This window comes from Legionella stuttgartensis (assembly GCF_977063405.2).
The window spans coordinates 1-57,671 of sequence record NZ_CDRUHA020000002.1 but is presented as its reverse complement, the minus strand read 5'-3'; the positions used below and the strand labels follow the sequence as shown (position 1 = coordinate 57,671).

The window sequence follows — 57,671 nt, the reverse complement described above, 5'->3', positions numbered from 1 at the left end:
TTTGACAGGGCATATGTCCCCTGATACTAGCTGGTTGAATGAGCATCTCTCTGTATTATTGGCAAATAATAATGGTCAAAAATACAAGAAAGCAATCGAACCTTTTGCAGGGTCTGCTTCCTGGAGTATGGCCGCAATGGAGATCGGTCTTGCAGAGGAATATATCATCAATGACAGCAATAAAATTCTTATTAATACACTTCAATTAATTAAAGACAAACCAGATCTAATCAAAGAGCCCTATACAGCATTAGTAGAAAAATATGATGCCTCATTATCAAAAAAAGATTTTTTCCTTGAAGTGATTGGGAATTACAACCAAATAACTGATGAAGAAAAAGCATTACTGCTCCCTTTTATCATTAATCATTCATGGGGTGGAATCCTTTTTTATGATAAGGAATTAAACATTATCTACCGTGAAGGTGAACTATTTGAAGAAAAAAAGGCTGATAGATTTCTTGAGAAAGCGAACTTGTCTTTGGAAATGTTTTTAAGTGAAATTGACCGAGTATCTATTCTACTCAATGCTAATCGGGTTACCTTCAAAAGCGGGGATTTTATGGAAGTGATTTCGATTGCGTCACCTGGTGATTTTGTGGCGCTGAATCCTCCTTATCCAGAGAATGAACATTCGACGCTTGAAAAAGCTGGGATGTATATTGAACTTTATTCGCCTGAAAAACTGCACCAGAATTTGGTGCAAATCATTCAAGATCTTGAAAGCCAAGGTATTCATTACTACATGACTTATGGATTTTATAATCCAAAATTCAGAAAATATGTCTTGGCTAATGAAAATCATCAACCAATTAATTACTTTCGTGTTCTAGGCTATAAACATTGTGCTTTTGGAATAGGCCTTGATCAGATGTATTTTACTTCCCAATTTTCAATTCCCAAAGGTATAAATATATTCAAAGCGGAGGATGTTTTGGGTGCACAAGATTTAACAGCTGAAGAGGCACTTGAACAATTTAAGCAGCTTTCAAAAAAATGTTTTGCTGTTATTTACCGAGCCTTTATTAAGCCTGGACTTGAGATGGAGTATCAAAAGGCTTGGCATCAGGTTGCTTCCTATTTTGTGCAATATCGCGGTGCCTTAGGTTCTTGCCTGCATAAAACTAACGATGGTATGTGGCTTGCTTATTCTCGTTGGCCCGATAAAGCTACTCGAGATGCTTCTTGGCCAGGCGACAATGCACCATCTAAGATGTTACCCAATGAAATTAGAAAAGCGGTTATAACCATCCAAGAGTGTATTGATCAAACACAAAAACTACCCGAAATTACTATGGAAGTGGTCAATGATTTATTGTATTCAAGCTAATTTTAGAAGATATAACTCATGAATCAATCGCAAATGAATTACCAACTAGAGCTTGTTATAGACACCAATCTACTAGAACAGCAAGATAAAATTGTTCGTGATGGGATAGTAAATTTTAATGCTCCTTTTACAGAAACCAAACCAGAGCGTTACTCAATCTATGGGAAAGATAACGGGGGTAATATTATTGGCGGAGCTATTGTGTATGCTCATAAAAGCTCAATATACGTTGATGTCCTCTGGGTTAAGGAAGAATACCGTGGCCTTGGTATCGGTGCTGAACTATTACGCAGCGTTGAAGCCGAAGCAATTAAGCGAGGTATTCCTGCATCAACATTAGATACTTTTTCTTTTCAAGCAGAAGGATTTTATTTAAAACAAGGTTATCAGCACATAGGGACAATTAAAAATTATTTAGAAGGACATGATCGGATCTATTTTAGAAAACAATTGTAGAAAGAGTGGGGCATATCCCCCATAAGAGAGTATGCCTTGAAAAAGGAACAGAAGAAACGAAGCATCTGTTCTCCAGAGTTGAATTTTTATTGGAACTAATCATAAAAATTCATAAATAAATTAGAAAGGAAAAGGAGGTAGCTGATTCCTATCTCTAAGCCAGAATGAATGATGCCACTCTTCATAGATGGAAACGGGCATATTGCTTTGCTTAAATTTATCAAAAGATAAGTCGCAAAGAAACCATTTAAGGAATTCTGCGCAAGTTTCCGGACTTATTAATTGACCAGACTGATAAGCCTCATCAAACATTTTATGTAAATGAAATGAAGTTGTTTCTCTTAAAATTTTTTGAATTCTTGTATCCACTTCCCCTGGAATAACACAAGACACACCAATATTTTTCTCTGCTAGCTCTTTTCTCACAATAGCAGTTACTTCATCCAAACCCGCTTTGCTGGCACAGTATGTTGAACTTTCTTTAAGTTTCAGAGTAGCTGCTCTTGATGTAACAAATAAAATCCGAGACTTCTCAGGCATCTGCGCGGCAAGTAGTGCCGTAAGTTTCATTGGAGCTAATAAATTAACCTGAAAAACTTCGTCAATACTGTCACAATCGTATTCGGTCAACGGACGTGGAGGACTTTTCATTCCTGCATTTTGAACTAAAAGATGAAGCGGTATTCCAGAATCATTAATAATTTTAGCAACCTGTTCGATATCACTATTGCGAATAAAATCCGATTGAATGGGCACAAAACGAGGATATAGCGCTTTAGTATCCTCTAAGCTGCTCACATCCCGCCCTGTTCCATAGACAGCCCAGCCGTCACCTAAAAGAATTTTAGCAAGTTCAAGACCAACTCCATGGCTGGCTCCGGTCACTAATGCAGCTTTATTATTGTTGATGTTCGTCATGAAGCATTCCTTGAAACTTAAGTTACTTTCGTGCGGTATGGTAATCAAAGTTGGCGAAAGTTAAAAGGTTATTCCTAATTCATGTGTTACTAATTGAGTTAATTCTGGAATACTCGCCTTGACTTGAATAATAGTAGGTAAAACCTGAAGAACCTGCTCTATACCAATGTCCTGCTGCTCTTTATCAGAATTAAAAGAACGGTTTATATTATATACTAGCCAATTGATCCAATTGCCAAGAACACCATAAAAAGCAGCTTCTAAATGATCCTGATTTATTGTTATTCCAGAAGATGCATATGTTTTTAGCATTTTTATAAATAAAGTTTTATTAAACAGCGGAGTAGTAATTCCACTCCAATCAAGAGCACAATTGACTATTTCATAAGTGGGATTAAGTTTTCGCGCAGACTCCCAATCAATGAGAAATGGAGTATCATTTTTATCCCATAAAACATTTTTTTGATCCAAATCACCATGGCTTACTACACTACTACTTTGTAGAATAGGTATTGCTTTTTGATAGATATCGTTAAGCTCAATTATAACTCGTTGATTACTTTTTAATTGCTTCTTAAACACCAAATTTTTGCTTGCTGACTGGTCTATTAACACACTAATTTTTTCATTGGGATGAATATCAAATTCTTGAGCACTTAGCTGGGAAACATTAAGATTAATACGATGAATTTTAGCCAAAAGAGTGGCTATTTTAAGCGCATGCATCTCAGATATAGCGTCTTTATCCAATGCTTTTGCTGTTATCCAAGGATAAACAAGAAAGGCCTCATCTTCTGAAAGGATTAAGTAATTATTTTCTAATTTTAGAGCATGAACTGCGGGAATAGTACGCTGGGAAAATTGGAAAGCTATCTCTTCTGTCAATTCATATTGGGATTTAACTTCTTCAGTCAATTGGATGCTGCTATCGAGTTGTTTTACAGCAAACTGTGAGCCATTGCACTTCAGATACCACATTTTATGCAAAAGACCGCCATAGACTCTTTGAGGCAAGTCAAAAGGTTGGTTCATCTTTAATTTTTTACAGATTGTTTCTAGTTGACTTCTATTCACTATGAGCCGCCTTAAGAATGCCTTGTTTCTCTGACTCTTCATTAAAAAATTTAACAAAAAATGTTTTGCTTAACTTGGGATTTTTTTTATTGATTCTCGTAAATTCCGGCATAAAACCGCACTTTTTATAAAACTCTGGAGCTTGAAAAGCACTGGTCATCAAATTGATATTATTAAAGCCCTGACCTTTGAAGTGATGTTCAAGAGCAAGTAATAACTGTTTGCCATATCCTTTACCACGATAAGCACTGTCTACCCAAATATCATCCACATAAATTTCTGCAAACGCAGTAAAGGCATTAAGCGCACCAAAAATTTCTCCATGGGCAGAAGAAATGGTCACTGAAAAACGTCGATAATTGACGTCAATACCATGCTGAGCCTCATAGGCAATAAATCCATTTGTCATTCGTTTTTCCGTAGCTTCATCAAGTTCATCAACAAATTGGATTTGATATTCTTTCTTGCTTTCTAAAGGCTTGCTGCATTCATGTGCTGTACTATCAAAACGAAAAATAACTCGTTGTGGTTGATGCGGATCATAATTGATTGTTTTAATTTCTTCCTGGAAATTGCCCATTGTAATTTTTGAAATAGTTTTGCGCCAAAAACTAAGCCCTCGCTTATTTTCTGGAACCACAGAAACCTCCCATAAGCCTGGATGCATTTTCCATAATTCAGAGGAAACTAAATAACCTAAACCTTTGCCTTGAAACTTAGCAGTAATAAAAAACTCGCCCATATTCCATGCAGTATCAGGGTAAACTCCTTCGTGATTTAATAGAGCAAAACCAGCTAATTCATTACCAACTTTAATCAGAAAGGCTTTTCTTGTCGGCTCTTCAAAGTATTTTTTAAAATCGAAGCTTTCATACAGGCCATCGGAAGGCAAAGCCCAATCATCTGAAATAAAACCACAGTCACGCGAGAGTTCATATACATAAAATCGTGCCATGTTTTGGATGGTAGGATAATCATCTAATGTTGCTGTCTCAACTTTTAAAGCAGAGTGTAATTCTTTGATGTTCACAGCATTTTCCTTAAATACAGTTTCGCCATATGACCTTCATTCTGATATCCAAGCGATTTGTAAAAATCATGGGAGCCTTCTTTGGCTCGCCTAAGTCCCGATGTCAAATCAATGATACAGGGACTAAATTGCCTGGCAAACTCCTCAACAGTAATCATAAGCTTTTTACCTATTCCTTGATTACGATAACTTTGGTCGACCACAAGGCCTTCAATATGAAATCTTGTTGTTTCGGAAACAAAAAGATAACTCTTAGACCAAGCAATCCAACCAACAACTTTTCCAGCAATTTCCGCAAGAAGAACACCGTAATGCAGTTCATTAGTAAATAGCTCAAGTCGTCTTTGTAACTCAGCAGATGATTGCGGATAGCCTAATTGTTCCATTAAAGGGTGAAGATGTTGAGCATCATCAATTACTGCTTTGCGGATAATCAACTCAATAGACATTTTAGCACTCCAGATTCACTCTATCCCCGGATAGATTAGGAGATGAAATCACCAAAAAAGAAACTAAATTTTTGGAACTGTTTTTCACTTGATGAGCTTCCCCTGCTTTTATACTTATTCCTTCCTGTTCCTGCAACACCTGTTCATATTCTTCAAACTCAATAACCAATTGTCCTTGTAAACAATAAAAAAATTGTTCTGTTTCCTGATGATAATGCTTTATCTCACAACTTCCTGCGGGCATCGTTTCATAAATAACACTAAACTGCCCCTCATTTTTTAACCACCATCCATCACAATTTTGTCCCCACTTAAAATGAGGCGTATTGTTTATTGAAACAACCTCTTCGCTCACTACAGATTCTAATGTAGGCGATTTTAGGTTTTGACTTAAGATCGAGGCTGAATCATCATTTAAGAGCCCGATGTCTGTTGTTTCCTGAAATTCTTTACGCAAAAAATAAAAAACAGAGTTTTTCTGAAACCCATGCCGCTCAAATTCAAGTTCGAAACCTAATTTTTTATAAAATTCTATTGCTTCCCAATCCATAGTGTTAACTGTTGCAAAAGCACAGCCTTTCTCATTACCGTACTTCAATGCCTCTTGCATGAGCTTTGTTCCCCATCCTTGATGTCTGATGGACTCACTCACCCAAAGATTATCGACATGAAGTCCTCCATAGAGTGTTCCACCACTACAACCACCCACAATGCTATTGTCTGCATCACGAATAAAGCATGCAAAGAAATCTAAGGACTCGAAGCCCCTTGCTTGTTTGGCGTACGCCTTAATCCCATTCGTTAATATTTGAACATCATCAGGGTTTGGATTTTCTAAAAACGATAATTTTAAAGTCATTTAATGTATTCCACTGTAGGAGGCCAGGCACCATGCTCCACATAACTTGCCTCATCACTGCCCGACCAAGGTGGCATAGTAACGCAAATAAACACCAAATCTGCTGCATCACTTCGATATTGAAAATGTGTTCCCAAGGGAATATCGATGCTGACTCCAGCAGTTAAAGGGGTAATGCTCTCTTCATCGTTCAACTTACGCCAAATTGCACCCTCACCAGAAAGGACATGCCAAAATTCAGATACAGTTTTATGACGAACTGCTTTGGAAATTGTGCCTGCCTTCAAAGTACAGTGAGCCATTCCACCTAAATGATTATTCATCAGCAATCGAACCTCAGCTCCTGCTGGTGAAGTGTGTTGATATTCTTTGGGTATTTCTTGTGTATTCATTTATGCCTCTATTAAACCAATGCTCTCATCAGTTTTATCAAGTGGTTATTTCTTCATTTTTAATTTTGAATCGTAACGCAAGTAGTATCTGCATCTAAAGTAACTACTTTGCCAATTGGAAGAATGCAATTTTGCTTACCATGTCCATAGGAAAACTCTTTAATACAAGGGACTTTTAATTTAGAAGCCCATTCATTGATTACATCTTCTACCGTACCATCGCTCTGATTCGACTTCTTACTTTTACATTGTTCAAATGTACCAAAAATAACGCCGGAAACTTCATCAAAGACTCCAGCTAAATCTAATTGAGAGAGCATGCCATCAATATTATAGGGCTCGACGCCAACATCTTCTACCAACAAAATACTTCCTTTAAAAGTAGGCATGTAGGGTGTGCCCATTAAATTAGTCATAAGTGTTAAATTGCCACCAAGAAGAGTACCTCGGCTAACGCCTCCATGAACCTTTATTCCTTTGCGAATTGTGTACTCTTGGCCTAACAAAGAAGAAAGTAATGTTTTTTTAACTTGGGTACTTAAATGAATGGTCAAAGTAAACCCTGTATAACTTACTAAGCCACTGTTTTTAAACAGGCCTAGTTGCAACGCTGTAGTATCACTAAACCCGAATAATGGTTTTGGGTTTTTCTTAATCAATTCATAATCTAAGAAAGGTAAAAGTCGTTGTGAACCTTGTCCTCCTCGGGTTGCAATAATTGCTTTCACTTCTGAGTCTATAAAGAAATCCATCACATCTTGTGCACGGTCACGGTCTTTACCAGCTAAAAATCGTTCTGATGCAAACATATGCTTTGCATACTTTACATTAAATCCATTCGACTTTAATAAATGAACTCCCACCTCTATTGCTTTTTCTGTAATAGGACTCGAGGGAGAAATAAGCCCTACGATATCCCCTTTTTGCAGTGGTTCTGGACATAGAATATTCATTTATTACCTCAATTATTTTCTACACTCAAAAACAATACTTTCGTCTGTTTCATTAGGCGATGCGTTTCGGTCAAATGCTTTAACCGTTCGTACATTGCTAAAACCAACCTCAGTAAGCAAATTAAGTAAGAAAGAAGTATCTTGATAAATTCGAATTTTGCATTCCTCAACCTCTGTTTGAATTACACGGTTGTTATCAATCAGTTCATATTTACCTATAGAGTAACAAATTTCCTCATCGAGCATAGCTAATTGGCTGAGTAGGATAAGTGTTCCATCTTCTTTTGGCCATCTTGTACCTCTCCAAATACCTAATTCTTTAGGAACCGCATGGCGTGTTTCTACTTCAAATACAAAAAGACCTTTATCTTCCAAGTGCTCATAAATGGTTTTTAAGGCTTTTTGGATATCCACCTTTTCTGTGATGAGACCAAATGAGCCGCTAGGTATAAAAATCAAAGAGTATTTGTCGGATTGCTTTAAATCTTCAATAAAACCATGCCAGACTTTTGGCTTAAGGTTTTTGCTCTTCGCTTTTGCATGCAGTCGTTCTAGCATTGGTTGACTTGCATCAAAGCCAAGAACATCAAATCCTTCTGCAGCCAAAGGCAGTAAAAATCGACCTGAGCCGCACATAGGCTCTAAAATCAAGCCTTTAGCCTCTGCGGCATAGCTTCGATAGAATGAGTATTCATCTTGTGGTGCATTAGGTTTACTTAAATCATATACTTCAGTACAAAGGCTCTGATAAGTTTCCAGTTTTTTCATGGGTTCCTCATTGAAATCCAATACCATTAAATATTCATCATAAAAGGTACCATTAATTTTAAGTGCTTTAGGTTCGGTACCATAAATTCGAAATCCTTGCTTTTGATAAAAAGCGCAGGCCACAAAATTACTTACTATACAGGTTAGGTGCAATTGAGTGACGCAGGTCCTTGCATGCTGTATCAGGGTTTGAATTAATGCTGTTGCAATACCTTTTCCTCTGTATTCAAGACGAGTATACATACCCCAAAGTACACCTCGGTGTTTGGTTTTAAGTGAATTAAGCGTATAGAATCCAACACAAGACACCAATAAATCGTCAACAAAGACACCCAATACATATCCTTTACTTAATCCATGTTGAAAATCAGCATCGGACATAAGCACTTCCTCTTCATAAGAAGAGCCAAAGCTTTCAGGTGAATTCTTTAGCGCTTCTAATCGAAATGATTTCCATAGTTCCCAGTCTTTTTGCATTACCCTTTTTATCTTCATAAACTGATCTCCATCACCGTTACAGGATGAGATTTAAATTCATCCATACCGATTTTTTTCCAACCAAGGCGCTTATAATACTCAGGTATGGTAGGATCAAGAGCAAACAAGTACAGTTTTTCAAAGCCAAGTTCTCTTGCTTTCTCGACTGCGGCATCAACTAACATTTTTCCGATCCCCTGTTTTTGATATTTTGGATCAACCACCAAATCACCAATCCAAGGCCCTAAATCTGGTCGAATATCTTCATTTAGTTGCAAAGTACAAGAACCTACAGGAATTTCATCGTATAGCGCAATGTAAGTAAAAGGCATATCTTGGTTCAGCTCTTCGTAATACAAAGATTCAATTTCTTCAATTCCAATCTCTGGCATCCAGATTTTACCTAAAACTTCATGCCAAATCTTAGCAAGCTTTGGAATACAGTCTGAATATTGTTTTAGGTAGGCTATTGTTATCATCATAATACCTGTAAAAATGGATTATTCCTCGCACTCGTGGCAAGGCGTTCCTTGATGAAACACCATTTGCCAACGATTGTGTTTGTATTGCCAGAGTGAAGAACGTAAAGAACTTTTTGAGGCAACAGTAACCTTATAAGTTGCCAACATGACTTCAGGCGACACCTCTAAAACTGAAAAATCATTAACCATATAGCTTCGTTGCTCTTCTTCTGGAAGAGAATCAAGTAGGTCGTTCTTATTGTAAATTGAGCCAGAGGCCCCATACTCGATAAATTCATCAGCAATCAATAGTTTCAGTTGCGCACTAGATTTTCTCGTTTCCGACCTTAATAGAGAAATTTCTAGCTCATAAATCAATTGGTGTTCTTGTTTCATAGCGATTTTCTCATCAAATAAACGTTGAAATCCAAAAAACAATTATGTTCTGTCATGGATATGACAACATACCCAAGCTGTTCATAAAAAGATCTTGCCTGAAATTCGGCCGTCTCAATGGTAATCACTTGGCAATTCTTTTGTTTTGCAAAAATTTCCAGTTTTTCCATGAGATTTCGTCCTAATTCTTTTTGTCTAAAATCCGGATGAACCCAAATGCAATCGACATAGCAATTGGCTCGAGTGACATCCCCATAACAACCTGCTAAAACGGTCCTTTTGTCGATAGATTTTATGTAGATGGTAAAGGGAGTATGATTGTAATCACCAATCATTTCTTCATTATAGATCTTTAAGTGGACTTGCCACTTCCTGGTCGATCAATAATCATGATGCGTTGTAAGTTTATCATTTCATTCAGAGTTTAATTTACTGTATTCTTTTCTTAAGGATGCAAATGATTGTTGTACTCATCCACTACACTATCTAAAACTTTAAGTGGTCTGTTCTTCACTTAACTGTTTAAGTACGGTTTTTATCGTAGCATGGGAAAAACCTCGACCACTTAAGAAACGAGCCAATTTTGTGTTTATCGCCTCATCGGTCTCATTTTTAAATCCACGCATTTTTTTCCGGACTTCATCCAGGGCACGAACTTCTTCCAATTCAATATGTTCTAAGACTTGCTTAATCACTTCTTCTTTAACGCCCTTCTGTTTTAATATTTGTTGAATAAAACGGTTTCCTTTATGGATATAGCGGGCACTTAATGATTCAGCCAAACGATTATCATTAATTAAATGTAATTCCCGAAGACGAGCTATGGTTGCATGAATCTGAGCATCTAACTCGGGCACATGAGAAAAATCCCTCTCCAATTGCCTTATGAGTTCTTTTTCACTGCAATAATGATTGGAAAGATATTTTATTGCTGCATCGATGAGTGTATTCATACTAAAGTTCTTACTATAAACAACAGTTTTATTTTTGCTTTTGCCAAGACAGCCTAATTTATTTAGAATACCATTAAAACAGGAAAATATTGAGTCTTTTATCCCAAAAGAAGGAAAAACTGAAGTCTTAAGTGAAATGGAGTTTAAACGTCTTCTCCTTGCCAAAGATGGACAGTTTGCTATTAGAAATGTAGCACTTATTTTTTGCTCTTTTGGACTTAGACTCCGAGTCAAAGAAATTGCTTCACTTACTATTGCAGATGTCGCCGATTACAACGATCAATTACTTGAAGCGATTTGTTTGAAGCGCTCAATGACCAAAGGTGATAAGCAACGTTACGCTTATCTTGCCAATGAAAAAATCCGCAAAGCCCTCCAAGCACATCTCGATACCCTAAAACATGTTGCACGAGACAATCCCTTATTTCAGACTCAACGTAAAGGTCGCTTTACGCCCAATAGTTTGCAAAAATGGTTCAAGTCACCCTATGATAAGGCAGGAATTATTGGAGCAAGTTCTCATTCTGGTCGACGTACTTTCATTACCCGCTTAATTGAGCAATGCGCTGATATTAAAGCAGTCTCTCGTCTTGCAGATCATGCCAACATTGTTACTACCGCAATTTATGTTGAAGATAACCCGGATCGCCTGAAACGCATTGCTAATTTGACTATTTTCTAAATAATACCATAGCTTACCGTTTTGGCTTGGCTGATCTTCCCTTTTAATATCGAATCCATCTATGCTTAATGATTATTTAATATACAGAGTTATTATAAACGTGTTTTAATAGCGCTTAATGAAACGACGTTTTTTTATGTAACCAAACCATTGGTTATAGTGAAAACAACGCTTAAAACTAAAATATGGAAGTTGATTTTTTTACTTAAGCGCATAAAAAATGCCCTTCGTTGATATTTGCTAAACACTGCTCACTTAAACAAGAAATCATTCAAACAAAGTCACTTTAATAATTGCTTTTATCTCTTTCTCTTTTCTAACACCTGCTTAATTCTATTTTTTATTTTTAGATAAATCTTCTAATAAAATTTTTCCCTTTTGGGACAAGCGATATTTTTGCAATCTACTTTTAGGTTTATCTGGGATAGTACGCTCGATTAACTCATCCCTGAGCAATTGATCAAGATAATTACGTTGAAAAGTTTCTCGATGCCTGATTCCTGCTACCTCTTGTAGATCTATACTTTTCAGCTCACCTTTTAGCTCACATGCTCTGAGTACCCGCTCAACCCATGGGTCGACTTGTCCGGTAACTTGTCCGGTAACTTGTCCGGTAACTTGTCCGGTCATCGATGATGATTTACGCCAAATGGTAGTCTTGAATCCATCAGAGATAGAAAATTCAGGCTCTGGCATTCCAACCTCACGGCAACGACGAATCATATCCCCTGTACCAGTTCCCATACGCTCGATATATTTCGTTAAATACAATGGCTCAGCAAGCAAGGGATTTCTTGGAACAGAACCATGTGGATGACGTAACTTCTCTAAAGTTAATGATGGAGGGAGTCCTCCTGGATTCCAAATTTCCAATCGATCTGCAAACAGCATAACCTGCACACTTCCATTACTATCATAGTCACGATGAGCAACCGCATTCACAATCGCTTCTGCGACAACTTCCTGGGGAATTTCATAGGCTACAGGCACTTCCGCCCCTCCCTCTCTGGTTCCCACCCAAAGATTAATTTTGGACATTACAAAATCAATCGCTTGATCGACCAGTGAAAATAACGTGCCTTTATATACTTGATATGAAGGAATGGGTTTGGCTACTTCTGTCCCGTGAAAATGAGCACATTTTACCTCGGATGACATAACAAACCGTTGTGGTTGTTTTCCAAAGAGTAACATTGCTGCATGTGTAGGCTTATCCTCATCCAGCAAGTTCAAATGAGACAATAATTCAAAAGGGGTCGCATCGATAGGCAATGGAAATCCACGTCCGCGTTTTGCTCGACGTAAAAAAGTCGTTATTCCTTCTTCATCTAAGTCTAATAATGTTGCTCCTCTGCAAGGAGCAGCATCAAAAGGGCTATTTCTAATTAATTTTCGTTCCTCTAAATCATGTATTAGGGCAGCATAAACACCAGAGATAAGCTCGGAAACAGATTGATAGCGTCTTCTGATTAATTCAGTTCCAACACGAGTAATAAGGGTTTTCATTTTAGGGTGGCGTTTACTTTCTTCATTTCCCTTTATAAAAATTAATCGGGTCTTATGTTCCTCGGAAGCTAGATTGTATTCTTCCTCCGTAGAGGAAACACCTTTTGCATTCTCAAAGCCATAATCATAACCAAAAAGACCAATATAGATATCACAAGCACGTACTTGTTCTAGATAAACTTGATCTGCTCTTCTATCATGGGCAGGTAATTCTTCGAATAAAAATGGATCAAAAAAACGACGCATTAAGGGATCATTTTTCAACCAATGGCATATCTCTAGACGATCTTCTTTAAATTCTTGTTGTACGCTACTGATAAAAATACGCAATGGTCTCATCATTAATCCAAAAATTAAACACACTCTTCTTTCTCATTAACAGGCTTAATTACGTTATAACCCACGATTATCACAAAACGTTATCAACAGATTTTGTGGATAACTATCCTCTTTCGCTCATTAGTTTGATCAACCAATCAACCTCACTAGCAGAATTCACCTCGATAATCACTTTTCCCTTACCCTCAGCATTTACTTTTACAGAAACATTTGTTGTAAATTGTTGAGATAGATAGGTACTCCACTCCTCACACTTGTCATGCCGTGTAGCTGAAGAAAAAGTCTTGTCACGTTCCTTATTCCCTGATGACTTCAATCGGTTTGCTAATGCCTCCGTATCACGCACATTGAGCTGTTTCTCAATGACGGTGCATGCAACCTGATATTGATGTTCTGGCGAAAGTTTCAAAATCGATCGGGCATGTCCCATATCAATCTTACCCTCGTTTAGCATCTCTATTACTCTAGAATCCAAAGATAGTAAGCGAAGCGTATTAGTAACCGAGGCTCTAGAGCGCCCTATCATTTGTGCTATGTCCTCATGAGTCATTTCAAACTCTTCGCGAAAACGGTTTAATGCTAACGCTTCTTCAATCGGGTTAAGATTTTCACGCTGAATATTTTCAATCAGTGAAAATGCAAGAGCAACATTATCATCAATATTTCTAATAATAACAGGCACATAAGATAATCCTGCTTTTTTTGCTGCTCGCCAACGTCTCTCGCCAGCAATAATCTCATAACGTTCTTCTGCAATCTTTCTAACAATAAGTGGCTGGATAATCCCTTGGACTTTGATGGAGTTTGCAAGCTCGTCTAAAATAGATTCATCAAATTGTTTTCTAGGCTGATATTTGCCAGAATTTAATAACTCAATAGCTAAATGAGTTATCGATTCGCTGGGTATAGATTCTCCATCCTGGAATGAATTGTCTAAGGCTCGAAGCAACTTCAATCCCTTCAATTCTAAATTTGACACGGGTGTCTCTCCTCAATTATCCCTGCAAACGTCCCACCCTACCTGTAAACGTCGCACCATCAGTTATTTTTCTTATTATTACTTCCTGAAAACGTCTCACCCTATCCCGTAAACGCCACAGCCATCCCCGTAAACGTCCCTGATAATTCCCGTAAATGTCCCTAAAATTCCCTTCAAACCCTTAAGAACATTGACTCATCCAACATCTAAACAACTAATAAAATGATCTTAAAAAAATTAAAACACGTTGTGTTTCTATAGTAAATAGAAATTTTAATTTTCTGTTGCATTTTCAATAAATCATAGATAAATTATAAAAAATGTGAAAATTAATTATTTTAATAAAAGGGAAATCATGCTTGATCCTCAAATCATTACGTATGGTACAGATCATCCAGAACAGTTAATGGATAAATTCTATCAAGCGGGTAACGAAATGTTACTTACATTAAGAAATTTTGTAATTAATCCCGAAAAAAGAAAAAAACCAAGAACTTGGGGAGCAATTGAAGCCGCAAAAATGGTTAAGGTTTCTGACCCTACATTCAGAAAATTATTAGAATCCTCAGATGATATACCAGGAGTAGTAATCGAAGACTCTGAAAATGGCAGAAAAGTTAAAAAATATACATTGGCTGCCATTAATACGCTTAGAGATAAAGCAGAAACTCGATACAAAAGGCCAAAAGGTTCGAAATGCTTAGCCATAGCTGTTTCTAACTTAAAAGGCGGAGTTGGGAAAACTGAAACTACAGTTGATTTAGGAAAGAAAATTGCCATCGAAGGTTTAAAGGTTCTCCTGTTAGACTTCGATGCACAAGGAACAGCAACTTTAATTAGTTCAGGGTTAATCCCCGATTTGGAACTACGTTACGAAGACACAATAACCAATGTGTTAATCTCCAATCCTAACAACATCGAAAATGTAATACTAAAAACGCATTTTGATGGTTTAGATATCATCCCTGCTAACTTAGCTATACAAGATTGTGATCTTATTTTACCTAACGAAAAAGAAAACAACCATGAGCGTTTAGGTTCTCCTTTTATTCGCTTATCAGAGTCATTAAAGATTATTAAAAATCAATATGATGTTATTTTGATCGACTGTGGCCCAAATCTTGGTTTGTTAACGCTCAACGCAATCATTGCCTGCGATGGAATCATTATTCCTATTCCTCCAAGTATGAACGATTATTCAAGTTTTATTATGTATACGGCTACCTTACGAAATATGTTCAAGGAATTACCTTCAAAAAAATTGGAGTATTTGCGAATCCTCATTTCCAAACACAGCGGAAGTAACGAAGCATTACAGATGGAGAATATGATGCGAGAGCAGTTTGGTAGATATATTCTCACAAATCATATGTGTGAAACCGTTGAAGTTGCAAAAGCAGCTAATGAGATTGGAACCATTTATGATGTTTCAAAACCGCGTGGTAGTCGCGAAGCTTATCGCAGAGCTTTGCAACATTTGGATGATGTAAACCTTGAAATTATTAATAACTTTAAAGAAATCTGGGAAAAGCAATCTAAAGCATCCTTTGTAAGTGGAGAGTAACATGGATAATAGCAAACGTAACGTTCATAATTCTGGCCCCTTAGGTATGCTAATGAAAAGTGGTCAAGTGAAGAAAATAGAAACTGCTGAGGAAGAAGTGGTTTTAAAACAAGCTGCTCCTAAGGCGCCATCTTATTTTAAAACCCAATCTGGGATTGAATTTGCCGAACAGGAATTAATTTACGTTAACCCAGAAGAGTGCGAGCCATGGAAATATGCTAACCGCCAAGAAGGTGAGTTGGGTGATATTGATGGTCTAATTGATTCTATTAAATCAAATAAGCAGTTACAGCCAGCTTTAGTAAGAAACCACCCTAATCCTCATGGGAAAATAAAGTATGAGGTTATTTTCGGTCGAAGAAGACACATCGCCTGTATGCGATTAGGAATTCCTTTTCTTGTAATTAGAAAAGATATTCCCAACGTACAAGACGCGATTGCATCGCAAGATGCAGAAAATAAGCTACGGAATGATGTTAGTAATTATTCTAATGCGATGCTTTATAAACGCTTGTTATCAGATAATGTATTTAAAACAGAAAAGGAACTTTCTGAAAAATTACGTATTTCCTATTCAACATTTAATGAATTGATGGCTTATTCTAAAATTCCAGAAGATATAGTGGGTGCTATCCCTGATGTACATACCCTTTCTAAACAGCTTGCTGTAACGATTGTTCAATTACTTAATAAGTCTAAAAGCAACTACGATAAAATGCTCTCTATTGCGAATCAGTTAGGTAAGACAATCACCTCACAAGCTAAATTAGAAAAAATATTTGAAGATAAGACATTACTACAAAAAAATGAAACTAAAACTACCAGTAATGCTAAGTCTTATATTTCTATAAATGGGAAAAAATTATTTACTTTTAAGTCAGATTATCGAGGACTTCCATCTATTGTTCTTAATAAAGAGATTGCTAGTTTTGTTAATGTAGAAGATATGTGTAAACACGTTTCAAATTATTTAGAGCAAATTGTAGCAGAATCCGAGTACTCGGATTGAAAGCTAATCCGAGTACTCGGATTACGTGTTTAGTAGCATGGAGAAACGTATGGGAAGCGTAGCAATAAATAATAAGAGCCTAGAACTCAAAAAACATGTTAACGCGATACATTGTTCTAATAACCTGTCATTAGTTCAGCGAAAGCTGTTTAATGCCCTGCTATTTAATGCATATCCAGATCTTCCTTACAAACAGCAATTCGAAATTAGAGGAAAAGAGCTATATCAACTGATTGGTTACAATAGCAAAGATACTGCAAAGTTAAAGGAAGCTCTCATTGGATTAATAACAATAGCTATCGAGTGGAACGTTATTGATTGTTCAACAGGACAAGAAAAAAAGTGGAAGGCAAGCTCAATATTGGCTTCTGCGGAACTTTCAAATGGGATTTGTATTTATGAATATAGTCAGGTAATGAAAGATCTCATGTATCAACCAGAGATTTATGGTCAAATCAATATTGATCTAATTTCAAAGTTTAAATCAGGTTATGGTTTGGCGCTTTATGAGAACTGTATTCGATATAAAGGACTTGCGCAGACACCATGGTTTCCTATAGAGATTTTTAGAAAGTTAATGGGCGTATTTGATGGAAAATATCAAGTATTTAAGGATTTTAAGAAAAGAGTACTTGATGTTGGGGTAAATGAAGTAAATACCGTATCACCTATTCATATTGTTCCTGAAATAGAACGAGTTAATCAGAAAGTTACTAGAGTTCGATTCAAACTAGAAAAACAGATAGATGAATCTCCAATTCAACTAAATAATTTATCAATTGATGAAGAGTTAAAACAAATATTAATTAAAACTTTTGGATTTTCGACTCAAATGATTGATGAGACATATGCAAAATATGATAGTGAGTATATTCGAGAGAAAGTAGAAATTATTACTCAATCAGAAAGTTTTGTTGCTGGAAAAATTAGAGGATTAGCTGGCTATTTGATTGAAGCACTGAAAAAAGATTATAAGCTAAGCAGATCGAGCAAAGCTGTAATTAATGAGCGTCGCAAGATCTTAGAGGCTAAAGAAAAAGAAAAGAAAGAAAAATTGGAAGAGCAGTCAGAGCGCTATAAGCAGTATGTAAATAAAAAGATAAACACTTATCTAGATAAATTAACAGAACATCAAAAAAGCGGTTTAAACAATGATTTTGAGGAGTTCATAAAAGAGCAAAGTAGTATTCTTAAAAATTGGTATAAAAAGCATGGCCTAGATCACCCTGCAACCAAAGCCTCTTTTCATAGCTTCATTAAAGAAAATAAACATAATGAAATAGGTACTATCATATCAATGGAAGATTATATGGAGTTGGTTCAATAGCGATTAAGGAATGGATATAAACTTTAAAGATGGGACATTTACGGGGACGGGTATTATTTTATGGTGGGACGTTTGCAGGGAGGGTTCGCTCCATAATTTCTATTCCTATTTCATAGCAAGCATTGTTTGTATGATACTAAGTAATAAAGAGAATGTGTAATGAAAACAATTTTTGTATAGATTAGCGCTAGCTCTGGAAGTAATCCTGCATTTAAAAAAGCTGTTATTAAATTTGCTCATGAAATGTCTTATAGACTTTCCCATAGTTTATTGTGGGTCAAGTCTGGGTATGATCGGTTTATTAGCAAAAAACGTTAGACATTCTAGATGAACTTCATATAGTCTCTTCCATGCAAGAAAGGAAAAGAAATGCTTCAACAACTGGCAGACGCATTTGTCATTATGCCAGATGATTTAGGAACACTAGAGGAAGCGATCGAAACATGGAATGCCATAAAAGTTGGAGAGCTGGACAAAAAGATAGGATTTCTTAACGTTGATAATTATTTTATAAAGATATTTAGTATTATTGAGCATTGTAAAAGTGGATTTATATTGGCCGAATAAACAGTCATTCCATCAATGCAAGTTGAACCCTAAAAAATTGTTTCGGGATTTAATCCTACTAAAACATGAAGAAATTAATTGTGTGATGTAACAGTAAAGAATTTTTTTAATAAGGATATGAAATGCATGCTGTAAGAGGTGAGAAAAAAGGAATAGTGTATTTACATTGGTTAAACGCAGTAACTACATTTAGTTTTGCTATTTTATTTTCATCATTATCCCTTTATTTGACAAAGAACATTGGCTTAACTCAAATGCAATCCAATGGGGTCGTTGGATTTTTTCTTGCATCAAATTTCATTTTGCATTTTGCAGCTGGTTACATTGGGGACAGATTTTTAAGTAATCGATTGCTATTTGCCATTTCAACACTCATACAAACTTTAGGCCTAATAGTCCTTAATTTTTCTGATTCATTTGTATATCTAGGGCTAAGTTTGTTTCTTATCGGTTGCGGATTAGGATCTACATGTATTAATTGCCTTATTACCCAACAATTTACTAGTAACGAAAATGAATTAAGAGAAAAAGCATTTTTTTATAATTACAGCGCGATGAATATAGGGTTTCTCTCTGGTTATGTTATGAGTGGGTTTATTGATATTAACGATAGATACGATCGTTTATTTGAAGTAAGTAATTTGATTAATCTAATTACGGTGTTTTTCATAATTAAATCGTGGAGATATTTTGCAAAAGATAACGTAAATATCAGAGAGGAGATAAAGAGGGGTCAGCTAGGACTGGTATTAATCATACTAATTATACCTATCCTTCTAGCAGGGTTTTATTATTCCTGGTTAGCAAATAGCCTCATACTTTTTATTGGTGCTGCGGCATTATTATATATTACATTACTTGGACGTAGTTTAAGTCCGCATAATGCACGAAAAAAAATTTATTCTTTTGTATTTTTAACTGGAAGTTCAATTGTATTTTGGATGCTTTATTTTGTAGGACCGATGGGTATTTCTCAATTTTTGAAGTACAACGTGAATATTTATATGGGTTCTTATTATATTCCTCCACAATGGTTAATGAATTTAAACTCAATTTTCGTAATTATTGGCTCACCTATAGCAGTCAAACTATTTGATAAATTAAGGAAGAAACAAATCACCATTTCCATATCAAAACAATTTATGAGTTCCTTACTGTTTATTGCTTTGTCGTTTTTGGCATTGACTGTTGGCATAGAGAGTTGTGGTACTGATGGATTAACTAGCATGAGTTGGATTATTGTGCATTATCTTCTTCAAGCAATAGGGGAGTTGCTTATTGCTCCTGTTGGTTACGCGATGATAGGAAGTCTTGCACCAGAAAAATTACAAGGGCTCATGATGGGTATATGGATGATGGCCTCAGGAATAGCAGCCACAATATCCAATTATTTTTCTAATTTAATGACTCAATCTGAATCATTAAATCCTCTTATTAGTAATGAACACTATTTGGATGCTTTTACCCAGCTAGGTTTTTATGCAATTTTTGGTGCACTTATTCTCTGGTTTTGTTCTAAAACGATTGAGAATAGTATACAAAAAAACTCGACCGAAGCTATCAAGGCAATGGTATAATCTATTGTAACGATAATTCGGCCTGTAACTTAGATAATTTTGTTTCTTCTTGAGTTAATATTTTTAGAAAATTATCCAATATATTAGGGTTTTTTATTGCTTTAATATCTTTTTTAATACCATTAATAAGGCTTTGTTGAATTTGAAGGGATTTTTGCAATTCCTTGTTAGTACTTGGATGATGAGCCAATTCATAAACATTGCATAAACGGTTATTCGTAGCTATCTCATCTAATCCAGAATAAGTACACTCTTCCTTCTTCAATTGTAGGCGGGCAGCCTTTTCTTGATCTTGCTTTTCTTGGTAATGTTTCCCTTCTGGAGAGTATTTATTAAATCCTTTGGGTGTTCTCCAGCGATTAGTGCGAAGAAGTTGAGAAATGATATTAATTTTGTGTTGAAAAGTGCCAATTTTTTGAAATTGCTCTTGGTTATTTAATGAAAATACCACCTCATCGAAGATTTTTTGCGGTGAGGATAGTTTTACTCCGTGTTGCTTTTGAACATTCATCAACATCCCTTTAACGATATTGAGCTCAGTAAATGGTAATTTATTGCCTGAATTAGGAAAAGTAATATTATTAATTACTCTATTTTTTTCTTTATTAATGGTATCTGTTGAAACAAGATAATCCATTCTCTCGCTTATATCCGGTTCAGGGGTAATCTCCTTTTCTTTTATCTCTATAATGGTTTCTGGTTCTTTGTAGATCAGTTGTAATTTGTTTTGAAGTGTCTCTGTAATAGCTATAAACGATCGAGGTACGCCGTAATATTTAAATCGTTTTCGGATAATTAGGCCTTCGTCTTCTAAGTTCTTTAGGTAGATGTATATTCTGCTTTCACTAAACCCAAGTTCTGCCGCAAGATCAGGGATTTTTCTTGTAAACCATAATCTATTCTCACGCTTTAAAAGAGTGCCTTGATGATGAAAGATTATTTTATCTAAAAGAAGTGCTTCTTTAGGGCATTTGGTTAATGAAAGAAGCTTGTTAAAGCCTAAATAATAAATCGAATTATTCATAATACATCCATGTGAAAAATATTACTTAATTAAACCTGATGTAGTCAGCATATAAATTAATTGAGGCGTGGTTTTACAATTAAAGCTTGTTTTTAAGTCACTGAGTCGATAAAGAATGTATCTTTTTGACTTTTTTGTATCTTCTGCAATGTCATTCACATGACAGCCGCTGACTATCATTTTTATGATTTGATTATCCACATGATCGATTGTCATTTAAAACTCCGTTTTTATATAAAACGCATTCCATGTGACATAATTTATAACTTGAAATGCATTAATGCAATAAAAATTATTATTTTTACCAATAAATTTTATTACATGAAATACAACTTGATTGAATACCCTCATGTTCTCTTGTATGATTCAGTTAATTAATAGGATTTTATATTGATGCCATATGAGTGAATTATCGTGGGATAAGGTAAAAACGGACATAGCTCGGGTTAACAAACGCCTCTATGAAGTATTGGAAACCATAGACGGCATTGAAAATATGCTTTTTACTGTACTTGAATATCAGTATGGACAGATCATTGCAGATGAACACCATTTTTATTTACCAAATACTGGTGGCAGACTGTCTTCAGTTCCTTTTTCAATGGTTTTAGAAAAGAATCTTGAAATGTTTATTGAATTTAAAGGGAAGTCGAGTACACACCAGGTCTATAGAGAAGGAGATTTTTTAAGCGTTAGTTCACTTTATAATGCTTCAAATACTCATCATCCTACCGATATATTACAAATATCCTCGGGCGCGAGGAATACATTCTTGCTTTGTCCCGTGGCAGATGCAAGGCCTCATGCTAGTTTAGAAAAGTATTTTAAGGCAGATATTCCAGTACCAGATGATCTTGGAAATCATTATTTAACCTTCAAAAGCTTATGTGATGCGGCTAATTGTAACTGGCGGTCAAGATTATTGGTATTTCCTTCTGAAATTGTAACCTTAATAAAAGAGAATAAATTACCTACTCTTTTGAGTTTAGTGATGGAGTTTGATTCTAATCAGACAGGATATTATGCAAATCTACCTTTTTATAATTATCTAATGGCTTATGTTCGGGCAAATAATCCCGAAATATCTCAAAATGAATTCACTAATAATGCGATTAGCCAATTAATTACTATAGGAACAGGACAAGTTCCTGGCTACGGATTAGCTGCTGGTGATGATTTGTTGCCCTTAGATTTTATTATTGAGGTGTATCGCGATATATATAAATCCAAATATACTCCCTTTGTTATGGAGCCTGTTCATTTTGATAAAAATAAAAACGATCCTGTTTTTTATTCAATACTCAAAGAAGAGATGGCTTTCAAACCAACCTCATTTTCTAATAAACCACAACGCTGTGAATTAATATACGATACTTACTTACAATATGCAGATCATATAAAGAAATTAGGTCATTTCAAGAGTACCCCGTTTTTTGAAAGTGCTACTAATCTGGATTTAACGCTTTTTCATGAAAAAAATAACCAAGTAACTAATAACCTATTTAAGTTGCCTAGAGAGACAATCTTTTCTTACGATCCTCGATTTTTAGAGGTAACTGATAAGCTTGGTTATTCAGTTGAGCAGTTCCCTTCGAAAACAACATTTTTAGTAGGATGTTTTGGTATTAAATACAATGAAAATAAAGACTCTGTTATGCATTGATCCCCTTCAGGATTATGAACTAATTGATTGTGATCTACTCATTCAATTAGGGATTTCTCCCCTTTTTTTGATTAAAGATGTATCTAAGTTTGTTAAGGACAGAGAAAATGTATTAGTAAGCTCATTTTCATTTGAAGATCTACTAGCTATTTGTGATTCGATTCGCCCTGATTATATAGTCTGTTTTTCGGAAGATATGTTTGTTGATATAGCAAAAGTCAGGGAAAATCTAAATATTGCAGGTATGAGCTTGAATACATCGATGCTATTAAGTCATAAAGATCTTATGTATCAAAAATTGGATGGTTTATTTTCATATCCTAAAACAACTCCATTGATTGAATCTTCAAACCTAAAATCAATCAAAGAAAAGATAGATGTACAAGAGATATTTATTAAACCTATTAATTCCTCTGGTTCTTATGAGACATATCATATTAAAACTGAAGAGGAGTTTTGTAATTTTTTGCTCAATAAGAAAGAGAATGAGGAAAAATATATCGTTCAAGCTTATGTGACAGATGATTTATACCATTCAGAATTGGCAGTATTTGATGGGAATATATTACTTGTAGAAGCTAGAAAATATACTCATCCAAATCATTTAATGGTCAGTAAAAATTTACCTATATTTAGTCTGAATATTTTAGATGCACATCAGAGAAAATTGATTTTTGATGCTTCAGTTAAGGTGTGCCAGTTATTAGAATTCAATAACGGGGTACTTCACACTGAGTTTTTCATGAGTGAGAATGGTTATATTCAATTTATTGAAACCAATGCTAGACCTCCAGGTATTGGTCTTAATAAGTTATACCAGAAGAAATACTCGATCAGCCTTGAAACAATTTTATGTTGTATTGTTTGTGGAGTTGAACCTCCTCGTTTGGTAAAGAATAAAAACCATTATGTTTGCGGTTATTTTCCTAGAAAGAACGGTGTTATAAAAAAAATTAATAAGCCTGAACTTTCTGTACAAAATGAGTGGACACTTTTTGTTAGGCCTGATGATACAAGCGAGCAAATGGCGCATATGTCTAAGTCAGCGATGGTGATTTGTTGGGATGACTCTATTACTGAAATAAATAAAATAGGGAACTTTCTTGCAGAGCAAGATATTGTAGAAATATATTAATTCTAAAAATCGATTATAGCCTCATTTTGGCTGCTGATGAGTTTTTAGTAAGGTCTTTAAACAGTTGTTCGTTCATATTTTCGTCACAATTGTTAAAAATATAAGTAAATTATATATGTCGTTTATACAAAAATCTACGGGTTATAGGAATGCATGAATATCAATTAATAGAGTTTAATTCAGATAGAAAACAAATCCAATTGGTTTCCAATAAATCAAATTTGCAACAAGTATTAGCAGAATTTTATAAAGAGAATTTTGAAAAGATGTTTGACGAAAATGGTTGTTCAAAGGGATACATTTCCGTTTTTGTTAATTCAGAACAGATATCATCCATTAAAGAAATTACTCTTAACCCTAATGATGAGGTATGTATTGTAACTTCTATTTCAGGAGGATAATAGAGTGGATAGATACAAACGCCAAATTTCTGTTATTGGAGAGCAAGGTCAAAAACTAATAAATAACGCAACAATTATGATCGTTGGGCTCGGAGGGATAGGTAGTCCTGTAGCTCAATATCTTGCCGCAGCTGGTGCAGGAAAGTTAATTCTTGTCGACGATGATAAAGTAGACCTTTCTAATTTGCATAGACAGATCTTATTTAATGAATCCGATATAGGATTCTATAAGGCAGAAAAGGCGAGAGATGTTTTAAGTAAAATTAATAAAAATATTGTTATAGAGGCTCACACTAAAAGATTTGATGTGGATTTAGGATATTCCTTAGTATCTGATATCGACTTGATTATTGACGGAACAGATAATTTTGAAACAAGATATCTTATTAACGATATTTGTGTTTTAAAGAATAAAGTATTTATCAGCTGTAGTATTTTGGTCAATATCATTCAGCTTGCTTTATTTGATACAAAGCAGCTTTGTTATCGTTGTCTATACCCCAATCCACCACCTATAGGTGTAATACCTAATTGTTCTGAAGCGGGTGTGTTAGGCACTGTGACAGGAATAGCAGGAACCATGGCTGCTAATCTTGCATTAAATTATTTACTCAAGATAGAGAATGAGAAAGTACCACAGATACGAATAATAGATGCAAAAAACTTCAACATCTCTTCCATGCCCATAAAGCAAAATAATAACTGTTTTGCATGTAAACAAAGAAAAATCAGCTTAAGGTATCTGCAGAATCAAAGCGCTGATTATGGAATTTCCTTGGAGCAACTTGATAGAACCAAACATTTTCTAGTTGATATAAGGCAAAAAGAAGAACGAGAGATTACTAAGTTAGATGATGATCTATTTTTTCCTATTAAAGAGAATACTGATTATTCTTTTTTCTTATCCTACAAAGATAAGAAGTTGGTATTTTATTGTGCATCAGGATATCGAAGTAAATTGTTTGTATCAGAACTGAGAATCTTAGGCGTTGATGCCTATTATCTTAATGAAAGGTTTTCTAAATGATTTTTGAGTATACAGAAACGTCTTTAAGAGCTCGCAATTACGGCGAAACACTAAGCGTATTGTCTCCTTTCAAGAAACTGGTAGGAATTACACGATTAGCCGAGTTAACCCACTTAGATTACACAACCCTACCTGTCTATACTGCAATAAGGCCTAGAGCAAAATCGTTAACCACGAGTCAAGGAAAAGGATTTACAAAAGAAGCGGCTCAGTGCTCGGCATTGATGGAGTCCATTGAAGTATATTTTGCCGAAGAATTAGTCCCACAAGTAACTAACAAGTCAGAGTTTGAGTTAGTTAAAGACAAAACTATTTTTATACCAATAAATCATCTTTCAAAGTCTGTACATTTTAATGATTCATCACGGCCAATGTGTTGGGTACTAGCTGAATTAATATTTTCAAGAAAAAACATTCTCGTACCTTTTGCTGAGTACTCACTAAATTCTTATTTGCCAGAAGTATTGATTTATTCTCCTGATACAACTGGACTTGCTGGGGGAAATAATTATAAAGAGGCTCTTTTACACGGAATTCTAGAGGTAATAGAACGACAAAATACCCAGCAGATATCTGAAATTGCTTTTGTTAATGGCAAAATGACAAAAAATTTATCAAATAAATTTGATTGTCATATTTATTCTCATGAAAATATTTATGAAATTCCTTCGTTTGAGGTATTGATTAAATCAAAAAATCCTTTTGAAAATCAAATTCTATTTAAAGGCGGTGGATGTCATCTCAATAAACAAATAGCTTTAAATCGTGCACTGGCTGAGGCCATTCAATCGCGAGTAACCACAATAGCAGGCTCCCGCGATGACTTGATTCATACTAAGTATGATTTTAAAACTAGTGAGTTTCCTGTTGTCATAGATAAAAAGGGTTTTGCTGAGTTGCCCAATTATTCGGTAGAGACGATAGACGATACTCTTTCGGTTCTATTTGAAAAGATTAAGGGGAAGAATCAGGATATTTTAGTTTATAAATACTATGATAAAGAAATATGCATTTTAAAAGTAAAACTAGTTTCTATGGATTTGATAAGTCATGCATGAAACCGTCGTTTTTTTAGAAACTTCCTTAACCTATCAAGAGGCGATACATCTACTTCCCCATGCGATGTATTTACCTTCAATCAAAAAGGGAGATGTGCTTAAAGCAATAAAAGCAGGGTATAAACGGATAGTTATCATCGATGGAAATTTTTCCTGGGTTCCTTCTGTGTGGCATAAAGAAATATTAACAGCATTAGACTACGGTATTGAGGTTTGGGGTGCGGCTTCAATGGGTGCTTTGAGAGCGGCGGAGCTGGATGCTTATGGCATGAGAGGTTATGGACGTATATATGAGATGTATAAGAATGAAGAAGTAGTTGGTGACGATGAAGTAGCTATTGCTTATTCTAAATTCAATAATGCTCAAACTATTCCTCTAATCAATATTCGCCTAACCCTTGAGGGACTAAATAGTATTAATAAAGAAGCTGTTTTAAATTCAATACGATCTATTTTTTATGCTGAAAGAACTTGGGAGAAAATTGCACAACACGTGTCAGAAGATCTTTATCATTTGATTAAATCCAATTATATAGAGGCTAAAAAAGAGGATGCAAAGTCGTTATTGCTTTTTCTAAGCAAACAGCTCATTCCTTCTACGGATTTTTATTTAAATAGAAAAAAAAGAGAGTTTACTCTTTTTGAAAAAAAATTAATTGAGTCTACTTTGTCTCCTGTTTGGTTGCGTGCTCCTATGCATGAGCAGACAGAATGTTCAGCTTCTCTACAGAGGGCTGAAAATATTCTTAAATTACTATCAATTCCTGAAACAAAAAAGAATAGGATCCATTATCAATACTTACTATCTCTTCTTGATCAACAAACGTACGCAATTACAGAATACGAGCTTATATATCAAGTCGAACAATTTAGGGAGGTGCATAATTTGTTAAAAGGAGAGGATTTTTTTAACTGGTTAAAGGACATGGGATTGCATGAGTCTAACCTAGAACAACTCTTTACCGATTATGTAAATCTTATGAAATATTTGATAATTACCTACGATTTCAATAGTTATTTTAATTAGCCTATTCATCCTAAAAAAATATTTTCACTTTTTTCTTATCCTTGCACCTAGGTGAATGCACCGTCATTTAAATGATGGTTCAATAACCTTATCGCTTATCAAAATAATCAATTATGACTGTAGAACAAGAAGTATTCGATATTTTAGAGAGTTGTATTTCCTGTTTACAACAGGCAGCCATAAACATAAGTGGTTTGGATTTTGATAAACATGCACAAGCGGCAATCTATGCCTATTCATTATTGCGACGGCAGCAGTTGTTTTTAATGTATCCAATTGAGAATGAAACAGTGCATTAGCAGATAAAAATAAGCCAATAGAAGAGGAATAAATATGTTGATTTTAACGCGCAGGGTAGGGGATACCGTGGTTATCGGAAATAAAGTGTTTTGTACTGTTTTAGAACAACAACACGATGGTCAAATAAAGCTGGCATTTGATGCGCCTAAGGTTATTCCAATCCATCGTTTTGAGATTCAAACGCAAATTATGCAAAAGATTAAAGAGGGTACTTATACGCATGATATGGCCTTGAATGAAACGGTGATTGAGCGTTTAACGAGTCAGTTTAATAGGGGATCTCACTGGAATTAACCACTTATAAATTAAGATAAATAAGGATAATGCAATGAAGGCATACATTAAATCAGGATTGACACGCTCATTGATCGTTGGAGCCATGGCCACACTTACAGGCTGTGCGGCAACTCACACTGTACTAGAACATGGGTCGTTGCAAGTTAGTACAAAACAAAGCGACACTATCTTTTTACACCCCGTATCCAGCGCTCAAAAAACGGTTTATGTTTCTGTGCGAAATACTTCTGATGAAGAGGTTACTATCCAGCCTCAGCTAAAAACAGCATTAATGAACCATGGGTATAAGGTACTCAATAATCCAGATGCTGCATATTATATCTTGCAAGCAAATATCTTAAAAATTGGGAAAATGAGTGCTTCAGCGAGCCAATCAGCATTACTTGGTGGTTATGAGTCTGCTATCGCAGGAGCTGTGGTAGGTACGGCGGCAGGAAGTTTCACTAACTCCACGGCTGGAATGGTCGCTGGTGGTTTTGGTGGTGGATTGATTGGTATGGCTGCGGATTCGTTAGTTAAAGAAATTAATTACACGATGATTACTGACATTCAAATCAGCGAAAAAGTGGGGAAAGAAATTAAGGTGAAAGAACAAGTGCAATCGAATCTAAAAAATGGCAGTAGCACAATGATCTCTCAAAATTATTCCCGCGACAGCAAGTATCAAAGCTATAAAACGCGCATAGTGTCGAACGCAAATAAAATGAATCTAAAGTTTGTGGACGCACGTCCTGCATTAGAGCAGGGTTTGGTAAAAACAATTGCTGGTATCTTTTGATTTGACCTGAATAGAGCTCTATGAAAGAAGCATATGCCTTAAAAAATAATCTGTTAAAGAGGGAATAGTAATGAGAATCAATATACTAGCTGGATTTATTATCATGACATTAGGTATGCAATGCGCTGCTGCAGCTAATTTAAATAACTACGATTTAGAACGGCGAATTTTTGATGTGTCTTACCAATTAAACCAGATAGCAGAAGAACACACCACCGATTTATGCTCTGGAGATATCGCAATTGCTGCAGCCTGGAATCAGCGGGACATGAATTGCAGCATCAAAACAAAGACAGGGCACTGGTTTCTATGGCCTATGGGCACAATGAATTAAAAGAAATCAGCAATGCAAGAAGTTACTGTGTTCATCTAGCACCGAAGATAAAACCCTATCTTGCAAAAGTCATCGTGATGAGGAGTGAACTTGAGAACACCACCATTCCAGATACAGATCAGACATCGGATTAATTTTGAAGAATGAGAAAAGGAGTACCTAATGAACGCAATTAAAATACTTATATTGTCGATGACATTCTTGGTTGGAAGTGGAGTGACTTATGCTGAGCCAGAGATAGGGCTTGAAAACAATGTAAAGCTTAATCAGGTAATTACCGCTTATGCTTCAACGAATGAAGAACAGGATATCGAATATTTCAAACACATTCTTTCCAATGGCGGGCTGTATGCGCTTTTGTTTGCTCTGAATACCGAACTTCCTGAAATATCCAAATCCGTTGAGTATGTAGCTTTATACAAAAAACTGGATTTAACAAACCAGGTGTTGTCACAAATTTTAGAGGAACTGAAAAAGAACAATCAATTATTAAGCCAAAAGGAATGACCATGGATGAGTAAGCACTCTTTTTAAAACCGCGATTCATTAAATAAAAAGAATAAAAAATGAGCACAAATAGGAGGCTCAGGGGATTCTTTACCCAAAAAACGGAGATTTATTAAAAATGAAACAAATGAAGCTTAAAAAATCATCAGTATTCCTAAGCACCTTGCTTTTATCGGGAGCCGTGTTTTCGGCCTCTCTGGGTAAAGAGGAGTTGGCTTCAGAGTGCCAATTTTTGGGAGCTAGTTTGAGCCAATTGGCAAAAGCCAACCTCAAAGAGTATTGCACAATCGATGTAGGTTATTCAGGAAGCATGATGGAGCAGTCTGCCTCCTTAATTCGAGGCGAACGCATGGAACTTGCACGGGATAATCTCGATTTTGCGAATAGAACATTAGCACGCGTTGCATCTAATTATAACGATTGTCCTTATTTCTCATCAATGACACGACCTTTTACACAAAAAATAAATCATTTAATTCACGAATTAGATTCACTCAATCAGCGTTCATCAAACTAAAGGAGAGCATTATGAATGTAAGTGCAGTAATCAGAAAGAGCAGTATCAAGCTCTATGAATTTATACAGTGGTCAGTTCCCTTGTTGGTCTTCAGCTGGGTTGTTGTTTTATGCCTTACCAGCACTGGACATGCAGAAGGTCAGAATTATTTAAGTGCGATGAAAGGAGATGTTAGTGCCACCTTTGGTAAGAATTCGGATTTGCCTGGCTATTTATATCTAGGCGAAACCTTGGGTGCTGGGGTTGCCTGGTGGAAAACAAAAAGTCCTTGGGTATTTATTGGTTTGCCTTTACTGATGATCTTCACACATTGGGGTTTAAGTTATGTCGCATAACTATTCGACGTTTATGTTGTCAGAGGAACCACGCATTGCAGGGGTTCCTTTGACTACCGGATTACCTGTGTATTTACTCACGGGTATTGGATTACTGATTGGTTATGGACCGCAGCTTTTTGTGATTGGGGCCGTTTTAAGTTTAATCATGCATGTTCAGTTTGGTGGGCTGCCTTTACGGGTTTTATTAGGAATGATTTATTGGTCCTTACCGCATGCCATGACGACGCTTATTTTTAGGTCATTCCCTAATTCAGCGCATCGAATCTATGTAGGGTGAGTTTATGAACAGTGTATTTCGTGACAATGTGCTTTCAAAAAATAAAGTGTTGCTTCACCTGACACTGGCTTGGGCAGTCACATCCACCATTGCGGTGTTCATTTTGGGTGGGCTTTGTGTTCATGTTGTTAATAACAAAGAAACTCATTGGTTGCCCATCTGTACTGAGGACGGTTACTTCTTGAGTAACTCCTCCTTTTCACCTTCTTATATTAAAGACATGACTAAAAAGGTTATTCAATTACGATTAACCTACAATCCAGACACGGTAGCAGCTCGATTTGCTTCATTAGTCCATTTAATTCCTGCGTCTCATCAAGAGGCATTCAAAACCATTCTGGACTCAGAGTCAGCCGTTGTGAAAGAAAAAAACATTAGTTCCGTATTTTATGAAAAGAACATTCACATTGATGAATCCACCCTGCAAGCCAAAGTAGACGGAACGTTAAATCGAACCAGTCATGGTCTTGAAGTGAAACCACAAAAGAAAATTTATTTAGTCCAGTTTGCTCACTTGAACGGGATGATGTGGCCTAAGGCTATTAAGGAGGTTCATCAATGAAATCACTTCAAATCCTCATGTTAAGTAGCGTGCTTTCTACCTCACTGCATGCAGGCAATACAGCAGCCACGCTTAAGTTTGAAGAAGGGGAGCGATTTGCGCTGTCTTTGTCTTCTCTTAACTTTAATCGTATTGATGTAGAAGGCGAGCGAATTGTTAAAGTCAGCTTCCCTGAACATTCCTTTATTGTAGAACAAAGCTTCGATGCAGAGGATGATTTGGATGGTGCTGTGGTTTTAAAGCCATTAGCGCATATTCCGTTAACCGTCTATTTCACAACAAATCTGAATCATCATTTCTCAGCCACCATATCTCCGACTGAGGATTTAGGTAAGACCATTAAACTGGTATCCAAAAAATTAAAAGGGTTTGATTATGCCAAGGCGCAAGAGCAGAGCCAATACCAACAAAGTGATTTAATGACGGCGCTTATGGAGGGCACCACACCTTCTGGTTTTCAAGAAGTGAGTATTAAACCCACGACCTTTCGTTTGCATAAACAGTTAAAAGTAACCCTGGTGAAACAAGTCCGAGGCAAAGAGTCTTCGGGCTATGTGTATCGCATCGAAAATCAATCCAACAAACCCATGGAATTAACACCAACATTATTCGAACACCCCAAACTGGTTATGATGGAGCTGTCCGAAAAAATGCTGCAGCCCAGTCAAGTCGCCTATTTTTATGGCATTTACCGTGAACAATCCAACATCGGGTAATAAGGAAGCGTGTCATGATGAAATCGTTTAAAAAGTTAATAAAGAAAAGTAAAAAAGCCAATCTTAATCAAAGTGCCAAAGTGGAGCAGCTCCGTAATGGCTTGGCTTTTCTACTACTTGGTGGATTGTGTTATGGATTCTATCTTTATTCTTCAAAGCCACAACCTACGCTTCCTGCAAATAAAAAGCCTGTGTTTGATGGGGTATTAGACAGCGCCTTTAGCAAATTAAGTGATGAGGCAGTACTTGAAAAACAACAACGCCAAATTGATGCGCTCAAAGCGTTGGTAGAAAAAAATAAAAAGAGCACACCCAATAAATCAGAGGATTTGGTTTCCGAAAACCAAGCGTTATTAAACGCCATGCAAAAACAATTAGAGCAGCTTGCACTTGAAAATAAAGAAATCAACGGAAAACTACAGGTAGCGTTGCTTAAAAACTCACAAACTAGTTTAGCTGCTGTGGCCGCAAGACCGCCTACACGCGAAGAAATAGAGGCCCGTCATAAACAACGGATTTTGGATGAAAAAGCCTATTATGGCAAAGCAGGTCTTGAAACGGTTCATTTTAATTACCGCCGTCAACAAAAAGAAGAGCGTACACCGGATAATTATGTCTGGGCAGGAACCCATGCCGAAGGCTTCTTATTGAGCGGGGCTAAAGGGGATGCTGGGATTAATGGTGCTAAAAATATGGGAACGGCACTGATTCGCCTGGATTCTAATGGAATTATGCCCAACAATCGCCATTCGCGCCTTAATGGTTGTCTAGCTATTGTCTCTACATATGGTGATTTGTCTGATGATGCGGTAGTGATGCACCTTGAAACCCTTTCGTGTGCGAAACCTAATTTAAGTTTTGAGCAAAAGGTGTATGGGGCGGTGTATGACTTGGATGCGATGCAAGATTTACGCGGTACGTCCATTTTAAAAACCAAACCTCTTTTAGAATACAGTGCGGCTGCAGGGATTTTAGCAGGCTTTGGGGATGGACTTAAAAACCTCAATACGGCTCAGACCATTAATCCAGGCGCGGGCACCATTACGACTTATGGTCAGGCCTCTACGCTGATGCAATCAGCAGCAGGAGGAGCGGTAAGTAATCCAGCCAATAAAATCTCTGATTACATTATGAAAATCGCCGATATTTATCACCCTCTGGTGGTGGCACGTGCAGGACGGCGTGTATCCATCATGTTCACCAAAGGCTTTTGGATTGATAGGGCGCACCAATCGTTTGAATCGGGTAAATCCATTGATAATCAATCGGCTCAAAATGAGGCCGCGATTACAACAACCATTAGCCGAGCAGGCGGTGAAGGTGGGGAGAGTAGCAGTGGAGAGTCAACTGCTCCGCAATCCACGTTCCAATCCGATACGCAAACGGCGCAGCAATTCTTAAATCAGAATGGGATGCCCAATCAACCCCTCTTTTCAACAGTTAATCCTAAAGGAGACGTACATGGTTAAAGCTTGGTTTGTTTTGTTCTGTTGTTGTTCGGCAGTGATGCTTACGGGGTGTTCACGCTCCATTTTTGATCATCAAGATGTTCGCTGTCCTTTTGTCGAGCGTGGTGGATGTCAAAGCATGGAGCAGGTGAATCGTATGGTGGATGCACGGCGATTTACACCGGATGGGCAATACGTGCAACAAGAGCAATGCGTAGGCTGCAGTGCTTATTCAAAATAAATGAAACGGAACTTTTTTAGGATTAACTATGTTCGCAACACTAAAAAAATACGTCCAGGGTTTTAGGAATTCAATCGATGGCTATTTGGTGGATGAAGAGGTATCGTCTTCCCAAAATACCTTAAATGTTGGCGATCACCAATACCCTCTTTTTTGCAAGGAACTTCCTTATCAGTATTATGACGAGGAATCGCATTTATTTATTAATCGCTGGAATACAGGCTTATTGTATCGCATCACCCCGTTAACCGGTGCGAATGAAAAAATAGCAGAGCAGTTGGATTCGATTTTAAGAACGAAGGTTTCTGATGAATTTACCTTACAGCTCATCTTGGTCAAACACAATCAAGTGGGACCGGAACTGGATGCTTTTTCAAAGCAGTTCATGAATCAAGATTTTGAGCAGTTAAGTGTGATGGGTAAAAGCCTTCGTTCGTTTTATGGTGAGGCGGCAGTTCATGGATTTAAAACCAATACCAATGTCAATCCCAGAATGACACAAACTGAGTGTTATGTCGTAGTCGATAAAATCAATGGAAAAAATGAGGAAGACGTTAAAGCCTGCTTTGCTCAATTTCGTATTGCCTTTGAAGCCTCGTTGATGTCGGCCAAAATTGGCTTTAGAACCTGTAATGCTGAAGATTTATTACGCTTACTTCATTTTTACCTGGCTCATGAACCCGATAATATTTACCCCAAATCCTCCTCTTATGATCCAACGCAACTCATTAAGCATCAGGTGGTTGGCCGTGATTTTGATGTAGAGGTAGCCAAAGAAGGCCTGCTTGTGAGTGGGGTTAATAATCAAGGCAAGGCATTCGAAACGGTCGTCTCAGTGATGACCATTGATGGCTTACCAGGTGAATACCATCTTTGGGATAACATTAATAACAGCGCCAATATTTTTCATCCAGAACAAAGTATTCCCTGTAATCACATTATTTCTGTTACCTACCTGGTTGACGAGCAAAACAAAGCGCAGGGACGTGCGAATCGCAAAACCAGTGATTTGGATAAAAAAGCGAAAGGCGATTATGCGCTGCATGTTGCCGGTACAGAAAAAAAAGCGCGTGAATGGCGTCATTTTCGTGATGATTTGGCTTCAGGAAAGACGCGTTCTTGTAAGATGCTGTATAACGTCGTGCTATTTTCCAGACGTTCCGAATATGCCCGCGATGTGGAAGCCGCTCGTACCTGTTTTTCTTATAACGGTATTAAGCTCGCGCTAAGCCGTAGGATGCAATCTCCCTATTTTCTAGCAACATTGCCTTTTTTATTTACGAATCATCTCCAAAAAGGATTTCAGCTACCCACGATGATGTGGCCTATTTCCTCATGGAATGCGACTCAATACATGCCTATTCTTTCGGATTGGTCGGGTACGGGATCGGGCATTTTATTGCCGACACTACGCAACCAATTTTCTTGTATTGATCCATTCTCAGGTAAGTTGGGCACGAATTACAACATTTCTGTGACCGGCACATCAGGCGGGGGAAAGAGTTTTTTTATTCAAATGCTGATGCTCAATGTGCTGTTCAACGGCGGGGATCTCTTTATTGTCGATGTCGGGGGAAGTTATAAGAAGTTATGCCACACCTTAGGCGGTGTGTATCTGGAATACTCCAATTTGGCAATGAATCCCTTTACTCATGTCACGAATATTGGCAAAGAAATACAGCATATTCTTTCTTTGTTTCAATTATTAGCGTGCGCTAAGGATGGAGCCAGTGATGATGACCGAGGAACGTTACGAGAGGCAATATTGCAGGCGTTTTTTGAACATCAGCAAGCCACATTAATTGATCATGTGCAGGCTAAGCTTCTGGAGTTGCATCAGAACGACCGAGAAAAATACCCTACAGGGAAAATTCTGGCGAAAAATCTTGATCCCTATTGCACTCATTCAGAGCATGGCACGGTCTTTAATGCGCCTTCTAAGTTAGCGCCTGATGCACGCATTATTGTCGTGGATTTAAAAGAAATTGAGGACGATGAACACATTCGTGCACCGGTTTTACTGTCTATTTTGTCTCAGTTTCAAGGCCGTATGTTTAACTCCGATCGCAGCCGTCAAAAAATGTGCATCATTGATGAAGCCTGGTCCTTATTCTCTGGCGATCAAATTGCAGTGAATTTCATTAACCGAGGGTTTCGTACAGGGCGGCGGCATAATGCTTCTTTTGTGACGATCACGCAAGGTATCGATGATTATTACGCTTTTCCTGAAGCACGTGCTGCTTGGGAAAACTCTGCAATCAAACTCATTTTTCTTCAAGATGGAGATTCTCTCGTCAAGCACCAACACGAGCATAATACGTTTTCTGATTTTGAATTTAAATTACTTTCTGCCTTTCCTAAAGCGAAGGACGCTGGATTCTCACAAGTTCTGATTCGTGCAGACGGTATTTCCTCGTTTCATCGGCTCTTTGTTGATCCGTTTACACGGGTCCTATTGTCTTCTGATGGACGCGATTATCAAGCGGTAATGAATTACATAGCACTTGGGCGATCGTACATTCATGCCGCCATGCTGGTAGCCAACAAACACTATGGCCTATCCAAAAACGTGTTAGTGGAAGGAGGGCTTGCTGATGCTGCGTCATTATAAAACCCAACTCTTGATTCTAGCGGGTTTAGTCTTGTCTGGCATGGTGTTATGGAGCATGCACAAGCCCGCACCGCTGGCTGTGGTGGATATGCAGCGGTTACTGAATCAGCCGGCGGTTTTATTGAGCCAAAGTAATTTATCAGAACAAGAGCAAAAAAAGGTGTTAAAGCAGTATTCATCGTTGTTGCCTCAGACCTTGTCTCAGTATGGGGCTTCTCATCATGTGACCCTAATCACCGCAACAGTGATTTCCAGTGGACGTTTCGATGTGACGGATGAGGTGATTGCAGCAACCTTGGAACAGTTGGGTGCACTATGAAAAAAGTGGCGAGCTTGATTGCAGCACTCTTAATGAACGTTGCTCCGATATATGCCAAAAACTTAGGCAATTACGGCCAGCTTTTTCCTGTTGTCGAGCAAGACATCCGTCAGGTCATCATGGCGAAGCTGCATCGCTTAGAGCAATCAGGTGCCTTGAAACAACATCAACAACAAATAGTGGCGCGAGTGGAGGAGCATGTGAGAAGACCAAAACCACTTCATTTACCTACGACGAACACTCCTAAAACGCATGAATTAGATCCAAGTATCGTCGTGAATCAAACGCTTTACACCCAGGATGGGACGATTATTGCGAAGAAAGGGGCGCACCTTAATCCTTTTGAACGCGTATCTTTTTCTAAAACACTGTTTTTTTTCGATGCCGATGATCCGAAGCAACTCGCCTGGGCCAAAGCGCATTATAAGCATTTTGACCAGGTGAAATTTATTTTAACCGGAGGGGATGTTAAGGAGGCCTCCGAGGTTTTGGGTTCGGTTTATTTTGATTTAGAAGGGCGCTTGAGTCGTTATTTTCACTTAAAGCATGTGCCTTCCGTAGCCAGCCAAAAAGGATTGGTTTGGCGTATTCAAGAAATTGGTCAATACGAGTTACGCAAATAGGAGTAGGTACTATGAATAAAAAAACGTTGATTACCCGATTCATGGTGCTGTTTTTATTGAGTTCGCTGAACTTCGTCTATGCGTCTCAGTGCAAAGGACACTTCGTCAATCCAATTACCGATGTCTGCTGGAATTGTTTGTTTCCACTTACTATTGGCAGTAGTGAAGTGGTTAAAAGCAGTTATCCTGATACAAAAAATCCAGGTAATCCTTTGTGTTTATGCCCTACACCCATTGGCGAGCGTTTAGGCGTCACTATTGGTTATTGGGAACCAGCGGCCTTGGTTGATGTGACGCCTAAACCCTGGTGTATGGTCAATTTAGGCGTGCAACTGAATGTCACTAAAAAAGGGTTAGGTGGCTCACAGATGCCGGAGACCGATGGACGCGGTGCGTTTTATTACGTTCATTGGTACAAATACCCTCTGGTTTATTGGCTGCAAGTATTAACGTCCTTAGGGTGTATGGAAACTGAAGATTTTGACATCTTATATCCGTCGGAGTTAGACCCCACTTGGAATGATTCAGAACTGGCCTTTGTTCTAAATCCTGAAGCCGTTTTATTTACCTCCTCGTCTGCAAGAGCTTCTTGTGCCTTTGATGCGACCAAAGCACTTGCAGGCACTGCCGTGAACAGTCTTTTTTGGTGCCAGGGTGCGCAAGGTTCTACGTATCCATTAACGGGGTTTGTGGCACATCAAGCAAGTCCTATAAGTACCGCAGCCTTACTTGCAGAACGCGTTGATTTTAAGTTGCATCGACCACCGACACCTGCGATTCGCGATTCGATAGGCCAAGATTGGCCTGCTGTATGTCATACCTATGCATCGAGCATTATGCCCAAAGACCGTTATCGCTATCAGTTGGTGAATACCTTGCCTGAAGCGCATCGTTGCCATCCGTTTGGACAATCCGTCATTGGATGGGAAGCAGGACACACCTATCCAGGTGATGGTGACAATTTTGGGTTTTTAATTTGGAAGAAAAGGAACTGTTGTTTTCTTTAAATGATGGGGATGAATTATGAATGCATTCGGAATTTTTTTAAGTAGCCTGTTTTTAGCCACCGCAAGTCATGCCAATGTGAATGATTTTCTTAATGAGGCATCGGCAACGGGTAAGGCGGCGCACGATTCAGTAAGCCAGGACACGTTGGCTCATTGGAATGCAACATCCAATCAATCCTATGCACAAAATAAGACTCTGATTGATCAGATTATTGAACGTTTACGCCAAGGAGCTCCCGTTGCTCAAAAAGGTCAAACGGTTGATGGAGCCGTATTATTTGTGTCTTTTTCCATGCCCGAATCCTTGTTGTTTTCACTGAGCGATGAGGCAGCTTCTTATAAAATTCCAGTAGTGATTAATGGTTTGATTGAGGGGGATTTTAAAAAAACCATCACAGCGTTTTCCATGCTTCAAGCCAAGGCAAAAGAGTCCAAATGGGCGTTTAATGGAATATCGATTGATCCTCTATGGTTTGAACAATTTCATATCACTGCGGTGCCTGCACTTGTTGTGAGCAAAAGGCCGAGCTCCTGTAGACAGCAACTTATTTGTCCCGAACAGACTTATGATGTGGTGTATGGCAATGCATCTATAAAAAACAGTTTACAACTCATTGCACAGAAAGGGGATAGTGCAAACGAGGTGGCGCAGGCTCTTTTGGAGAACACTCATGTCTAAGTGGGTTGTTTTAATGGCGTTACTTTCTATGGGATGTTTTGCGAATCAAACAGGAACCGATTTTAACGCCTTTAAAAATTATGCTAAATCGTTAAACGCCCAACCTAAAGATGCCATGCACGGATTTGATCCCCATGCGCTTTTTGATCAGTACTCAGAGCACCCTGCGCAAGAAGGATACTATCAAGGGATTCAAAAGGAGCAAACAGATTTATCAAGCCAGGCCAATGCGGCGATTAAAAATGATCCTGGTGCCCAAACGGTCATTGATCATTTTGGAACAAACAAATTTGAACTCAATCAAGCAAATTCCGTATTGGCTCAATCTCAATTAATTCAGGATGAAAGTTATGCGATTACGCACGGACAATCCAATAATCGCGTTCAATGCTCGAATCAAAAGCCTACCTGCACGATTAAGACACATGAAGAACAATGCTTCAGCTCTCGTTTATTGCCCGATCAAACCTGCACCAAGTACCTTAAGGTCCTGGTGGATTCCGAAAAAGTGGTGCAACGCGCTGATTTTTCGTTTTATGTTGCTAAAAAATGGACCGGAGTGATTACTGTAAATTTGGTGACTGGCGCAATCACTAATGCTGTGGGCGGCTCTGTTCCTTATCCCATTCGGATGAAACATTCGTGTGATGGAATGAGTGCCACCATTCATTCGATACGAAATAATGGGGCGAATGCGTATTGGGTTCAGGTGATTGGTACTCCAACATGCGCTAATAATGGGTTGTTGACCTTTTATATTAATAAAGGATGGGGACGAATTTATCCCATTCAAGTTGCTTTGACGGTCACAGCACACTCCAAACCCTACATCAGCCAAGAATATTGGGACAATCATTGCATGAGCTTTGAAAATAAGGGGTCGCTGTGTCGAATCAAAAAAGAACAATGCACGGATACTCAGTCACCTAAAGTAATTGATGGTCTTCCTGTATCCCGTGTGTGTTGGGCGCGTGTGCTGACGTACTCTTGTTCTAGCGCGGCTGCTGATGAATGCATCACACAGAAAAATAAAGGGTGTTTTCAAACGGCCTCTGGGTGTGCGCGTTTTGATAAGCAGACTTGTGCTCTGTATAAGCAAACGTACAGTTGTCAAGAAAATGTGTGTGAAGCACCTATCGAATGCATTAAAGACTTATTTTGTGCCGATGGTGACTGTACAGAGCATTCCCAAACCCAAAATACTGATTTTGGGCAAAGTGTTTCTTCTTTAGCGGTTGTGGGGGAAGCGGGGCATGAATTAAGTCAACAACCCAATGCGTCTCTTTTTGGTGGTAAAGCAGTGCAATGCAAAATATGGCCCTTGGATCTTATTGATTGTTGTCATGATAAAGGATGGGGAAAAGACATTGATTTGCTTCATTGTCGTGAGGAAGACAAAGCGCTGGGTCGCGCCAAATTAAATTATGTAGCTCATTATCTGGGCGAGTATTGTAGTGAAAAAGTGGCTGGGGTTTGTTTAGAACACAAACGCTCTTACTGCGTATTTCCAAGCAAAATGGCCCGAATTATCCAGGAGGCTCGTCTTACACAAGTTAATGGTCATGGTTTGGGTGATGCAGAGCATCCAACCTGTGCAGGAATGAGTGTTGCGGAACTGCAGAAGATGGATTTGGGGCGGGTTGATTTTGTGACCCCAATCTATCCTTTTGGTCACGGGACACCCAATAAAGCGGCAGGGATTGCAGGTGATCTAAAGATCAAGTCTCAAGATCCTAAAAAGTCCATTGATGAAGTCACACGAAGAATGCAAAAAAAGGCAGGTGAATTATGAGTCGCCTGTTGATGCTGATGGTATGGGGACTGTTCATGACATCGCTTCATGCGGACATTGTGCAGGAGCATGCAAAAGGCTTTCATTGGTATACCGTTGAAGAGGCGCCCAAACCGATTAAAAAAACACTGCAGCCACGACCTGCTCCCGTGGTGAAATCTCCTTATGAACGCTTAATGGATAAGCGTAAGATTACACTGAATAAATTGGCCGAAGCATTGCTCTCTCCTTCATTTGATTCAACACATGAATACATGAATGCACAGATGGATTATTCAAAAAATAACCAGCAATTTGTACGCTATTGGCAACAAGTCTTATTAATCCATCCTGAGCTGGACAGCACGCTTAATTTTCCAACCGATAACTCAGCGATTGCAGTACGCAATGATGCACAAAAAGTATTAATCAACAAAGTCATTCAAGAAAGCAGTGCGCGTTATGGCTTTATCTTATTTTATCGTGGCACGAGTTCCATTTCACAAAAAATGGTCATGCATTTGCTTCCCTTTATCAAAGAATATGGTTTTTCCATGATTTCAGTCAGTACGGATGGCCAACTCATTGATGGGCTTCCTAATCCTAAATCAATTCCTCTGGAAAAGGTCCAAAAACAAGTAGCACTTGAGGCGAAGTATATGCCCGCTCTTTATTTCGTTGATTTAAAGAGTAATAAGATGTCGCCAGTGTCTTATGGGTTTTTATCTTTAGAAGAGCTGAAGCAGCGCATTTTTGATGTGATGACGCAGTTTAAACGATTCAGTTATGAAGGAGTGAATGAATGAAGAAAAGCTTCTTTTTAATCGTGCTATTCCTTCTCAGCACAGAGGCGTTTGCGAATGTTGCATTGGATGAGCTAACCCAGCTCTTAAATAAAAAACAAGAGCAACAAGTATTGGCGCGCACCAAAAACAAAAGAATCAATGCACTTTCGGAACAACATTACTTTATTTTTATATACCGCTCTACATGCCCTCATTGTCATCAATTTGCGCCCATACTTCGTGATTTTGCATCCAGTTTTCATATCCCTGTAGAGGCTTACAGTTTGGATGGCGAGTCTTTAGATGGATTTGATTCAGCCAATTTAACGCCTGAGTTGTTTCAAACTTTATATGTGTCTGGTGAATACAAGCCTGTAGTGCCTGCCCTGTATCTCGTGAATCGTCCTACGAATCAAGCGTATGCCGTGTTGTTTGGTGAGGCACAGCCTGCACAACTTGCAAACCGCGTGGATGAACTCATGACGCATTTGGAGGAACAATTTCATGATGAATAGATTCACAACTTTGCGAGATGACTATGTTTAAAAAAACCGTTGCAGCCTTATTGTTGTTAGGGACCAGTCAGCTCTTTGCAAACGCAGAATCCGATTTATCCCATTTTTTTAATAATTTGGGGTTTGATGCCAATGTGACGGGATCGCATGCTTATCAAACACAAGCGGCAGGTTATGCAGCCCTTGGTTCGGTGTATGCCCGTAATCAAGTACGTACCATCCGCCTTGCGCATGTGGATGTACCTGGAATGCGCTCTGGTTGTGGTGGCATTGATCTCTTCGCAGGCGGTTTTTCCTTCATCAAGTCGGATCAGATTGTGAAGTTCATGCAAAATATTTTATCAGGAGGAGCAGGCTACGCATTAAACCTGGCTTTAGAAACAGAATTGCCTGAAATTGCACATGCGATGCAGTTTATGCAGAAACTGGCGAATGAAATTAATGGCACCAATTTTAATTCCTGTGAAATGGGTGAAAATTTAAGTGCTGCGGTGTGGCCGCGAAATAGGGCGGCACAACAGCGTCTTTGCGAAGATTTGGGTCGTCACAAAGGAACCTTTACGGATTGGGCCATGGCGCGTCAGAAATGCTCCACAGGCGGTGAAGCGGATTCCATATTAGCTGAGGCTAAAAATAATCCTGAATACAAGGACCGTGTGTTAATCAACACCAATATTGTTTGGGATTCCTTACAAATTAATCAGTTTATTGCACAAGATCCCAAATTAGCGGAAGTATACATGTCCATTTCAGGAACCATTGTCTTTAACGCGAAAGGGGCGTTAATGACTTACCCTTCGCTTGCAACCAATCAAGATTTTATTAAAGCCTTGTTGTATGGAGGAAAGTTACCCAGTTACCACTGTACTGATACAGGGCCACAGTCGCATTGCTTATCTATTGATACCACAAACACGCAAGAAATCAGTGCCAAAAAAGCCTTAGTGGCTCAAGTCCAGGAATTACTGCAGGGGATTTATGACAACATTAAAATGGGCAAAGAGTTATCCGATAAGCAAAAGGGGCTGATTGAGTTAACACAACCCGCAGTTTTTAATCTTATTTCCGCCAATGCGCAACAAAACACCGGTATTCAAGGCAGTTATGAATTGGCTCAAAGTGTGGCAACTGATTTATTGGCACAATACCTTTCCAATTCCCTCGATATTATTCGCGCTTCGCTCTCAGGAAAAGAACTCGGCGCTCACAATGAAGAGCGTTTATACAAAAATCTGCAGACGGCACAACAGTTTGTGGCGCGGTTTAGCACGGAGAGCCGTGAGCGGTTTAATGCAGCGTTACAGACGAATGAATTAATCCGCAATAACGTCAAACAAGCATTAAGTGCATTAACACCCACCTTAAGAACAGCCTATTATGGAGACGCGCAATGAGTCTTTTAACCATTTATACGCCACAAAATGGGGAGTATCTCAAAACAGTATTGGATGCCATGGTCACGCTGCTTGGCACCTCAACCTACAAATCGGCTCAGGACATTGTGAGTATTCTTGCTGTAGGGGTGGTTGGGTTTCAATACGTCAGTGGTAAACGAATTCAAGCCATTAGTCGTTATGTTTTGTGTACGTTTGTCTTTTTGTTCTGTATTTTAGGCATCAAAACGCCAGTGGCCATCATTGACATGCAAACGGCTGATTCAGCGGGGCTTGCACTTACTGTAGATAATGTGCCATTAGGAGTAGGGCTACCTGCAGCACTTATTAGTGGCATTGGGTATGGGATTACTAAAGTGTTTAGTGATGTGTTTCATATGCCACAGGATTTAGATTACACACGAACTGGCATGTTGTTTGGTTCACGTACCTTCTTAGCGTCCACCAGTTCTAACTTGTCTTTGTCACCTGAACTCTCTCGTGATTTGTCCACTTACATCAGGCAATGCATTTTTTCAGCCAAACTTTTGGGGAGTCAGCAAATTTCACCCAATGAAATGAAGCACAGCTCGGATTTAATTCGCCTGTATTTTGAGCATCCCTCTCCTATTTATCGTGTCTTATTTCATGATGGCACTAATTTGAGCTGTATTGATGCAGCAGCACGTTTAAAACCAGAATTGAATATGGGAATAGAAAAACAACTCGTTCATTTATCGAATATTATGACCAAGGGGGATAAAGAGAAGTTTAGTGATGGTTTGGCGGCAGCTCATTCCTATTTTATGAACGTGTCCAAAGATGCAGCCCAAGTACTCACACAAAATATTTTAATTAATGCCACCCGAGAATCAGCCCTTGATGCCTTTGCTTTTGCTGGTGCGGATGCTGAGCTGATGAATTACACCAACAGCTCCAGTCTGCAAAAAATGCACGTGGCTGAAGCGAATAGTTTTTGGCTTGCAGGATATCGGCTTCCTTATTATATGACCGTCTTTTGGATGCTGACTCTGTGTATTTTCCCTTTAGTGATGTTACTAGCGCTAGTGCCCGCCATGCATGGGGTATACATGATCTACATGCAAACCCAAGTGTTTTTATGGTCTTGGCCTCCGATGTTTATCATTATTCATTTTTTTGTGTCATTAGCGTCTTCTACCACACTGACTTTATTTGGTTCTAAAAATGGCGGGGTTACTTTTTCAACCATTGACTCCATCGCCAGTATTCAAAGTAGCTTTGCGTATACGGCAGGGGGCTTGGCTATTAGTGTTCCAGTGATTGCCCTTTTTATTGCCAAAGGCTTACCTAATTTATTAAGTGCTGCGTCTCAACATCTAGGAGGAATGGCCCAATCATTATCTACTGGAGAGGCTCAATCGGCCACGCAAGGAAATATTTCCATGGCGTCTTACAGTGGTTGGAACATGAACTACAACAACATGCATGCGAATAAATGGGATACTAATTATCAGCATATGGAAGGACGAGCTACTGTTCAAGCGGATAATGGTGCGTTGCTCTCGCAAGGATTGGATGGGTCACGCGTGATTAACGCACAGTCTGCAATGAGTCAGATGGCAACGCGATTACACGCATCCGACAGAATCAGCGCTTCATTGCAAGACAGTGCAAGCCAATCGTTCCAAAATGCCCAATCGCATCGAACCAGTGCAGATTCTCATTACCAACAAGCGTTGAGTGGACTCTCTCAATTTAATGAAAGCGATGCCAGCGAGGTGCGCGAAGGAACGGGTATTAATAGAACGCTCAGTAATGCGTTGAATCAAGATATTCGTCAAATGCACGATGCGGTTAACCAATACAATCAGCATCATGACAAATCAGGACAGGTGTCGTGGGATGCGGCGGTTTCGGCCAGAATTGATACACGCAAAGGGGTATTTGGATCGTTCGCTCATGCAGTCACGGGTATTTCTGGGGAAGCGAGCACGAGTTTGAAAACAGGTTTGTCTGCTTCTAACTCGGTTCAAGCCTTTTTTAACTCCAGTGAAGGTCAATCATTCTCTAGCGCATTAAGCCACATGGAGTCTACAGCCAAGACGCATCACTTGGATGCCAATGATTCGTTTAACTTGTCGAAATCGGAACAAATCGCAGCCAACCTATCTCAAGGACATGCTTTATCTGATATGGCCTCAGCAGAATACAGTAAGGGCGAACATTATCAGCACATGGCTAACCGTGTGAAAGAGCACTCAGACGGTATGGATAGAGTATTGGATCAAGCGTTTCACGATTGGGTGGTGCAGCATCATGGGGTGCAGGCAGAAAAGGCACTGATGGGGACAGATGCTTCGAGCTTGAGTGCACAACAACAATTGGCCGATCAGTTTATGAGTTCTTCCCAAGGACAATCGGCAGTAAAAGAGCAAGTAAGCCGCATGATCCACTCATCATCCGATAAGGCTAAGAGCCAATTTGAGGCGCAACGTGCTTCGATGACAGCACATCAAAAAGCACTAATCAACCAAGCCCATCAGGATGGTTCTGGAGACGTTTTAAATAAATCGCAAGAGCGACATTTAAGCCAGGTGCAAGACAACACCATCCAGCAAGCTCACGATCTGCGTATGGAGAATCGAGAAGATTTATCGAAAGCCTATCAACACCAAGAGGGCAGTACACAAAAGGAGATTAAAGCATCTGAAGCGGATTTAGCGAATCGGCAAGCAAAACAAAAACACGATTATGTGGACAATGAGCGTTGGTACAAGGAAGGGCGTTATGAATAAGCAAACATTCGCGCTTACGCGTGCGCCTAGTGCATTGGTTTCTTCAAGAAGAGCGGTCAAATCGATGGATTTAAAATCATGAAACAAAGTTCTTTGCAAAATATGTGGCAATTTATGAGTGGCGGTCAGATTTTTGACTATAAAACCAAAATGATGATTCAGGTAAGTCAACGTATTTTTCACTGGGCTGTCTTAGGTTTTGTCGTACTTTTTTCGCTGATTATGGCATTTTATGCCTCCTCTGAATTAAAGCTGGTGGTGCTTAACCACATTTCAAGGTTCCTGGTTAAATTCCATTACGGGGAGTATGTATTATGGACAAGTCTCAATGGGAGTAAAATTACAGCGCTTTTTTATCAAAAAAGTCCCCTTATTCAAGCATCCGTGCAGCAGGCTTTGGATGCTCTTTGGAGAAAAGCGCAAGTTTCTTTATTTTTTGGTGGAGCGGTGTATTTGTTGATTACGCTGTTGTTTTCCCGTTTCTTTATTAAGTTAGGTGAAAAATACACCAAAGATCAATTTGTTTCCGGTACGCGCTTAGCTCTATCGCCTAAAGAAACCATCAAATCGGTCAACGAATCACAACGTGGCGCTTCAGAAATTAAACTTTTGAACCGACTTCCTATGCCTAAGTATTCTGAAAAACAAGGGATGTTGTTTCATGGCACAACTGGTGCAGGAAAAACGCAAGCCATGATGATGCTGTTGGAGCAAATTAGGGCGCTGGGCGAGCCGGCAATCATCTATGATAAAGAATGTACCATCAAACCTTATTTCTTTGATGAGCTCATTGATGTTGAACTCAATCCCATTTCAGAATTATGTGCCAATTGGAAAATGTGGCGAGAATGTGCCAATCCGTTGGAGTTTGGCTCCTTTGCCACTTATTTAATTCCTAAATCAGTTCAAGGCAGCGATCCGTTTTGGGTTGACTCTGCAAGAACCATTTTCACCTCGATGGCGTGGAAAATCAGGGATTATGCAGAAAAAGATCCAGTGTTTCTTCTGCAGTTATTACTCACCACCTCATTGGAGGAAATCAGGAACATTCTCAAAGGTACGGAATCTGAAAATCTGGTGAGTAAGGAAATTGAAAAAACGGCCATTTCCATTAAATCAGTGTTGGCAACCTATACCAAGGCGCTGCGCTTTCTTGAAGGGCTTGATAAATCGGGTAAAGAAGATTTTTCGATTAAAGAATGGATTGAAAATACAACCGATCCTAAAAAATACAATAAAGGGTGGTTATTTATTACCTCACGCTCCAAATACCATAAAGAGATAAAGCCTTTAATTTCTCTGTGGTTAGGACTCGCTATGCAAGGGGTGCAATCCTTGGTGGCTAATAATAAGGGGCGTATATGGCTTGTCATGGATGAATTAGCAAGCCTGCATCGTTTAGAAACCATTTCAGACACTCTGGCTGATATCCGTAAATTTGGAGGTTGTGTTGCCATTGGCATTCAATCCATTGCGCAATTAGATTTTATCTATGGAACTCATGAGGCCGGAGCCATTGCGGATCTACTCAATACATCCATTTATTTTAGGAGTCCAAAATCGAAAGTGGCTAAGTGGGTTTCCGAGGATTTAGGCCCACAAGTGATTAATGAGATGAAAGAAAGTCAGTCTTATGGTCCTGATTCGGTTCGTGATGGTAATACGGTGGGCTCGCAACGCACTAAAAGAAATACGGTTGAAGAGGGCGATATTATGACTCTTGATGACATGGAGTGTTATGTCCGTTTGGTAGGAAATCATCCCATCACTCGTTTGAAAAACAAATACATTGAGCGTAAAGAAATTTGCGTACCACTTGTTGAGCGATCCATCAATTTTGATGCGTTGGAAAAAGTAAATCACCGCGCGTTAATGGTCCAAAATAATCCTCAAAGAAATGAGGATGTTAAAAAAATCCATCAATTTGAAACATTGGCGCATGAGGTATCGGATAAGGATTTAGTACCTCCACAATCACCTTATGCGGAACCCAAAGATCACGTTACAGCCAACAAAAACGACACTGATGCTATTGAGTTGCGTGAGGCCTCCATTGTTATAAAAGAAATTTTTTAAGCCATCCAGGGAGGTATTATGTTGACCTTAAATAAAATAAGTGCGGCTAAAGACGCGCTGCATTATTACACCAATCAAGATAATTATTATTTAAGCGATCGAGATTCGCTCAACAGTCTGTCCCGATGGATCGGGCGCGGTGCGCAGAAGTTACAATTGTCCGGTGAAATTGAGCCTTCGCAATTTTTGCAATTATTGGATGGACAATTACCCAGCGGGCAACTGCTGGGTATTATCGATAAGGGAGTACGTCAACATCGTCCTGGCACTGATGTGACCTTATCAGCGCCTAAGTCCGTATCCATTTTAGCCCTGGTGGGGCAAGACGCGCGCTTGCTTCAAGCCCATCAAGAAGCCGTGAACATTACCTTTGGTCGGATTGAGCAGCTGGCAGCAGAAGCACGCATTACATTTAATGGCGAAACCACCTTTGAAAAAACCCGTAATTTAGTAGCAGCCATGTTTGTCCATACAACCTCTCGTGAATTAGATCCCGATTTGCACACGCATGTACCCATACTCAATATGACTGAGCGTTCGGATGGATTATGGCGTTCTTTATCGTCACGAGCAAAAAATGATAAAGAACATCTGGATCATGGTTTTCGTGAATTAATTTATTCCAACCAGCATTATTTGGGATTGGTGTACATGTCCTCTTTAGCTAAAAAAGTTAAGGAGCTGGGCTACGATATTCGCATTAAAGACAGGTACGGTAATTTTGAGATTGTAGGTATTAGTGATGAGGCTATTACTGCTACATCCAAAAGGCGCGTGCAGATTCTTGATGATATGAAGGAACGCGGTACAAGCAGTGCCAAGGCTGCCGAGAAATCTAATTTATCGACGCGCAACCCAAAAACTGAAATAGACAGTCAAGCGCTGCATCAACAGTGGGTAGATGAAATTAAGGAGCTTGGTATTGATTTAGGCACGATTATTCAGGATTCCAAATTAAATAGCGGACGAGGAGCGGTTAAAAGCACTCACACCACACCTTTAAGCCCTGATGCGCAAAAAGCAGTGGGTGATGCACTGGCTCATTTGTCCGAATATTCTACTCAAATCCAGCATGGGGCTTTGGTGCGCCAGGCTATGACTTTTTCAGCAGGTCTTGTTGGCCATGAGGACATTGAACGGGAAATTGGATCTCTTTTGGAGGCAAGGGCACTCCAGGGAAAACCCTTGGAATATTATACAACGGCGCATCTTCTTGCACGCGAGAAGGACTTTATTGCAAAAACTACCAACGAGTTAAAAGTAAGCTTTTCGATTCCAGTACCAAATCACGGGCTCTCTTCGCAGGTATTTAAAAATAACGAGCGCATTCAAATCATTGATGTAGCCGGTTTTCGGTGCGAGAAAGAGCTGATTCAAGACATGGTGCATCTTGCAGAAGCGCATTTTCTCAATTCTTATGTACTTCATCCTGGTAGCCTAAAAACGCAGCAACTTCGAGCAGACATCAAACATTTGGATACAGGATTTATTTCCAGGATTAAAAATTTGTTTAAAGACGATATTGTGCATACGGTGTCTGGATTTCAATATCATTATGGGAAGCACATCAAATCATCACCGTTTACGAAAAAAAAGCAAGATTTAGTGATTGTTCATGATGCACAAAAACTTTCTTTTGATGATTTATCCGCGTTAAGCGACATCACTCAAGCACACAGAAGCAAACTCATTTTATTGAATAACTCGGCAGGAACATTGGGTTTTAGTGCAGGAAATCCGATTAAGCTATTAAAAGAGCAGGGCATTCATTCGTATAAATCGTTAACAGCCCCTATCAAAGGAGCGCTTAAGCTCTCGATTGGGAAACAAGCAAATGAATCCATGAGTTCTGCTTGGCTTCAATTAACGCCAGAACAACAGCAAAAAAGTGCACTGGTTGCCTTGAATAACAAACAAAAGGAGACTTTGACGAGCCAGATACGAGAAGGGCTGGTGCAGCAGGGGCAGTTATCAAGATTAATGAAAAAGGTAACTGTTTTGGCAACAGTCTCATTGACACAAACGGAAAAAGGACACGCTCAGTCTTATAGAGTGGGCGATAAAATCACATTTTATAATGAAGGTCGAATACCGCAGCACTATAAGGTGTGTGACCTTGGTGCCAATGGGCTGCATTTAAAAAATGCCCAAGGCAAGACAAGTCTGTTTGCTTATGACACTAAAGAAGACTTTAGTGTATCACGAGAAAAAATACTAGAGGTCGCTGTTGGAGAACGGTTAATCAATGAACAATCATTATATCATCAACGAGTCAAATATGCGCCTAAGAGTTCGTTTGTTGTGTCAAAAATTACTGAAGAAGGCATCTATGTACGCCATGAGTCCAACACCTTATTTTTGACTAATAAAGCGTTGTCTGAATACCATTTTGATTATGATTATTGTAAAAAACCGCATGAGATAAAACCAGACACCACACAAGTGTTTATGGCGGCACGACCTTACCAACTCAATCGTAACCTTATCGGAGAAATCGGTGAACACGCGCAGCATGTGATTCTGTTTACTGATGATGGGCAAAAAGCACAGCGCTTTTTAGAAAAAGAACAATTAAAATGGACCGCCTATGATGTGCAACAAAAAAAGCCAGATTTAGTCTACCGTGATATGGCCTATGCCAATAAGGCACTGGAACGAGAACTTAACTCGTTAATTCATCACCTGGATCTAAAATCAGAAGACAAAGAACACATTGTGGCCACAGCGCTCACGTATGCGCTTGCTAAATGCACGGAACGCAATGCAGCCTTTAAACACAGTGATTTAATGACCCATGCTTTAATGCATGCATTAGGAACGGCAGATTTTGAAGACATTGCTCCATTACTTAAAGGGCGAATAGCAGATTCCTTAGTTTATTTGGATACCTATTGGACGACCAAAGAGTCGTTAAACATTGAAGAGGCGATACTGCAGGCTAATTACAAAGAGCAAAATACGGTAAAGCCCATTGAGTCTTCTGCACAAAAGCTTTTGTTATTACCTGAAACCTTAACGCAAGGACAAAAAGATGCCATCACGTTGGTGGTGAGCACATCCGACCGGTTTGTATCCATTCAAGGGCTTGCGGGTGTTGGTAAGACCACAATGATGCGGCATGTGAAGGACATTGCTGAGAGCAATCAGTTTCAAGTACTTGGATTAGCACCTACGCATAAAGCCGTAGAGGAGCTCAATGCGAATGGCATCCAGGCGCAGACCATCGATAGTTTTTTGCGCAAGGACGGTGGGTTGGGTGCCAGTTACTTAGTCATTGTGGATGAAAGTTCCATGATTGATAATGAGAAGTACCATGCCTTACAACAAAAGTGCATTGATTCCCAATCGCGAATGGTGTTTACAGGGGATATTACTCAGTTGCAATCGCTGGCTTCAGGGATTCCTCATGAGCTTACCATCAAAAGCCAATCGCAAAAAACAGCATTTATGACGGAGATTGTGCGCCAAAATCCGAATCCTGAATTAAAAAAAGCAGCGGAGTTTGCATCACGTAGAGAAATTGGGAAGGCTTTTGAACTCATAAAAAACATTAATCCAGAAGAGTACGTGCAGCGAAAGACACCGGTACAGGGGTTGAATCATTCATCACTGATTGAAATTAATTGTACTGATGAGGAAGGAAAAAAGGACTATAAATCCATTTACCGTGCAATTGCTGCAGATTTTCTTAGCCGAACCCCTGAGTGTCAAAAAAATACGCTAGTAGTTGTTCATGCTCATGAGGACAGAACACCCATTGAAGTGTTAATACGTGATGGGTTGCATAAACAACATCAACTACACAGTCAAGATGTACTTTGTAAACGGTTATTCCCAATCAGTATGGATCAAGCCGACCAGGTACGAGCACAATCTTTTGAGCCAGGTGATGTCATTCGGTTTGGTAAAAACTATTCGGTGGCTAAAAAGGACGACTATTTCACTATCAAATCCATTGATAGTGAATCAAATAAATTGTTCTGTGTTGATGAGTCACAGGTTGCGTTTACAATCAGCGCTTCTATTTTACCCAAAACAATGCCTTCCTTCTATAAATTGCACGAACGGCCTTTAGCCTCAGGGGATCGGATTCGATTAAAACGAAATGATGACGCTCGCGGCATTATTGCCAATGAAGAATATACGGTCACACAGGTTTTTGGTGAAACAGTAGGCTTAAGCAACAGTAAAAATCAGGTCACGCTGAATTTAAAAAAACAATCAGATCTTCATTGGGATTACTCCTATACGAATACGGCTTATTCCAGTCAGGGTGCTACATCCAAGTTCATGATTGCCTTGGAATTGGAGGACCGTCTTGTTGTAACCACCCATAGATCTCATGAAATTGATGCAACTCGTGCCAGCCATCAAGCAACATTTTATACCGATAATTTCGAGGGGTTAGTCAAAAGACTTGAAGATCCCCTGAAACAACGCGATGCGGATAAAACCTCTGCTGTATTTACCGAAGAGGATTATCGTTTTAAACAACAGAAACAGCAAAGAATCAGTACGCAGTTAATGAATCGAGCTCAGGAGCACATTCTGGAAGAACCTAAGGAACAGGTAAAAGATTCTCCACTCATAAAAAAATATGAGTCTGCTCAAAAGCCGTCCATTAATGCGGAAGAACTGTATAATGGATTATTGAACGTATCTGATTCTTTAGTTAAAAGCCTTTTAGGAGAGCCGAATCATCGATTATCAACCCAATCCGAATATCGATATGGAGCCAAAGGAAGCTTGAAAATTGATCTTGATTCAGGTCTTTGGCACCATTTTGAGACAGGGGAGTCGGGTAATTTATTTCATCTTATTGAACGTGAGAAGGGTTTATCCGGTTTTAAAGAAACTCTGGAGCATGCAGCGCAATATATCCATTACATTCCTGAATACGAGCGTAAAGCACCGCAAAAATTGAATGAGAAAAAAGAGAGGGGAGTCAAAGAAGGGAAACGTCAACTGGCCCAAAAGTTATTTCAACAATCACAGCCTATTCAAGGCACTATCGCTGAAAAATACTTAATCATTCATCGCGGATTAGCTCATTATGAGCATGCTGATTTACGGTTTTGTGGTTCGGTATACACCAAGACCCAGGATGGGAAAAAGCATATTCCTGCTCTTTTGGCTTTTAGTAAAGATGAACAGGGTAACATACATCATGTTCAGATCACCAAATTAGATCCTCATTCTGCTAATAAAGATAAGTCGTGTGAATTTGTGAAACAAACGTTTGGCTCAATCAGCAATTATTTTGTCAATTTAAATCACCATGGTAAAGGCGATATTGCTTATTTTACCGAAGGGGTTGAGACAGGATTAAGTATACTTCAAGCCAATGAACATGCGCGTGTGTATGCAGTATTGGGGAAAGTAAATTTTTCAAATATTGATCCAAAAAATAGTCCCAAACAGGTGATTATTTGCCTGGATAATGATGGAAAAGACACCTATAAATACGCAAAGAACGAACAAACCAATGCGATTATAAAAGCAGCTCAGAGATTGCATGATTCTGGTATCCACATATCCATTATGATTCCTAAAAAAGAAAATACCGATTTAAATGATGTTCTTGTTAAAGAAGGAAAGGACGAGCTAAAAAAACAATTAAATCGGTGTATGAGCTTAGAGGAATTTAAAAAACAATGTGCTTTAGAAAATAAGGAATCGGAGCTAATAAAAATAAATCAGGATAGACAAATTCAGTCTTTGATAAAACAAGAACGCAAACTTAATGCACAAAGCGATAATCAGTTTATAAGACTCAATCAAGGATTAATTAATGAAATTAAAGACCGTGTTTACAACAAAGATTTTGTAGAAAATATTCGTACTTTTAATAAATCACAGTCTAATCGAGAAATGGAGCGCGAGCTTTAAAAATTTTTAAATGAATAGCCTGACCTGAACCATACATGTACTGAATTTTTTTTCATTAGGACATTTCTGTGCAACTTATTCATGCTTAACAGTTTAATATGCTAAAAATCGGAGTGTGACAATCATTGAAACGAAAAGACCCACAAAAAGTTAATATGTTTTCGTCCCAAAGGTGACAATTTAGCATGATTAAGATGATTAATAAAATTACACTGCTTTCGCTGTAAAAAAATAGTAAAAAAGTTATTTATAAGATTGTTGAATATTTTTTATATATAAAATATGTACAGTATTTCCATTTAGGCAGAGAAGGCGTGGTCAAAGCAAAATCTGCAGGAAAACATAAGGGAGTAACTCTGTTGTTAAAGATTTACAAAAAGAATTGACACGTCTTATCATAGAGCTGGCTAAGCACTAGCATTAGTGAGGCTACTGCATAAAATTTTAAAAAACAAAGAAACCCTCGAGAGTTATACGATAAATACCATAGCTCAATACCAAATAACAAAACCAATTTGGATGATAAACATCCTCCATTATAAGGCCTCAATAGATGAATTATAGCCAAGAGATCCCATCAACATTAAGCCATTTTATATGGCGCTATTTACAGATTAAAAAGAATAAGCGTCTTATGATTGGTATACTCGCGATGATTACAATTTTTGCATTAGAAGGATCCATCTCTCCCTATTTATTAGGGAAAATGGTTTCTATTGTGAGTAATTATAATTCAAGTAAACAGTTTTTATCGCTTATTATCTGGCCTGCCATATTTTATGCAATCATGCCAATGATAACTAACATTGCTGTTAGATTAAAAGAGTATTTTGAGGCGTGTTTATACCCTTCAATGAAATCGGACATTAAAAAAGATATGTTTGAGTACTTATTAGGTCATTCCTATGAATTTTTTGAAAGTAATTTCTCTGGTACATTAACAAAAAAAATAATAGACATTTCTGAAAGCATTGAGGAGTTACTTAAAATCGCCTCAGGCTGGATCTATAACTCTGTTCTTGGAATTTTAATTGCTGTGCTAACTCTGTATGTATTTGTGGGTAGTATTTATGCATTAATTCTCTTTACATGGGCAATCCTATTTGTAGGTATCTCATTTATTACTGCGGATACTACGCAGACCTCCTCAGCAGAACTAGCAAGTGCCAAAACAAAATTAAGCGGTTACCTTTCTGATTCTATTAGCAATATTTCTAGCACAATATTATTTTCAGGTAGTACCAAAGAATCTAAAACGATTCAAAAGGCGGTAACTGAAGTAGCAAAATCTGAGAAAAAAATACAATGCCAAACGATTAAAGTGTTTTTTTACCAGGGCTGTTTAGTAACTGCATTAACGTCAGCATTTGTGTGTGCCCTAATTTATGGCGCTCAAAAACATTCTATTCATGCAGGTGATTTTGCTCTAGTACTTAGTATCGCACTCTCATGTTTGATGATGATATTCGGATTAGGACAGCAAATTTTGAAAGTACATCAACTTATAGGTGCATGCAATGATGCATTAAGCTTCATTAAAATTCCGCATGCCATTATTGATAAACCTAACGTCCCTCCATTACAGGTTTCAAAAGGTGAAATTATTTTTGATAACATAAACTTCTCATACCCTAATTCTGCACTCCTTTTTAATCAACTTAATCTATCTATTGCAGCAGGAGAAAAAATTGGGCTTGTAGGTAAGTCAGGCAGTGGTAAATCAACACTTTTGAAATTATTACTGCGTCTTGTAGAACCATCTTCAGGAAATATCGTTATTGATAAACAAATGATAAGCGAAGTTCAGTTCAAATCTCTTCGTTCACAAATAACAATTATTCCTCAGGAAACGCAATTATTTCATCGAAGTATTTTTGATAATATACACTTTGCTAACGATACTGCAACCAAAGATGAAGTGATTAGTGCAGCAAAAAAAGCAAATTGCCATGAGTTTATTATGAACTTGCCAGAACAATATAACACACTCGTTGGTGAGCGTGGTTTAAAACTTTCGGGTGGACAAAAACAACGCATTTCTATTGCTAGGGCATTCCTTAGAAATACGAAAATTCTAATTCTTGATGAGGCAACCTCTTCATTAGACACTGAAACTGAACAAGCCATACAAAAATCATTGCATGAAGTAATGCAAGATAAAACAACTTTGATTATTTCACATCGACTTTCAACCTTAAAAGAAGTGGATACTGTTGTAGTACTTGACAATGGGAATATCATTGAGCATGGTAGCCTGGAACAGTTAACAAAAAAACCGGGCGGTGTTTTTTCAACTCTTTGGAAAACTCAAGTGGGAGGATTTATATTTGCAGAATAAAGTGATGTTAGTTTGCCTCGCTGCTCATGGTAGCAAGGAATCACTTTCTTGGTAGGTAATTGGATCCCATTACTGAGATCCTGTTACCTGCCTTTTAATAAATTTGGAATCATACGTTCAATCAGGGCTAATGCAGTTTCTGCATCATAAGCACCAATTTTAGACAAATCTTTGTTGTATACACTGTATAAAATTTCAGTAATAATTTGTATGGAGCGAACACTATTTTCGAGTAATAATTGGGTTGATTCATCTGTCTTTTTTTCTAAAGATTGCAGATAAATACGTGCTCCAAATGATAGCATTTCTGCTGCAGTTATATTTAATTCGGTGTTATTTGTTTTTGCTATTTTATTCAACGAATGAAGAGTATCTGCACCAACATCAATAGTTATTTCCATAACGATTCACCTTCTTCTATAGGTATTGTTTTAAGTCCAATTCCGTTCATTTTAAACCGAACTTCTTTATAAGAATTATTCTGAAATCCTGAGAAATTATCGTTTAAATATTTGATGGTTTTTTGTTTTATTTCCTTCAAGGAATCGTCATTAATATTGGATGAAATAACTAAGCTTTGATAATGATTGTGATACATCAAATGGGGTATGGATGCATGAATTTGTTCAATCATTTTTCTTATATCTTGCAATGGATTTTCACTTTTTTTATGTGGTGAAATTTCATTATGCAGGCAAAATTCTAAAAGAAATTTTAATGCTTTTGCTGGCGAAATATCTGATGAGCCTCGTTTTTGTAAATCAAATTGATGTGCAATTTTATTTAAGTACTCCCGCTCATATTCTGAAATACGTAAGGTAATGACGTCATTTTCTTTCATAGAGGGGCTCATTTATTGAATCAATACAAGTATACAATAGTATTATTTATGTATACAACTGTATTTTTAAGTTGATATCCATTGATTTTACAAGGGGTCTATGTATACAATTGTATACATAGGGATTTTACTTTAAATTACTCGTTTTTAAAGAGTTGTTTAGTTATTTGTATATAAATCATATGGTTATGCGCAAATTCTTTAAAGCAATCACATTGCGTGGTGTGTGGTGCGACAAGAAAAGTCGCTGTTTTGAGTTGTTAATCGGAAGAAATTCCGAAAACCATTTGTGTCGTCAGATGAACCTACGAGAGTTAATAAAGCCTCTCTGACAACGTAGTGAAACTACGG

57 protein-coding genes and 2 pseudogenes (1 of these 59 running past the window's edge) are annotated in these 57,671 nt (G+C 38.2%); 40 read left to right on the top strand and 19 right to left on the bottom strand.

Features of this window, described 5'->3' with window-relative positions; all coding sequences use genetic code 11:
• A protein-coding gene (locus ACWTEW_RS00940) for a DNA adenine methylase (protein WP_454783441.1) crosses the window boundary here: on the top strand, nucleotides 1-1,330 show its 3' portion. It extends 83 nt beyond the left edge of the window; only the last 1,330 of its 1,413 coding nucleotides appear in the window; the start codon falls outside the window, past its left edge; the stop codon is at nucleotides 1,328-1,330.
• A gap of 18 nt (nucleotides 1,331-1,348) precedes the next feature.
• Nucleotides 1,349-1,786 (top strand): GNAT family N-acetyltransferase, encoded by a 438-nt coding sequence (locus ACWTEW_RS00935; RefSeq protein WP_454783440.1) that lies wholly within the window; start codon nucleotides 1,349-1,351, stop codon nucleotides 1,784-1,786.
• Between the two features lie 120 nt (nucleotides 1,787-1,906).
• Here ACWTEW_RS00935 and ACWTEW_RS00930 read toward each other — a convergent pair whose 3' ends face one another.
• The 13 genes and pseudogenes from ACWTEW_RS00930 to ACWTEW_RS00870 form a co-directional block, all read right to left on the bottom strand.
• Complete coding sequence (locus ACWTEW_RS00930; protein WP_454783439.1) at nucleotides 1,907-2,704, bottom strand: SDR family oxidoreductase; 798 nt, start codon at nucleotides 2,702-2,704, stop codon at nucleotides 1,907-1,909.
• Between the two features lie 60 nt (nucleotides 2,705-2,764).
• Nucleotides 2,765-3,778, bottom strand: coding sequence for an aminoglycoside phosphotransferase family protein (locus ACWTEW_RS00925; RefSeq protein WP_454783438.1), 1,014 nt, complete (start codon nucleotides 3,776-3,778; stop codon nucleotides 2,765-2,767).
• On the bottom strand, nucleotides 3,771-4,808 hold the full coding sequence (locus ACWTEW_RS00920; RefSeq protein ID WP_454783437.1) for a GNAT family N-acetyltransferase: 1,038 nt from the start codon (nucleotides 4,806-4,808) through the stop codon (nucleotides 3,771-3,773). Before ACWTEW_RS00920 ends, ACWTEW_RS00925 begins: the two co-directional genes overlap by 8 nt.
• Nucleotides 4,805-5,257: a GNAT family N-acetyltransferase gene (locus tag ACWTEW_RS00915; protein WP_454783436.1), complete on the bottom strand. Its 453-nt coding sequence runs from the start codon at nucleotides 5,255-5,257 to the stop codon at nucleotides 4,805-4,807. Before ACWTEW_RS00915 ends, ACWTEW_RS00920 begins: the two co-directional genes overlap by 4 nt.
• Nucleotide 5,258: 1 nt before the next feature.
• Nucleotides 5,259-6,116, bottom strand: coding sequence for a GNAT family N-acetyltransferase (locus ACWTEW_RS00910; protein ID WP_454783435.1), 858 nt, complete (start codon nucleotides 6,114-6,116; stop codon nucleotides 5,259-5,261).
• Nucleotides 6,113-6,508 carry a cupin domain-containing protein gene (locus ACWTEW_RS00905; RefSeq protein ID WP_021460598.1) on the bottom strand — a complete coding sequence of 132 codons (396 nt, stop codon included), beginning with the start codon at nucleotides 6,506-6,508 and terminating at the stop codon, nucleotides 6,113-6,115. The genes ACWTEW_RS00910 and ACWTEW_RS00905 overlap by 4 nt, the downstream gene beginning before the upstream one ends.
• A gap of 59 nt (nucleotides 6,509-6,567) precedes the next feature.
• Nucleotides 6,568-7,461, bottom strand: coding sequence for a S66 peptidase family protein (locus ACWTEW_RS00900; protein ID WP_454783434.1), 894 nt, complete (start codon nucleotides 7,459-7,461; stop codon nucleotides 6,568-6,570).
• Between the two features lie 12 nt (nucleotides 7,462-7,473).
• On the bottom strand, nucleotides 7,474-8,229 hold the full coding sequence (locus ACWTEW_RS00895) for a class I SAM-dependent DNA methyltransferase (protein ID WP_454783455.1): 756 nt from the start codon (nucleotides 8,227-8,229) through the stop codon (nucleotides 7,474-7,476).
• A 42-nt stretch (nucleotides 8,230-8,271) separates the two neighbouring features.
• Nucleotides 8,272-8,706: pseudogene (locus ACWTEW_RS00890) on the bottom strand (GNAT family N-acetyltransferase); the annotation flags it as partial.
• A 14-nt stretch (nucleotides 8,707-8,720) separates the two neighbouring features.
• Complete coding sequence (locus ACWTEW_RS00885) at nucleotides 8,721-9,185, bottom strand: GNAT family N-acetyltransferase (protein WP_454783454.1); 465 nt, start codon at nucleotides 9,183-9,185, stop codon at nucleotides 8,721-8,723.
• Between the two features lie 21 nt (nucleotides 9,186-9,206).
• The gene (locus tag ACWTEW_RS00880; protein ID WP_454783433.1) at nucleotides 9,207-9,563 is read right to left on the bottom strand and encodes a nuclear transport factor 2 family protein; all 357 of its coding nucleotides are present in this window, start codon (nucleotides 9,561-9,563) and stop codon (nucleotides 9,207-9,209) included.
• Nucleotides 9,560-9,898: a GNAT family N-acetyltransferase gene (locus ACWTEW_RS00875; protein WP_454783432.1), complete on the bottom strand. Its 339-nt coding sequence runs from the start codon at nucleotides 9,896-9,898 to the stop codon at nucleotides 9,560-9,562. The genes ACWTEW_RS00880 and ACWTEW_RS00875 overlap by 4 nt, the downstream gene beginning before the upstream one ends.
• A 159-nt stretch (nucleotides 9,899-10,057) precedes the next feature.
• Entirely contained in the window at nucleotides 10,058-10,516 is a 459-nt protein-coding gene (locus ACWTEW_RS00870; RefSeq protein WP_454783431.1) for a regulatory protein RecX, read from the bottom strand.
• Between the two features lie 34 nt (nucleotides 10,517-10,550).
• Here ACWTEW_RS00870 and ACWTEW_RS00865 point away from each other — a divergent pair, with 34 nt between their 5' ends.
• Nucleotides 10,551-11,198, top strand: coding sequence for a tyrosine-type recombinase/integrase (locus ACWTEW_RS00865; protein ID WP_454783430.1), 648 nt, complete (start codon nucleotides 10,551-10,553; stop codon nucleotides 11,196-11,198).
• A 333-nt stretch (nucleotides 11,199-11,531) separates the two neighbouring features.
• On the opposite strand, the gene ACWTEW_RS00860 is transcribed toward ACWTEW_RS00865, so the two are convergent.
• Both ACWTEW_RS00860 and ACWTEW_RS00855 read right to left on the bottom strand, forming a co-directional pair.
• Nucleotides 11,532-13,046, bottom strand: coding sequence for an ATP-binding protein (locus tag ACWTEW_RS00860; RefSeq protein ID WP_454783429.1), 1,515 nt, complete (start codon nucleotides 13,044-13,046; stop codon nucleotides 11,532-11,534).
• A gap of 100 nt (nucleotides 13,047-13,146) precedes the next feature.
• Nucleotides 13,147-14,022 (bottom strand): ParB/RepB/Spo0J family partition protein, encoded by an 876-nt coding sequence (locus ACWTEW_RS00855; protein ID WP_454783428.1) that lies wholly within the window; start codon nucleotides 14,020-14,022, stop codon nucleotides 13,147-13,149.
• Between the two features lie 227 nt (nucleotides 14,023-14,249).
• On the opposite strand from ACWTEW_RS00855, the pseudogene ACWTEW_RS00850 reads away from it, so the two are divergent.
• From ACWTEW_RS00850 to ACWTEW_RS00825, 6 genes and pseudogenes are all read left to right on the top strand, one after another.
• Nucleotides 14,250-14,321 (top strand): annotated as a pseudogene (locus tag ACWTEW_RS00850) (hypothetical protein); the annotation flags it as partial.
• Between the two features lie 56 nt (nucleotides 14,322-14,377).
• The gene (locus ACWTEW_RS00845; protein WP_454783427.1) at nucleotides 14,378-15,586 is read left to right on the top strand and encodes an AAA family ATPase; all 1,209 of its coding nucleotides are present in this window, start codon (nucleotides 14,378-14,380) and stop codon (nucleotides 15,584-15,586) included.
• Nucleotide 15,587: 1 nt separating this feature from the next.
• A complete protein-coding gene (locus ACWTEW_RS00840; protein WP_454783426.1) occupies nucleotides 15,588-16,595 on the top strand; it encodes a ParB/RepB/Spo0J family partition protein in 1,008 nt (335 codons plus the stop codon).
• 49 nt (nucleotides 16,596-16,644) lie between these two features.
• Nucleotides 16,645-17,922: a replication initiation protein gene (locus tag ACWTEW_RS00835; protein ID WP_454783425.1), complete on the top strand. Its 1,278-nt coding sequence runs from the start codon at nucleotides 16,645-16,647 to the stop codon at nucleotides 17,920-17,922.
• Between the two features lie 369 nt (nucleotides 17,923-18,291).
• The gene (locus tag ACWTEW_RS00830) at nucleotides 18,292-18,489 is read left to right on the top strand and encodes an LOG family protein (RefSeq protein WP_454783424.1); all 198 of its coding nucleotides are present in this window, start codon (nucleotides 18,292-18,294) and stop codon (nucleotides 18,487-18,489) included.
• A 122-nt stretch (nucleotides 18,490-18,611) separates the two neighbouring features.
• Nucleotides 18,612-20,066: a peptide MFS transporter gene (locus ACWTEW_RS00825; protein ID WP_454783423.1), complete on the top strand. Its 1,455-nt coding sequence runs from the start codon at nucleotides 18,612-18,614 to the stop codon at nucleotides 20,064-20,066.
• A gap of 1 nt (nucleotide 20,067) precedes the next feature.
• Here ACWTEW_RS00825 and ACWTEW_RS00820 read toward each other — a convergent pair whose 3' ends face one another.
• Nucleotides 20,068-21,090 carry a hypothetical protein gene (locus ACWTEW_RS00820; protein WP_454783422.1) on the bottom strand — a complete coding sequence of 341 codons (1,023 nt, stop codon included), beginning with the start codon at nucleotides 21,088-21,090 and terminating at the stop codon, nucleotides 20,068-20,070.
• Nucleotides 21,091-21,111: 21 nt separating this feature from the next.
• Nucleotides 21,112-21,306 carry a hypothetical protein gene (locus ACWTEW_RS00815; protein WP_011212464.1) on the bottom strand — a complete coding sequence of 65 codons (195 nt, stop codon included), beginning with the start codon at nucleotides 21,304-21,306 and terminating at the stop codon, nucleotides 21,112-21,114.
• 184 nt (nucleotides 21,307-21,490) lie between these two features.
• Here ACWTEW_RS00815 and ACWTEW_RS00810 point away from each other — a divergent pair, with 184 nt between their 5' ends.
• The 31 genes from ACWTEW_RS00810 (at nucleotide 21,491) to ACWTEW_RS00660 (ending at nucleotide 56,479) form a co-directional block, all read left to right on the top strand.
• Entirely contained in the window at nucleotides 21,491-22,753 is a 1,263-nt protein-coding gene (locus tag ACWTEW_RS00810) for a hypothetical protein (protein WP_454783421.1), read from the top strand.
• On the top strand, nucleotides 22,725-23,888 hold the full coding sequence (locus ACWTEW_RS00805) for an ATP-grasp domain-containing protein (protein ID WP_454783420.1): 1,164 nt from the start codon (nucleotides 22,725-22,727) through the stop codon (nucleotides 23,886-23,888). The genes ACWTEW_RS00810 and ACWTEW_RS00805 overlap by 29 nt, the downstream gene beginning before the upstream one ends.
• A gap of 149 nt (nucleotides 23,889-24,037) precedes the next feature.
• The gene (locus ACWTEW_RS00800; protein ID WP_454783419.1) at nucleotides 24,038-24,289 is read left to right on the top strand and encodes a MoaD/ThiS family protein; all 252 of its coding nucleotides are present in this window, start codon (nucleotides 24,038-24,040) and stop codon (nucleotides 24,287-24,289) included.
• A gap of 4 nt (nucleotides 24,290-24,293) precedes the next feature.
• Complete coding sequence (locus tag ACWTEW_RS00795) at nucleotides 24,294-25,316, top strand: ThiF family adenylyltransferase (protein ID WP_454783418.1); 1,023 nt, start codon at nucleotides 24,294-24,296, stop codon at nucleotides 25,314-25,316.
• Nucleotides 25,313-26,374, top strand: a complete 1,062-nt coding sequence (locus ACWTEW_RS00790; RefSeq protein WP_454783417.1) for a YcaO-like family protein — start codon at nucleotides 25,313-25,315, stop codon at nucleotides 26,372-26,374. The genes ACWTEW_RS00795 and ACWTEW_RS00790 overlap by 4 nt, the downstream gene beginning before the upstream one ends.
• Nucleotides 26,367-27,401: a TfuA-like protein gene (locus ACWTEW_RS00785; protein ID WP_454783416.1), complete on the top strand. Its 1,035-nt coding sequence runs from the start codon at nucleotides 26,367-26,369 to the stop codon at nucleotides 27,399-27,401. The genes ACWTEW_RS00790 and ACWTEW_RS00785 overlap by 8 nt, the downstream gene beginning before the upstream one ends.
• 113 nt (nucleotides 27,402-27,514) lie before the next feature.
• Nucleotides 27,515-27,700 (top strand): hypothetical protein, encoded by a 186-nt coding sequence (locus tag ACWTEW_RS00780; protein WP_454783415.1) that lies wholly within the window; start codon nucleotides 27,515-27,517, stop codon nucleotides 27,698-27,700.
• Between the two features lie 34 nt (nucleotides 27,701-27,734).
• Nucleotides 27,735-27,995 carry a carbon storage regulator gene (locus tag ACWTEW_RS00775; RefSeq protein WP_454783414.1) on the top strand — a complete coding sequence of 87 codons (261 nt, stop codon included), beginning with the start codon at nucleotides 27,735-27,737 and terminating at the stop codon, nucleotides 27,993-27,995.
• Nucleotides 27,996-28,029: 34 nt separating this feature from the next.
• A complete protein-coding gene (locus ACWTEW_RS00770) occupies nucleotides 28,030-28,776 on the top strand; it encodes a complement resistance protein TraT (protein ID WP_454783413.1) in 747 nt (248 codons plus the stop codon).
• Between the two features lie 70 nt (nucleotides 28,777-28,846).
• Nucleotides 28,847-29,110 (top strand): hypothetical protein, encoded by a 264-nt coding sequence (locus ACWTEW_RS00765; protein WP_454783412.1) that lies wholly within the window; start codon nucleotides 28,847-28,849, stop codon nucleotides 29,108-29,110.
• Nucleotides 29,111-29,272: 162 nt separating this feature from the next.
• On the top strand, nucleotides 29,273-29,617 hold the full coding sequence (locus ACWTEW_RS00760; protein ID WP_454783411.1) for a hypothetical protein: 345 nt from the start codon (nucleotides 29,273-29,275) through the stop codon (nucleotides 29,615-29,617).
• 118 nt (nucleotides 29,618-29,735) lie between these two features.
• Nucleotides 29,736-30,134 (top strand): hypothetical protein, encoded by a 399-nt coding sequence (locus ACWTEW_RS00755; RefSeq protein ID WP_454783410.1) that lies wholly within the window; start codon nucleotides 29,736-29,738, stop codon nucleotides 30,132-30,134.
• 11 nt (nucleotides 30,135-30,145) lie between these two features.
• Nucleotides 30,146-30,469 (top strand): pilus assembly protein, encoded by a 324-nt coding sequence (locus ACWTEW_RS00750; protein WP_454783409.1) that lies wholly within the window; start codon nucleotides 30,146-30,148, stop codon nucleotides 30,467-30,469.
• Nucleotides 30,459-30,749: a type IV conjugative transfer system protein TraL gene (gene traL, locus ACWTEW_RS00745; protein ID WP_454783408.1), complete on the top strand. Its 291-nt coding sequence runs from the start codon at nucleotides 30,459-30,461 to the stop codon at nucleotides 30,747-30,749. Before ACWTEW_RS00750 ends, traL begins: the two co-directional genes overlap by 11 nt.
• 4 nt (nucleotides 30,750-30,753) lie before the next feature.
• Nucleotides 30,754-31,311: a TraE/TraK family type IV conjugative transfer system protein gene (locus ACWTEW_RS00740; RefSeq protein ID WP_454783407.1), complete on the top strand. Its 558-nt coding sequence runs from the start codon at nucleotides 30,754-30,756 to the stop codon at nucleotides 31,309-31,311.
• On the top strand, nucleotides 31,308-32,027 hold the full coding sequence (traK, locus tag ACWTEW_RS00735) for a type-F conjugative transfer system secretin TraK (protein WP_454783406.1): 720 nt from the start codon (nucleotides 31,308-31,310) through the stop codon (nucleotides 32,025-32,027). The genes ACWTEW_RS00740 and traK overlap by 4 nt, the downstream gene beginning before the upstream one ends.
• Before the next feature lie 14 nt (nucleotides 32,028-32,041).
• Nucleotides 32,042-33,496: a TraB/VirB10 family protein gene (locus ACWTEW_RS00730; protein ID WP_454783405.1), complete on the top strand. Its 1,455-nt coding sequence runs from the start codon at nucleotides 32,042-32,044 to the stop codon at nucleotides 33,494-33,496.
• The gene (locus tag ACWTEW_RS00725) at nucleotides 33,489-33,716 is read left to right on the top strand and encodes a hypothetical protein (RefSeq protein WP_454783404.1); all 228 of its coding nucleotides are present in this window, start codon (nucleotides 33,489-33,491) and stop codon (nucleotides 33,714-33,716) included. The genes ACWTEW_RS00730 and ACWTEW_RS00725 overlap by 8 nt, the downstream gene beginning before the upstream one ends.
• A gap of 28 nt (nucleotides 33,717-33,744) precedes the next feature.
• Nucleotides 33,745-36,327 carry a type IV secretion system protein TraC gene (traC, locus tag ACWTEW_RS00720; RefSeq protein ID WP_454783403.1) on the top strand — a complete coding sequence of 861 codons (2,583 nt, stop codon included), beginning with the start codon at nucleotides 33,745-33,747 and terminating at the stop codon, nucleotides 36,325-36,327.
• The gene (trbI, locus tag ACWTEW_RS00715) at nucleotides 36,311-36,646 is read left to right on the top strand and encodes a type-F conjugative transfer system protein TrbI (protein ID WP_454783402.1); all 336 of its coding nucleotides are present in this window, start codon (nucleotides 36,311-36,313) and stop codon (nucleotides 36,644-36,646) included. Before traC ends, trbI begins: the two co-directional genes overlap by 17 nt.
• On the top strand, nucleotides 36,643-37,269 hold the full coding sequence (gene traW / locus ACWTEW_RS00710) for a type-F conjugative transfer system protein TraW (RefSeq protein ID WP_454783401.1): 627 nt from the start codon (nucleotides 36,643-36,645) through the stop codon (nucleotides 37,267-37,269). The genes trbI and traW overlap by 4 nt, the downstream gene beginning before the upstream one ends.
• 11 nt (nucleotides 37,270-37,280) lie before the next feature.
• Nucleotides 37,281-38,276, top strand: a complete 996-nt coding sequence (gene traU, locus ACWTEW_RS00705) for a conjugal transfer pilus assembly protein TraU (RefSeq protein WP_010655334.1) — start codon at nucleotides 37,281-37,283, stop codon at nucleotides 38,274-38,276.
• Nucleotides 38,277-38,292: 16 nt separating this feature from the next.
• The gene (trbC, locus tag ACWTEW_RS00700) at nucleotides 38,293-38,955 is read left to right on the top strand and encodes a type-F conjugative transfer system pilin assembly protein TrbC (protein WP_454783400.1); all 663 of its coding nucleotides are present in this window, start codon (nucleotides 38,293-38,295) and stop codon (nucleotides 38,953-38,955) included.
• Complete coding sequence (gene traN, locus ACWTEW_RS00695; RefSeq protein ID WP_454783399.1) at nucleotides 38,948-40,747, top strand: type-F conjugative transfer system mating-pair stabilization protein TraN; 1,800 nt, start codon at nucleotides 38,948-38,950, stop codon at nucleotides 40,745-40,747. Before trbC ends, traN begins: the two co-directional genes overlap by 8 nt.
• Nucleotides 40,744-41,532 carry a type-F conjugative transfer system pilin assembly protein TraF gene (traF, locus tag ACWTEW_RS00690; protein ID WP_454783398.1) on the top strand — a complete coding sequence of 263 codons (789 nt, stop codon included), beginning with the start codon at nucleotides 40,744-40,746 and terminating at the stop codon, nucleotides 41,530-41,532. Before traN ends, traF begins: the two co-directional genes overlap by 4 nt.
• Nucleotides 41,529-42,026 carry a type-F conjugative transfer system pilin assembly thiol-disulfide isomerase TrbB gene (gene trbB / locus ACWTEW_RS00685; RefSeq protein ID WP_454783397.1) on the top strand — a complete coding sequence of 166 codons (498 nt, stop codon included), beginning with the start codon at nucleotides 41,529-41,531 and terminating at the stop codon, nucleotides 42,024-42,026. Before traF ends, trbB begins: the two co-directional genes overlap by 4 nt.
• A 23-nt stretch (nucleotides 42,027-42,049) precedes the next feature.
• Nucleotides 42,050-43,420, top strand: coding sequence for a conjugal transfer protein TraH (locus ACWTEW_RS00680; protein WP_454783396.1), 1,371 nt, complete (start codon nucleotides 42,050-42,052; stop codon nucleotides 43,418-43,420).
• Nucleotides 43,417-46,176: a conjugal transfer protein TraG N-terminal domain-containing protein gene (locus tag ACWTEW_RS00675; protein ID WP_454783395.1), complete on the top strand. Its 2,760-nt coding sequence runs from the start codon at nucleotides 43,417-43,419 to the stop codon at nucleotides 46,174-46,176. The genes ACWTEW_RS00680 and ACWTEW_RS00675 overlap by 4 nt, the downstream gene beginning before the upstream one ends.
• A 78-nt stretch (nucleotides 46,177-46,254) precedes the next feature.
• Entirely contained in the window at nucleotides 46,255-48,252 is a 1,998-nt protein-coding gene (gene traD, locus ACWTEW_RS00670; protein ID WP_454783394.1) for a type IV conjugative transfer system coupling protein TraD, read from the top strand.
• Nucleotides 48,253-48,270: 18 nt separating this feature from the next.
• Nucleotides 48,271-54,141, top strand: a complete 5,871-nt coding sequence (traI, locus tag ACWTEW_RS00665) for a conjugative transfer relaxase/helicase TraI (RefSeq protein WP_454783393.1) — start codon at nucleotides 48,271-48,273, stop codon at nucleotides 54,139-54,141.
• Between the two features lie 553 nt (nucleotides 54,142-54,694).
• Entirely contained in the window at nucleotides 54,695-56,479 is a 1,785-nt protein-coding gene (locus ACWTEW_RS00660) for an ABC transporter ATP-binding protein (protein ID WP_058460614.1), read from the top strand.
• A gap of 83 nt (nucleotides 56,480-56,562) precedes the next feature.
• Here ACWTEW_RS00660 and ACWTEW_RS00655 read toward each other — a convergent pair whose 3' ends face one another.
• Both ACWTEW_RS00655 and ACWTEW_RS00650 read right to left on the bottom strand, forming a co-directional pair.
• Complete coding sequence (locus ACWTEW_RS00655; RefSeq protein ID WP_115684391.1) at nucleotides 56,563-56,880, bottom strand: hypothetical protein; 318 nt, start codon at nucleotides 56,878-56,880, stop codon at nucleotides 56,563-56,565.
• Complete coding sequence (locus ACWTEW_RS00650) at nucleotides 56,871-57,320, bottom strand: hypothetical protein (protein WP_058460617.1); 450 nt, start codon at nucleotides 57,318-57,320, stop codon at nucleotides 56,871-56,873. Before ACWTEW_RS00650 ends, ACWTEW_RS00655 begins: the two co-directional genes overlap by 10 nt.
• Nucleotides 57,321-57,671 lie beyond the last annotated feature (351 nt).

Bases quoted from the DNA above. Each gene is read 5' to 3' on its own strand.
- traI (WP_454783393.1), top strand. From the start codon at position 48,271: ATGTTGACCTTAAATAAAATAAGTGCGGCTAAAGACGCGCTGCATTAT.
- ACWTEW_RS00915 (WP_454783436.1), bottom strand. From the start codon at position 5,257: ATGTCTATTGAGTTGATTATCCGCAAAGCAGTAATTGATGATGCTCAA.
- trbB (WP_454783397.1), top strand. From the start codon at position 41,529: ATGAAGAAAAGCTTCTTTTTAATCGTGCTATTCCTTCTCAGCACAGAG.
- ACWTEW_RS00810 (WP_454783421.1), top strand. From the start codon at position 21,491: ATGAGTGAATTATCGTGGGATAAGGTAAAAACGGACATAGCTCGGGTT.
- traN (WP_454783399.1), top strand. From the start codon at position 38,948: ATGTCTAAGTGGGTTGTTTTAATGGCGTTACTTTCTATGGGATGTTTT.
- ACWTEW_RS00650 (WP_058460617.1), bottom strand. From the start codon at position 57,320: ATGAAAGAAAATGACGTCATTACCTTACGTATTTCAGAATATGAGCGG.
- ACWTEW_RS00725 (WP_454783404.1), top strand. From the start codon at position 33,489: ATGGTTAAAGCTTGGTTTGTTTTGTTCTGTTGTTGTTCGGCAGTGATG.
- ACWTEW_RS00730 (WP_454783405.1), top strand. From the start codon at position 32,042: ATGATGAAATCGTTTAAAAAGTTAATAAAGAAAAGTAAAAAAGCCAAT.
- ACWTEW_RS00840 (WP_454783426.1), top strand. From the start codon at position 15,588: ATGGATAATAGCAAACGTAACGTTCATAATTCTGGCCCCTTAGGTATG.
- ACWTEW_RS00805 (WP_454783420.1), top strand. From the start codon at position 22,725: ATGAAAATAAAGACTCTGTTATGCATTGATCCCCTTCAGGATTATGAA.
- ACWTEW_RS00785 (WP_454783416.1), top strand. From the start codon at position 26,367: ATGCATGAAACCGTCGTTTTTTTAGAAACTTCCTTAACCTATCAAGAG.
- ACWTEW_RS00895 (WP_454783455.1), bottom strand. From the start codon at position 8,229: ATGAAAAAACTGGAAACTTATCAGAGCCTTTGTACTGAAGTATATGAT.
- traW (WP_454783401.1), top strand. From the start codon at position 36,643: ATGAAAAAAGTGGCGAGCTTGATTGCAGCACTCTTAATGAACGTTGCT.
- ACWTEW_RS00930 (WP_454783439.1), bottom strand. From the start codon at position 2,704: ATGACGAACATCAACAATAATAAAGCTGCATTAGTGACCGGAGCCAGC.
- ACWTEW_RS00770 (WP_454783413.1), top strand. From the start codon at position 28,030: ATGAAGGCATACATTAAATCAGGATTGACACGCTCATTGATCGTTGGA.
- ACWTEW_RS00800 (WP_454783419.1), top strand. From the start codon at position 24,038: ATGCATGAATATCAATTAATAGAGTTTAATTCAGATAGAAAACAAATC.
- traK (WP_454783406.1), top strand. From the start codon at position 31,308: ATGAAATCACTTCAAATCCTCATGTTAAGTAGCGTGCTTTCTACCTCA.
- traF (WP_454783398.1), top strand. From the start codon at position 40,744: ATGAGTCGCCTGTTGATGCTGATGGTATGGGGACTGTTCATGACATCG.
- ACWTEW_RS00655 (WP_115684391.1), bottom strand. From the start codon at position 56,880: ATGGAAATAACTATTGATGTTGGTGCAGATACTCTTCATTCGTTGAAT.
- ACWTEW_RS00875 (WP_454783432.1), bottom strand. From the start codon at position 9,898: ATGATTGGTGATTACAATCATACTCCCTTTACCATCTACATAAAATCT.
- traL (WP_454783408.1), top strand. From the start codon at position 30,459: ATGTCGCATAACTATTCGACGTTTATGTTGTCAGAGGAACCACGCATT.
- ACWTEW_RS00860 (WP_454783429.1), bottom strand. From the start codon at position 13,046: ATGATGAGACCATTGCGTATTTTTATCAGTAGCGTACAACAAGAATTT.
- ACWTEW_RS00900 (WP_454783434.1), bottom strand. From the start codon at position 7,461: ATGAATATTCTATGTCCAGAACCACTGCAAAAAGGGGATATCGTAGGG.
- ACWTEW_RS00845 (WP_454783427.1), top strand. From the start codon at position 14,378: ATGCTTGATCCTCAAATCATTACGTATGGTACAGATCATCCAGAACAG.
- traC (WP_454783403.1), top strand. From the start codon at position 33,745: ATGTTCGCAACACTAAAAAAATACGTCCAGGGTTTTAGGAATTCAATC.
- ACWTEW_RS00935 (WP_454783440.1), top strand. From the start codon at position 1,349: ATGAATCAATCGCAAATGAATTACCAACTAGAGCTTGTTATAGACACC.
- ACWTEW_RS00815 (WP_011212464.1), bottom strand. From the start codon at position 21,306: ATGACAATCGATCATGTGGATAATCAAATCATAAAAATGATAGTCAGC.
- trbI (WP_454783402.1), top strand. From the start codon at position 36,311: ATGCTGCGTCATTATAAAACCCAACTCTTGATTCTAGCGGGTTTAGTC.
- ACWTEW_RS00885 (WP_454783454.1), bottom strand. From the start codon at position 9,185: ATGATAACAATAGCCTACCTAAAACAATATTCAGACTGTATTCCAAAG.
- ACWTEW_RS00830 (WP_454783424.1), top strand. From the start codon at position 18,292: ATGCTTCAACAACTGGCAGACGCATTTGTCATTATGCCAGATGATTTA.
- ACWTEW_RS00680 (WP_454783396.1), top strand. From the start codon at position 42,050: ATGTTTAAAAAAACCGTTGCAGCCTTATTGTTGTTAGGGACCAGTCAG.
- traD (WP_454783394.1), top strand. From the start codon at position 46,255: ATGAAACAAAGTTCTTTGCAAAATATGTGGCAATTTATGAGTGGCGGT.
- ACWTEW_RS00740 (WP_454783407.1), top strand. From the start codon at position 30,754: ATGAACAGTGTATTTCGTGACAATGTGCTTTCAAAAAATAAAGTGTTG.
- ACWTEW_RS00660 (WP_058460614.1), top strand. From the start codon at position 54,695: ATGAATTATAGCCAAGAGATCCCATCAACATTAAGCCATTTTATATGG.
- ACWTEW_RS00760 (WP_454783411.1), top strand. From the start codon at position 29,273: ATGAACGCAATTAAAATACTTATATTGTCGATGACATTCTTGGTTGGA.
- ACWTEW_RS00750 (WP_454783409.1), top strand. From the start codon at position 30,146: ATGAATGTAAGTGCAGTAATCAGAAAGAGCAGTATCAAGCTCTATGAA.
- ACWTEW_RS00825 (WP_454783423.1), top strand. From the start codon at position 18,612: ATGCATGCTGTAAGAGGTGAGAAAAAAGGAATAGTGTATTTACATTGG.
- ACWTEW_RS00755 (WP_454783410.1), top strand. From the start codon at position 29,736: ATGAAACAAATGAAGCTTAAAAAATCATCAGTATTCCTAAGCACCTTG.
- ACWTEW_RS00910 (WP_454783435.1), bottom strand. From the start codon at position 6,116: ATGACTTTAAAATTATCGTTTTTAGAAAATCCAAACCCTGATGATGTT.
- ACWTEW_RS00775 (WP_454783414.1), top strand. From the start codon at position 27,735: ATGTTGATTTTAACGCGCAGGGTAGGGGATACCGTGGTTATCGGAAAT.
- ACWTEW_RS00675 (WP_454783395.1), top strand. From the start codon at position 43,417: ATGAGTCTTTTAACCATTTATACGCCACAAAATGGGGAGTATCTCAAA.
- trbC (WP_454783400.1), top strand. From the start codon at position 38,293: ATGAATGCATTCGGAATTTTTTTAAGTAGCCTGTTTTTAGCCACCGCA.
- ACWTEW_RS00820 (WP_454783422.1), bottom strand. From the start codon at position 21,090: ATGAATAATTCGATTTATTATTTAGGCTTTAACAAGCTTCTTTCATTA.
- ACWTEW_RS00765 (WP_454783412.1), top strand. From the start codon at position 28,847: ATGAGAATCAATATACTAGCTGGATTTATTATCATGACATTAGGTATG.
- ACWTEW_RS00880 (WP_454783433.1), bottom strand. From the start codon at position 9,563: ATGAAACAAGAACACCAATTGATTTATGAGCTAGAAATTTCTCTATTA.
- traU (WP_010655334.1), top strand. From the start codon at position 37,281: ATGAATAAAAAAACGTTGATTACCCGATTCATGGTGCTGTTTTTATTG.
- ACWTEW_RS00905 (WP_021460598.1), bottom strand. From the start codon at position 6,508: ATGAATACACAAGAAATACCCAAAGAATATCAACACACTTCACCAGCA.
- ACWTEW_RS00780 (WP_454783415.1), top strand. From the start codon at position 27,515: ATGACTGTAGAACAAGAAGTATTCGATATTTTAGAGAGTTGTATTTCC.
- ACWTEW_RS00835 (WP_454783425.1), top strand. From the start codon at position 16,645: ATGGGAAGCGTAGCAATAAATAATAAGAGCCTAGAACTCAAAAAACAT.
- ACWTEW_RS00790 (WP_454783417.1), top strand. From the start codon at position 25,313: ATGATTTTTGAGTATACAGAAACGTCTTTAAGAGCTCGCAATTACGGC.
- ACWTEW_RS00870 (WP_454783431.1), bottom strand. From the start codon at position 10,516: ATGAATACACTCATCGATGCAGCAATAAAATATCTTTCCAATCATTAT.